Here is a 56167-nt window from a genome sequence, read left to right as displayed (position 1 = left end):
GCCGGGCGTGTAGGCCTCGGCGCGCGCCGACAGCTCCTGGACCGGGTGCTCGGCGGCGTACGTGTCCGTGACACGGCGCTGCGCCAGTGCGCCGAGCGGGTCGTTCGCCGGGTCGAGCGGCGCGTTGGCCGCCCACCACACCACGACGGGGGCGTCGGGCAGCAGCAGCGGCAGCACCACCGACTGGGCGTGGTCGATGGCCTCGCCGTACAGCCGCAGGATGACCGTCTCACCGGTGCCCGCGGCCGTGCCCACCCGCACTTCGGCGTCGAGGCGCGCCTTGGCACGGTCGCGCGGCGAGCGCGAGACCCGCTTGATGACGACGAGGGTGCGCGAGGGGTGCTCGTGGGAGGCCTCGTTGGCCGCCTTGAGCGCGTCGTACGCGTTCTCCTCGTCGGTGACGATGACCAGCGTCAGGACCATGCCGACGGCCGGGGTGCCGATGGCGCGGCGGCCCTGGACCAGGGCCTTGTTGATCTTGCTGGACGTGGTGTCCGTCAGGTCGATTTTCATGGCCGACGCCAGCTCCGTCCGTCTCGTGCGAGCATTTCGTCCGCCTCCACCGGGCCCCAGGTACCGGCCTGGTACTGCGCGGGCTTGCCGTGCTTGTCCCAGTACTCCTCGATCGGGTCGAGGATCCGCCAGGACTGTTCGACCTCCTCAAGACGCGGGAAGAGGTTGGCGTCGCCGAGCAGGACGTCCAGGATCAGGCGCTCGTACGCCTCCGGACTGGACTCGGTGAAGGACTCGCCGTACGCGAAGTCCATCGACACGTCCCGCACCTCCATCGCGGTGCCCGGCACCTTGGAGCCGAACCGGACCGTGACGCCCTCGTCCGGCTGCACGCGGATGACCAGGGCGTTCTGGCCCAGCTCCTCGGTTGCCGTGTGATCGAAGGGGGAGTGCGGGGCGCGCTGGAAGACGACCGCGATCTCGGTGACGCGGCGGCCGAGCCGCTTGCCCGTACGGAGATAGAAGGGGACACCCGCCCAGCGGCGGTTGTCGATCTCCAGCTTGATCGCGGCGTAGGTGTCGGTCTTCGACTTGGGGTCGATGCCGTCTTCCTGGAGGTAGCCGACGGCCTTCTGGCCGCCCTGCCAGCCCGCCGCGTACTGCCCGCGCACGGTCTCCTGGCCGAGGTCCCTGGGGAGCTTGACGGCGCCCAGCACCTTGGTCTTCTCGGCGACCAGCGCGTCGGCCTCGAAGGAGGCGGGCTCTTCCATGGCGGTCAGCGCGAGCAGCTGGAGCAGGTGGTTCTGGATGACGTCGCGGGCGGCGCCGATGCCGTCGTAGTAGCCGGCGCGGCCGCCGATGCCAATGTCCTCGGCCATGGTGATCTGCACGTGGTCGACGTACGACCGGTTCCAGAGCGGCTCGAACATCTGGTTGGCGAAGCGCAGCGCCATGATGTTCTGGACCGTCTCCTTGCCCAGATAGTGGTCGATCCGGAAGACCTCGTGCGCCGGGAAGACCTCGTGGACGATCCGGTTGAGCTCCTGCGCGGAGGCCAGGTCGTGCCCGAAGGGCTTCTCGATGACGGCCCGTCGCCAGGAGCCTTCCTTCTGGTCGGCCAGCCCGTGCTTCTTGAGCTGCTGGACGACCGCGGGGAAGAACTTCGGCGGCACGGACAGATAGAAGGCGAAGTTGCCGCCGGTGCCCTGCGCCTTGTCGAGCTCCGCGATCGTCGACTTCAGCGTCTCGAACGCGTTGTCGTCGTCGAAGTCACCCTGGACGAACCGCATGCCCTGGATGAGCTGCTGCCAGACCTCCTCGCGGAAGGGGGTACGGGCGTGCTCCTTGACGGCGTCATGGACGACCTGGGCGAAGTCCTCGTTCTCCCAGTCGCGGCGGGCGAAGCCGATGAGCGAGAAGCCCGGCGGCAGCAGGCCGCGGTTGGCCAGGTCGTAGACGGCAGGCATCAACTTTTTACGTGACAAATCGCCCGTGACGCCAAAGATGACCAGGCCCGACGGCCCCGCGATACGCGGGAGCCGCCGGTCCTGTGCGTCACGCAGCGGATTGCTGCTGGACAATGTTTAGCCCTCCGAAGGGGCGAGGCGCTTGAGCTCCGCCTCGGTCGACTTGAGCAGGTCGTTCCAGGACGCCTCGAACTTGTCGACGCCCTCGTCCTCGAGCAGCTGCACCACGTCGTCGTAACTGATCCCGAGCTTCTCGACGGCGTCGAGCTCGGCGCGCGCCTGCTCGTACGTACCGGCGATCGTGTTGCCCGTGATCTGTCCGTGGTCGGCGGTCGCTTCCAGCGTCGCCTCGGGCATGGTGTTCACCGTGCCGGGGGCGACGAGGTCGTCGACGTACAGGGTGTCCTTGTACGCCGGGTCCTTGACGCCGGTGGAGGCCCACAGCGGACGCTGCTTGTTGGCGTTGGCCTTGTCCAGGGCGGCCCAGCGGTCGCTGCTGAACACCTCTTCGTACGCCTGGTACGCGAGGCGGGCGTTTGCCAGCGCGGCCTTGCCCTTGAGGGCCTTGGCCTCGTCCGTGCCGATGCCATCCAGACGCTTGTCGATCTCGGTGTCCACGCGGGACACGAAGAACGACGCCACCGAGTGGATCTTGGAGAGGTCCAGGCCTGCGGCCTTCGCCTTCTCCAGACCGGCCAGGTAGGCGTCCATGACCTCGCGGTAGCGCTCCAGCGAGAAGATCAGCGTCACGTTGACGCTGATGCCGAGACCGATGGTCTCGGTGATCGCCGGGATGCCCGCACGGGTGGCGGGAATCTTGATCAGGGTGTTCGGACGGTCCACCAGCCAGGCGAGCTGCCTGGCCTCGGCCGTCGTCGCCCTGGTGTTGTGCGCCAGGCGCGGGTCGACCTCGATCGACACCCGGCCGTCCTGGCCGCCGGTCGCGTCGAACACCGGCCGCAGGATGTCGGCGGCGTCCCTCACGTCAGCCGTCGTGATCATGCGGATGGCTTCTTCGACCGTCACCTCACGGGCGGCGAGGTCGCCGAGCTGCTGGTCGTAACCGTGGCCCGTCGAGATCGCCTTCTGGAAGATCGACGGGTTGGTCGTGACGCCCACGACGTGCTGCTGGTCGATCAGCTCGGCGAGGTTGCCGGACGTGATCCGCTGGCGCGAAAGGTCGTCAAGCCAGATCGCGACGCCTTCGTCGGAGAGGCGCTTGAGTGCGTCTGTCATGAGAGTTGCATCTCCTACTTGTCGTGTATGCCGGTGTCAGCGCGCTTCGGCAGCCAGCCCCGAAACAGATCCAAGCGAGTCCCGGGCCGCGGCGGTGACCGCGTCCGCGGTGAAACCGAACTCCCGGAAGAGCACCTTGGCGTCCGCGGAAGCGCCGAAGTGCTCCAGCGAGACGATGCGGCCGGCCTCGCCGACGTACCGGTACCAGGTCAGGGCAATGCCCGCCTCGACCGCGACACGGGCCTTGACGGACGGCGGCAGCACGCTGTCGCGGTACCCCTGGTCCTGCTCCTCGAACCACTCGATCGAGGGCATCGACACCACACGGGTCGGAATACCGGCCGCCTGGAGCTGCTCGCGCGCCTCGACGGCGAGCTGGACCTCGGAGCCGGTGCCGATCAGAACGACCTGCGGCTGGCCACCCTCGGCCTCGGCGAGCACGTAACCGCCGCGCGCGGCGTCCTCGTTGGTCTCGTACGTCGGCACACCCTGGCGGGTCAGCGCCAGACCGTGCGGAGCGTCGTTGCGCCGGAGGATCTCGCGCCAGGCGATCGCCGTCTCGTTGGCGTCGGCCGGGCGGACCATGTTCAGGCCGGGGATGGCGCGCAGGGCGGCCATGTGCTCGACCGGCTGGTGCGTCGGGCCGTCCTCGCCCAGACCGATGGAGTCGTGCGTCCAGACGTACGTCACGGGCAGCTTCATCAGCGCGGCGAGGCGGACGGCGGGGCGCATGTAGTCGGAGAACACCAGGAAGGTGCCGCCGTAGATGCGGGTGTTGCCGTGCAGCGCGATGCCGTTCATCGTCGAGCCCATGGCGTGCTCGCGGATGCCGAAGTGGACCGTACGGCCGTACGGGTTCGCCTCGGGCAGCGGGTTGCCGACGGGCAGGAACGACGACGTCTTGTCGATCGTCGTGTTGTTCGAGCCGGCAAGGTCGGCGGAGCCGCCCCACAGCTCGGGGATGACCGCGCCGAGCGCCTGGAGGACCTTGCCGGAGGCGGCGCGGGTCGCGACGGCCTTGCCCGGCTCGAAGACGGGAAGCGACTTCTCCCAGCCCTCGGGAAGCTTGCCCGCGGCGATGCGGTCGAACGTGGCGGCGCGCTCGGCGTTGGCGTTGCGCCACTCCTGGAACTGCTTGTCCCAGGCGGCGTGCGCCTCACGGCCGCGGTCGGCCGCCTTGCGGACGTGCGCGAAGACGTCGTCGTCGACCTGGAAGTGCTGCTCGGGGTCGAAGCCCAGCACGCGCTTGGTGGCCGCGATCTCCTCCTCGCCCAGCGCCGAGCCGTGCGAGGCCTCGGTGCCCTGGGCGTTCGGGGCGGGCCAGGCGATGATCGTGCGCGCCGCGATGATCGACGGGCGCTCGGTCTCCTCCTGCGCCGCCTTCAGAGCCGCGTACAGCGCCTTGACGTCGAAGTCGCCGTTGGCGTTCTGCTCGACCCGCTGCACGTGCCAGCCGTACGCCTCGTACCGCTTCAGCACGTCCTCGGAGAAGGCGGTCTCGGTGTCGCCCTCGATCGAGATGTGGTTGTCGTCGTACAGAGCGACGATGCTGCCGAGCTTCTGGTGGCCCGCGAGCGAGGACGCCTCGGCCGAGATGCCCTCCTCCAGGTCGCCGTCGGAGACGATCGCCCAGATGGTGTGGTCGAACGGGGAGGCGCCCTCGGCGGCCTCCGGGTCGAACAGGCCGCGCTCGTAGCGGGCGGCCATCGCCATGCCCACGGCGTTGGCGATGCCCTGGCCCAGCGGGCCCGTCGTGGTCTCCACGCCGGTCGTGTGCCCGTGCTCGGGGTGACCGGGCGTCAGGCTGCCCCAGGTGCGGAACGCCTTCAGGTCGTCCAGCTCCAGGCCGTAGCCGGCCATGTAGAGCTGGATGTAGAGCGTCAGGCTGGAGTGACCCGGAGAGAGGACGAAACGGTCACGGCCGGTCCAGTTCGCGTCACTGGGGTCGTGCCGCATCAGCTTCTGGAACAGCACATACGCGGCCGGGGCGAGGCTCATGGCCGTACCAGGGTGGCCGTTGCCGACCTTCTGTACGGAATCCATGGCCAGGACGCGGACGGTATCGACAGCCCGCTGATCCAATTCGGTCCACTCGAGATCTGTGGTGGTCGGCTTGGTGCTCACCCTGAGTCAGGGCTCCTCTCCACATGTCGAATCCCGGCGACTGGTAGCGCACCGGGCGTAGTCGAGCCTACCCCCGCGAGAACACGCGTCTTTTCGAGTCCAGGGCTTGGACGGCACTCGGATAAAACCGGACACAGCCCAGCGTGCGGGCGGGTGAGAGACTTCGCCTCCTGGTGTTCACCTTCCTCTGTACGGACCCCGCCCCAGCGGTGCTCAACACGACCCCACCCCGGCGGAGATCGACGTCTGGGCAACGTCTAGAGTGGCGTGGTACGCGCAAGTCTTTACCGGGCCTTCACGTCCGGAGCTTGCTGGAATTTCTCTGTCAGGGGTGTGCGTGACGGCCGTCGAGTCCCGACCCGCAGGGGTCGCCTTGACTCCCAGCCCGGGGGGCCATCGGCCGTTCGGAGCCCGGGTCAAAGCGTTCGTGGCACTGACCAAGCCTCGGATCATCGAACTGCTGCTGATCACCACCGTCCCGGTGATGTTCCTGGCCGAACAGGGCGTGCCCGATCTGTGGCTGGTCTTCGCGACCTGCCTCGGCGGCTACCTGTCGGCGGGCGGCGCCAACGCGCTGAACATGTACATCGACCGCGACATCGACGCGCTGATGGACCGCACGTCGCAGCGTCCGCTGGTCACCGGCATGGTCAGTCCGCGCGAATGCCTCGTCTTCGGCATCAGCCTGGCCGTGATCTCGACGCTCTGGTTCGGACTCCTCGTCAACTGGCTGTCCGCCGCACTGTCGCTCGGCGCGCTCCTCTTCTACGTCGTCGTCTACACGATGATCCTCAAGCGGCGCACCGCGCAGAACATCGTCTGGGGCGGCATCGCGGGCTGCCTGCCGGTCCTCATCGGCTGGTCGGCCGTCACGAACTCGATGTCCTGGGCCGCCGTCATCCTCTTCATGGTCATCTTCTTCTGGACGCCGCCGCACTACTGGCCGCTGTCGATGAAGGTGAAGGAGGACTACGCACGGGTGGGCGTTCCCATGCTCCCCGTCGTCGCCTCCAACAAGGTCGTGGCCCGCCAGATCGTCGCGTACAGCTGGGTGATGGTCGGTGTCTCGCTGCTGCTGACCCCGCTGGGGTACACGGGCTGGTTCTACACCACGGTCGCCCTGGTCGCCGGCGGGTGGTGGCTCAAGGAGGCGCACGGGCTCCAGGCGCGCGCGAAGTCCGGGGTCACGGGCGGCAAGCTCAAGGAGATGCGGCTGTTCCACTGGTCCATCACCTATGTCTCGCTGCTGTTCGTCGCGGTCGCGGTGGACCCCTTCCTGCGCTAGACGGACTGCCGGGGACTGCTATGGACCACCGTTCTACCGGTCGGTAGCATCGGTGTCATGGCAGACACGAAGCAGGCAGAGCGCAAGGTGGCGAAGCTCGCCAGGGAGATAACCGCCTTCGCCAAGCAGCACGGCGGCGCCGAGGGACAGCTCGCGTACCTCGGTCAGGTGGGCACCCGCATCGTGCTCGTCGGTGAGGACGGCGGCTGGGGCGACCTCGTCGCCCCCACCCACGCCGTCGCGCAGAGCGCCGCCGAGAAGGCCGGGATCACGCTCCACGAGTCCTTCGACGGCGACTTCGCTGCCAAGGTGCGCACCGGACCGTACGAATGGAGCCGGATGGCAGGCATCCAGGTCGGCGGCCCGTCCAACAGCTAACGGCACACCTGGCGACACTTGAGCAACACCTGACGCGGGGGTCACCCGTTAGAGCCTGTGGAAGTACGTCCACCACAGGAGTCCCGGATGATCGAAACGCCTTCCCTGGTGGACCAGTACTGCCACGGAGTGCTCCGTACGGAGCTGGGCCTCGGCACCTTCGAGACCTACCTCGGCAGGACCCCCGCGCCACCCGCGCCCGGCACCACGTTCTTCGACACCCAGACGGGCTTCGCCGTACGCCGCTGGTGCCCGCCGCTGCTCGGCCTCGAACCGCACTGCCCACCCGCGCGTTATCTGGCGCGCCGCAGGGAACTGGGCGTCCTGGAAACCGGCAGGCGGCTGCTCAGGGGCAGCGGGATTTCCACCTATCTGGTCGACACCGGTATGCCGGGCGACCTCACCGGGCCCGTGGAGATCGCCGCGGCCGGCGATGCCCAGGCCCGCGAGATCGTGCGCCTGGAACTCCTCGCCGAGCAGGTCGCCGACACCTCGGGCACCGTCGACGGCTTCCTCGCCAATCTCGCCGAGGCCGTGCACAGCGCGGCCGGATCCGCCGTGGCCTTCAACTCCGTGGCAGGCGTACGGCACGGCCTGGCCCTCGTGCCGCATCCGCCGGGCCCGGGCGAGGTGCGCGGGGCGGTGGGACGCTGGCTGGGAGGGCGTCGGGCCGGCGGCACGCTCACCGACCCGGTGGTACTGCGGCACCTGCTGTGGATCGCCGTCGCCTCCGGACTGCCGCTGCAGCTCCAGGCGGGGACGGCCGGCCCGGGTCTGCGCATCGACCGTACGGACCCGATGCTGCTTACCGACTTCGCGGCGGCGACCGCGGGCGTGGGCACGGACCTGGTGCTGCTGCACGGCTATCCGTACCACCGTCACGCCGCGCATCTGGCGAGCGTCTTCCCGCATGTGTACGCCGACCTGGGCCCGGCGCTCGCGCACACGGGGGCGCGGGCGGCGGCCGTACTCGCGGAGATCCTGGAGCTCGCGCCCTTCGGCAAGCTGCTCTTCTCCAGCGGCGCCCGCGGCCTGCCGGAGCTGCACGTCGTGGGAGCGCGGCTGTTCCGCGAGGCGCTGAGCAGGGTGCTTGGGGGGTGGGTCGGCGACGGGGCGTGGTCTCGGGTGGACGCCGAACGGGTCGCCGGGATGATCGCGGCGGGCAATGCCCGCCGCGTCTACGGACTGCCGGACTGAGGGAAGCTCCTCAGACGGTGGCGGACACCGCTGAGCCGGACTCGACGGGCAGCGGGGCCGAGGCTTCGAGCGGGCGCTCGCGCAGGCTCAGCGCCAGGCGCAGTACCGCGATCCACATCAGCGAGGAGCCGAGCATGTGGGCGCTCACGAGGATCTCGGGGACCCCGGTGAAGAACTGGACGTAACCGATACCGCCCTGCGCGAGCAGGACGATCAGCAGGTCGCGGGCGCGCGCCCGGGTGTCGTCCGGGGCGTCCACCACGCGCAGCACCAGCCACATGGCGATGGCCAGCGCGCAGACGACCCAGGCGGCCGCGGCGTGCAGGTGAGCGGCGTCCGCCCAGTCCCACGGCATGCGCGGTACGTCGCTGCTGTCACCGGCGTGCTTGCCCGAGCCGGTCACCGTCGTACCCAGGGCGATCAGCAGCCCCGAGGTGACGACGACCGCCCAGGAGAGCTTCCGGACGGGGCGCGGGACGCGCGGCCGGGGAGCGGTGTCGCCCTCACGGGTGCGCTGCCAGGTGATCACGGCGACGGTGAGCAGGGCGTTGGCGAGGAGGAAGTGCCCGGCGACGGTCCAGGGGTTGAGGCCCGCCCAGACGGTGATGCCGCCGATGACGGCGTTGCCCATCACGATCCAGAACTGGGCCCAGCCGAGGCGGGTGAGACCCCGCCGCCACGGCTTCGTGGACCGGGCCGCGATGATCGCCCAGCCGACCGCGGCCGACAGGACGTACGTCAGCATGCGGTTGCCGAACTCGATCGCGCCGTGGATGCCCTGTTCGGGCGTCGCGAAGAGGCTGTCGTCGGTGCACTTCGGCCAGGTGTCGCAGCCGAGGCCGGAGCCGGTCAGCCGTACCGCGCCGCCGGTGACGATGATGAGGACGGTCATCACGACGGCGGAGAGCGCGGCGCGCCGGAGTGTACGGGGGGTGGGCGTCCAGCGCCGCGCGATGAGGGCGAGGGGGGTCAACACGGGGACCATCGTAGGACGGGGCTTGTGCAGCTTTTCACGAGGGGGTATGGGGGAGTCGTCACCCCGGAGAAAATGCAGTACGAGGGGGTCCCGAAACGGGCGTTCCTTACTCCCAGCGGAAGAAGCGGGCGGCCGCGCCCAGGCCCAGTACCGCCCACATGGCCAGGATCCCGAGGTTGCTCCAGGGGATGGCCGCTCCGTGCTGGAGTACGTCGCGCAGGCCGTCCGACAGGGCCGAGATCGGCAGCAGGCCGAGCACAGACTGAGCCGCGTCCGGGAACTTGTCGAGCGGAACGATCACGCCGCCGCCCACCAGCAGCAGGAGGAAGACGAGGTTGGCGGCGGCCAGTGTCGCCTCCGCCTTGAGCGTGCCGGCCATCAGCAGGCCGAGACCGGAGAAGGCCGCGGTACCGAGGACCAGGAGAAGGAAGACGGCGAACGGGTTGCCGTGCGGGGACCAGCCGAGGCCGAAGGCGATCACCGTCAGCAGGACGACTTGGAGCACCTCGGTGACGAGCACGGAGAACGTCTTCGCCGTCATCAGCGCCCAGCGGGGCAGGGGAGAGGTGCCGAGCAGCTTCAGCACGCCGTACCGGCGCTCGAAGCCGGTCGCGATGGCCTGCCCGGTGAAGGCGGTGGACATGACGGCGAGTGCCAGGATGCCGGGCGCGAGGAAATCGACCGACTTGCCCGAGCCCCCCTCAGTCTCAGTAGGCACAGCGATGATGTCGACCGTCGAGAACAGCACCAGCAGCAGCGCCGGGATGATCACTGTCAGGAGCAGCTGCTCGCCGTTGCGCAGCAGCATCTTCGTCTCGAAGGCGGTCTGCGCCGCGATCATCCGGGGCAGCGGGGCCGCTCCCGGCCGGGGGGTGTAAGTACCGATGCTCATGAACGAAGGTCCTTACCGGTCAGCTCGAGAAAGACGTCCTCCAGGGAGTGCCGCTCGACGGAGATGCCGTCCGGCATCACGCCGTGCTGTGCGCACCAGGAGGTGACGGTGGCCAGCAGCTGAGGATCGACCTTGCCGGTGATCCGGTACGTCCCCGGCGTCAGCTCGGCCGCCAGCGTGTCCACGGGCAGCGCCTTGAGCAGGGACGCGACGTCGAGGCCGGGGCGCCCGGTGAAGCGCAGGGTGTTCTCGGCGCCGCCGCGGCACAGCTCCTCGGGGCTGCCCTGGGCGATCACGCGGCCCCCGTCGATGATCGCGACGTCGTCGGCGAGCTGCTCGGCCTCGTCCATGAAGTGGGTGGTGAGGACGACGGTGACGCCGTCCGTACGGAGCTCGCGCACGAGGTCCCAGGTGGACCGGCGGGCCTGCGGGTCGAGGCCCGCGGTCGGCTCGTCCAGGAAGATCAGCTCGGGGCGGCCGACGACGGCCATCGCCAGCGCGAGCCGCTGCTGCTGCCCGCCGGAGAGCCGCCGGTACGTCGTACGGCCGCAGCTGCCGAGGCCGAGGCGCTCGATGAGCGCGTCGACGTCCAGCGGGTGGGCGTGGAGTTTCGCCACGTGGCGCAGCATCTCGTCGGCCCTGGCGCCCGAGTACACGCCACCCGACTGGAGCATCACCCCGATCCGGGGGCGCAGCTCGGCCGCGTCGGCGACCGGGTCGAGACCGAGGACGCGGACCGTCCCTGCGTCCGGCCTGCGGTAGCCCTCGCACGTTTCGATCGTGGTGGTTTTCCCGGCCCCGTTGGGACCGAGGACGGCGGTGACCGCGCCCGGGCGGACCTCCAGGTCGAGGCCGTCGACGGCGGTCTTGGTTCCGTACCGCTTGACCAGTCCGGAGACCTGGACGGCGACCTGGGCGGTCTCGCTTCTCATGCCGGGAAGTCTAGAGAAGCTGCCGGTGCCCGTGGCCGGGGGCTCCGGTCAACGGCGGAAAGACCCTGGTCAAGCCGGTCGGAGTGCCCGAAAGGCCCGTTCCGTTCCCGCCCGGCCCGCAGTCCGCCCGGCCGTGTCTCCGTGTGCGGCTTTGATCATTTCCGCAGGTCAGATTAGGTATGCCTAAGTGATGCAGCCCACCGGGGCTTGATCAGGACGCGGGTTGTCACGCTCTGAGGAATTACGCAACAATGGCGTTGTGAAATACGGTGTGAGTTCGACTGAGCCTCTCCAGGAGGAGCTCGCGACCGGTGAGCGCTCGACGCGCAACCGGATCGCGCGGTCAGTCCTGGACCACGGCCCGTCCACCGCCGCCGATCTCGCGAAACGCCTCGGTCTCACCCAGGCCGCCGTCCGCCGCCACCTCGATTCGCTCGTCGCCGAGAACGTCGTCGAGCCCCGCGAGCAGCGCGTGTACGGCACCAGGAGCCGAGGCAGGCCCGCGAAGGTTTTCGCGCTCACCGACTGCGGCCGGGACGCCTTCGACCAGTCCTACGACAAGCTAGCCGCCGACGCCCTGCACTGGATCGCGCAGGCGGCCGGCGGCGGCGAGAAGGGCGAGGCGGCGGTCACCGCATTCGCCCGCGCGCGGTTCGCCGCCCAGGCCGGGGCGTACCGCGAGGCGGTCGAGTCCGCCGCCCCCGAGGACCGGACCGAGGCGCTCGCCAGGGCCTTGTCGGCCGACGGGTACGCTGCTACGGCGCGTAACGCACCGGTCGGAGAGCAGCTCTGCCAGCACCACTGCCCGGTCGCTCACGTCGCCGAGCAGTATCCGCAGCTGTGCGAGGCGGAGACCGAGTTCTTCTCCGAGCTGCTCGGAACGCATGTGCAGCGTCTGGCGACCATCGCCCACGGCGACGGCGTGTGCACGACGTTTATCCCCAAGACCACCAATTCAGCATCTGCAAGTACGGCCGGGAGGAACCCCGCATGACTCTCCCCACGGAGACTGCCCACCCCGAACTCGAGGGCCTGGGTACGTACGAATTCGGCTGGGCCGACTCCGACACGGCAGGCGCTACGGCCAAGCGCGGCCTCTCCGAAGAGGTCGTTCGCGACATCTCGGCGAAGAAGAACGAGCCGGAGTGGATGCTGAAGCTGCGGCTGAAGGGCCTCAAGCTGTTCGGCAAGAAGCCCATGCCGAGCTGGGGTGCCGACCTGTCGGGCATCGACTTCGACAACATCAAGTACTTCGTGCGCTCCACGGAGAAGCAGGCGGAGTCCTGGGAGGACCTGCCCGAGGACATCAAGAACACGTACGACAAGCTCGGCATCCCCGAGGCGGAGAAGCAGCGCCTCGTCGCCGGTGTCGCGGCCCAGTACGAGTCCGAGGTCGTCTACCACCAGATCCGCGAGGACCTGGAGGAGCAGGGCGTCATCTTCCTCGACACGGACACCGCGCTGAAGCAGCACCCGGAGCTCTTCCAGGAGTACTTCGGCACGGTCATCCCGGTCGGTGACAACAAGTTCGCGTCGCTGAACTCGGCCGTGTGGTCCGGCGGCTCGTTCATCTACGTACCCAAGGGTGTGCACGTCGACATCCCGCTCCAGGCCTACTTCCGCATCAACACGGAGAACATGGGCCAGTTCGAGCGGACGCTGATCATCGTCGACGAGGACGCGTACGTCCACTACGTCGAGGGCTGCACCGCCCCGATCTACTCCTCCGACTCGCTGCACAGCGCCGTCGTGGAGATCATCGTCAAGAAGGGCGGCCGCTGCCGCTACACGACCATCCAGAACTGGTCGAACAACGTCTACAACCTGGTCACCAAGCGCGCCGTGGCGTACGAGGGCGCGACCATGGAGTGGGTCGACGGCAACATCGGCTCCAAGGTGACGATGAAGTACCCGGCCGTCTACCTGATGGGCGAGCACGCCAAGGGCGAGACCCTGTCGATCGCCTTCGCCGGCGAGGGCCAGCACCAGGACGCCGGCTCCAAGATGGTCCACATGGCGCCGAACACCTCCTCCAACATCGTCTCCAAGTCGGTGGCGCGAGGCGGCGGCCGGACCTCCTACCGCGGTCTCGTCGAGATCGGCGAGGGCGCGCCCGGCTCGAAGTCCAACGTGCTGTGCGACGCGCTGCTCGTCGACACGATCTCCCGCTCCGACACGTACCCGTACGTGGACGTGCGCGAGGACGACGTGTCCATGGGCCACGAGGCGACCGTCTCCAAGGTCTCCGAGGACCAGCTCTTCTACCTGATGAGCCGCGGCATGACGGAGTTCGAGGCCATGGCGATGATCGTCCGCGGCTTCGTCGAGCCGATCGCCAAGGAGCTGCCCATGGAGTACGCGCTGGAGCTCAACCGGCTGATCGAGCTGCAGATGGAGGGTTCGGTCGGCTAACGCCCCCGTACCCCGCAGCGACTGACTTTCGACCCAGAGAGAGAGCACTACGACAGCCATGGCTGAGGCTCAGAACATCCCGGTGGGCTCCACCACCGCCGGCACGATCGCGGTGGCCGCCGAGTCCACCGTCGCCACGCGCATGAGCGCCCCGCCGTCCTTCGACGTGGCGGACTTCCCCGTGCCGCACGGGCGCGAGGAGGAGTGGCGCTTCACGCCACTGGAGCGCCTGCGCGGGCTGCACGACGGCACCGCCGAGGCCGGCGGCGAACTCACCGTCGAGGTGACCGCCCCCGAGGGCGTCACCGTCGAGACGGTGGACCGCGGCGACGCGCGGCTCGGCAGGGCCGGCACCCCGGTGGACCGCGTGGCCGCCCAGGCGTACAGCTCCTTCGAGAAGGCCTCGGTCGTCTCGGTGCCCAAGGAAGCCGTGCTGACCGAGCCGATCCGCATCGCCGTGCACGGCGAGGGCGGCACCGCCTACGGCCACCAGGTCGTCGAGCTGGGCGCCTTCGCCGAGGCTGTCGTCGTCATCGACCACACCGGTGACGCCGTGCTCGCCGCCAACGTCGACTTCGTCGTCGGCGACGGCGCGAAGCTGACCGTCGTGTCCGTGCAGGACTGGGACGACACCGCCGTGCACGTCTCGCAGCACAACGCGCTGATCGGCCGCGACGCCTCCTTCAAGTCGGTCGTGGTGACCTTCGGCGGCGATCTCGTACGCCTCAGCCCCCAGGTGCAGTACGCCGGCACCGGCGGCGAGGCCGAGCTCTTCGGCCTGTACTTCACCGACGCGGGCCAGCACCAGGAGCACCGCCTCCTGGTCGACCACAACACCCCGCACTGCAAGTCGAACGTGGCCTACAAGGGCGCGCTCCAGGGCGACGGCGCGCACGCCGTGTGGATCGGCGACGTGCTGATCCGGGCCGCCGCCGAGGGCACGGACACGTACGAGCTGAACCGCAACCTCGTCCTCACGGACGGTGCGCGCGTCGACTCCGTACCGAACCTGGAGATCGAGACCGGCGAGATCGTCGGCGCCGGCCACGCCTCGGCGACCGGCCGCTTCGACGACGAGCAGCTCTTCTACCTCATGTCGCGCGGCATCCGGTCCGAAGAGGCCCGCCGTCTGGTCGTCCGCGGCTTCTTCGCGGAGCTCGTCCAGCAGATCGGTCTGCCCGACGTCGAGGAACGCCTCCTCGCCAAGATCGACGCGGAGCTGGAGGCGTCCGTCTGATGGCCTTCGTCAAAGCCTGTGCGCTGAGTGAGCTGGAGGACGACACCCCGAAACGGGTGGAGCTCGACGGCACACCGGTGTCCGTCGTCCGCACCGAGGGAGAGGTGTACGCGATCAACGACATCTGCTCGCACGCGAACGTCTCCCTCTCGGAGGGCGAGGTGGAGGACTGCATGATCGAGTGCTGGCTGCACGGCTCGAGCTTCGACCTCCGCACCGGCAAGCCTTCCGGCCTTCCCGCGACGCGCCCCGTCCCCGTATACCCCGTCAAGATCGAAGGGGACGATGTGCTCGTCTCCGTCACACAGGAGTCCTGAGACACCCATGGCAACGCTTGAAATCCGCGACCTGCACGTTTCCGTCGAGGCCGACAACTCCACCAAGGAGATCCTCAAGGGCGTCGACCTGACCGTGAAGCAGGGCGAGACCCACGCCATCATGGGCCCCAACGGCTCCGGCAAGTCCACCCTCGCGTACTCGATCGCCGGTCACCCCAAGTACACGATCACCAGCGGCACCGTCACCCTCGACGGCGAGGACGTCCTGGAGATGTCCGTCGACGAGCGCGCCCGCGCCGGCATGTTCCTCGCCATGCAGTACCCGGTCGAGGTCCCCGGCGTCTCGGTCTCCAACTTCCTGCGTACGTCGGCGACGGCGATCCGCGGCGAGGCCCCCAAGCTGCGCACGTGGGTGAAGGAGGTCAAGACGGCCATGGAGACCCTCCAGATGGACCCGGCCTTCGCCGAGCGCAACGTCAACGAGGGCTTCTCCGGCGGTGAGAAGAAGCGCCACGAGATCCTCCAGCTGGAGCTCCTCAAGCCGAAGATCGCGATTCTCGACGAGACCGACTCCGGCCTCGACGTCGACGCCCTGCGCCAGGTCTCCGAGGGCGTCAACCGCGTCCACGCGAGCGGCGAGGTCGGCACGCTGCTGATCACCCACTACACGCGCATCCTGCGCTACATCAAGCCGGACTTCGTGCACGTCTTCGCCAAGGGCAGGATCGTGGCGTCCGGCGGCCCGGAGCTCGCCGACGAGCTCGAGGCCGAGGGCTACGAGAAGTACACGAAGGGTGGCGTATCAGCGTGACACAGCTGCCGGGCCTTCTCGACACTGAGGCGATCCGCAAGGACTTCCCCATCCTGGATCGTGTGGTCCACGACGGGAAGAAGATCGTTTACCTGGACAACGCGGCGACTTCGCAGAAGCCGCGCCAGGTCCTCGACGCGCTGAACGCGTACTACGAGCAGAGCAACGCCAACGTCCACCGCGGCGTCCACGTGCTCGCCGAGGAGGCCACGGCGCTGTACGAGGGCGCTCGCGACAAGGTCGCCGCCTTCATCAACGCGCCGAGCCGCGACGAGGTCATCTTCACGAAGAACGCCTCGGAGTCGCTCAACCTCGTGGCGAACATGCTGGGCTGGGCCGACGAGCCCTACCGCGTGGACGCCGAGACCGAGATCGTCATCACGGAGATGGAGCACCACTCCAACATCGTGCCGTGGCAGCTGCTCTCGCAGCGCACCGGCGCGAAGCTGAAGTGGTTCGGCATCACCGACGACGGCCGCCTCGACCTGTCCGACATCGACGAGATCATCACCGAGAAGACGAAGATCGTCTCCTTCACGCTGGTCTCGAACATCATGGGCACGATCAACCCGGTCGACGCGATCATCCGCCGCGCCCAGGAGGTCGGCGCGCTCGTGTGCATCGACGCCTCGCAGGCGGCGCCGCACATGGTGCTCGACGTACAGGCGCTCCAGGCCGACTTCGTGGCCTTCACCGGCCACAAGATGGTCGGCCCGACCGGCATCGGCGTGCTCTGGGGACGCCAGGAGCTGCTTGAGGACCTTCCGCCGTTCCTCGGCGGCGGCGAGATGATCGAGACCGTGTCGATGAGCTCGTCGACGTACGCTCCCGCTCCGCACAAGTTCGAGGCGGGTACGCCCCCGATCGCGCAGGCCGTCGGCCTCGGCGCGGCCGTGGACTACCTCACCGCGATCGGCATGGACAAGATCGCCGCCCACGAGCACGCGATCACCGAGTACGCGGTCAAGCGCCTCTCGGAGGTCGAGGGCCTGCGGATCATCGGCCCGACGACGGCCGAGGACCGCGGCGCGACGATCTCCTTCGTGCTCGGCGACATCCACCCGCACGACGTGGGCCAGGTTCTCGACGAGCTGGGCATCGCGGTCCGGGTCGGACACCACTGCGCGCGGCCTGTCTGCCTGCGGTACGGAATTCCTGCGACCACGCGAGCGTCGTTCTATCTGTACTCCACGCCGGCCGAGGTCGACGCCTTGGTCGAGGGCCTGGAGCACGTCCGGAACTTCTTCGGCTGAGGGCTGGGATCGTGAAGCTGGATTCGATGTACCAGGAAGTCATCCTGGACCACTACAAGCACCCCCACGGGCGCGGGCTCCGGGACGGCGACGCCGAGGTGCACCACGTCAACCCGACGTGCGGCGACGAGATCACGCTTCGCGTGAAGTACGACGGCGCGACCATCGCCGACGTCTCGTACGAGGGCCAGGGCTGCTCCATCAGCCAGGCCAGCGCCTCGGTGCTGAACGATCTGCTGGTCGGCAAGGAGCTGACCGAGGCGCAGAAGATCCAGGCGACCTTCCTGGAACTGATGCAGTCCAAGGGCCAGATCGAGCCGGACGACGCGATGGAGGAGGTACTGGAGGACGCGGTCGCGTTCGCCGGTGTCTCGAAGTACCCCGCGCGTGTGAAATGCGCTCTGCTGAGCTGGATGGCATGGAAGGACGCGACGGCCCAGGCACTGGGCGACGGCGCCGAGAGGAAGACCGCATGAGCGAGAACGCTGTGACACCCACCGAGACCGAGACCGTGACCACCAAGCCGGCCTCCGAGGAGGAGGTCCGCGAGGCGCTGTACGACGTGGTCGACCCCGAGCTGGGCATCGACGTCGTCAACCTCGGCCTGATCTACGGCATCCACATCGACGACTCGAACATCGCCACGCTCGACATGACGCTGACGTCCGCGGCCTGCCCGCTGACCGACGTCATCGAGGACCAGGCGAAGTCGGCGACCGAGGGCATCGTCAACGAACTCAAGATCAACTGGGTCTGGATGCCGCCGTGGGGCCCGGACAAGATCACGGACGACGGTCGCGAGCAGCTTCGCGCGCTCGGCTTCAACGTCTGAGACGTCTACGGCATGCGAGAGGCCCCCGGCAGCGCCGGGGGCCTCTCGCTGTGCCGGTGGTGGCCGCGGTCAGTGCGGGGCCGCCGCCTCGGCGAGGGCCGGGGCCAGGTTCTCCCTGCGGATGCGCTGGCCGACGTACAGCAGGCCGGTCACCAGCGGGGGGAAGGTGGCGGCGATGATCTGGCTGATCATGCTGCCCAGCATGATGAAACCCAGGTAGCCGGCCATCGCGGTGAGGGCCTCGCCCACGCCGGGTTCGGGCCCCATATCGGCCATGCCGGGCATGCTCGACATCATGCCGATGATCGTGAGCGGCATCTGCACGATGTACCCCGCGATCATGGCGATGACCCACGCCAGCATGCTGATGCCGAAGATCCGCCACCAGGAGCCCTTCACCAGCCGGGCCGAGCGGCGCAGCGCGGCGACGGGCCGCTGGGACTCGAAGACCACGGCGGCCGGCGCCAGGCTGAACAGCACCCACACCCAGACCGCCACGGGAATGCACGCCAGCAGCAGGAGAAAGCCCAGCACGGCCCATGCCCCGGACGCGTCGTCCGAGACCAACGACACGATCAGCACGACGTAACTGACCATGAAGATGGCCATGACGAGCATCGCGACGAGCCAGGGCAGCAGCATCGCGCCGATCACGGCGGGCACCCGCGCCCAGGCGCGGCGCCACACCGCGCCGAGGGTCGTACGGCGGCCGAGTACCGCTTCCTGGAGGACGGCGGGGCAGGCGGCCATGATGGCCGCGTTGGCGATCACCATGGCCAGTACGGCGACGAGGAACACCAGGGCGAACGCGATGACCAGCGGCGCCACGACGTCGGAGTCCAGGGAGTCGTCGTACTGCGCGGCGTCGACCACCTTGTCCAGGCTGTCGCTCGTCGCTGAGTAGGCGATGCCCAGGGCCGCCAGCGTCACCAGCAGCGCGCCGCCGTACACCAGCACGGCTATGCCGAACAGCTGCTTCCAGTAACGGCCCACCGTGGACATGGAGCCGTTGAGGATGTCCCCGAGCGAGAGCGGCGCCAGCGGGATCACGCCCGGCTTGGGCGGCGGCGGGTGGGGCGGCATCCAACCGCCGCCGCCCCAGTTGGGCGGCGGCGGTTGCGGGGCTCCTGCGTACGGGGGTCCTGCATACGGTCCGTCGCCGTGGGGGCCGTTCCAGCCCGAATCGTGCGCCACTTTCACTCCGTTGCGTTCCAGGCCCTGACCGGGCGCTACACCGTATCCGGTGGCTGAGGCCGGCGGAACGGAGCGGTGCGCACGGCACCGCCTACGCGATCTGGGCGGGCGTCGGTGCTGCTGACCGGCGCGGAGTACGACGCGGCGTACGCGCGGGAGATGCCGGCGCGCGTCATGGGGCGGCGGTCCTGACGGTGGCCAGCGCCGTCTCCACGCTCGCGACGATGTCCGTGACCGGATAGAGGGCTTGACGGACCGTACGGTCGCGCTCCACCACCAGCGTCAGCCGCTTCAGCCGGCTCATGCCCGCCGCGCGGAACGTCGGCAGGCGCAGCGCGGCCGCCAGCGTGAGGTCCGCGTCCGACAGGAGCGGGAAACCCAGCCGCTCCTTGTCCGCGAACGCCCGCTGCTCGTCCGGGCGCTGGACGGACACCCCGTGCACGGTCGCGCCCGCGGCCGTGAACTCGGCCAACCGGTCGCGGTACGTGCAGGATTCGAGGGTGCAGCCCGGCGCGCCCGGGACCTCGGCCCAGCCGGGCGGATAGGCCTCGGGGCGGGCGTACGCGCCCGGGAAGCAGTACAGGACGGTGTACGGCGTGTCCGCGACCGGATCGCGCGAGTCGCCGTCCATGCCGAGGAGTCGCAGCTCGGGCAGGCGTGTGCCGACGAGCCGGTGCACGCGCTCGGCCTCCCGTGACGCCTGCGTCGCCGTCGCCGTCGTCTCCCCGTCCCCGAGCAGCCAGGTGTCGCCCCAGTCCTGGAGCGCGATCAGTACGGGCAGGAGTGCGCGGCCCCGCCGGGTGAGGCGGTATTCGTAACGGACGGGCCGGTCCTGGTACGGCGCGCGCGTCAGTACGTCCGCGTCGACCAGCAGGCGCAGCCGCTCGGCGAGCACCTTGCGGGACATGCCGGTCTCGGCCTGGAGCGCGTCGAAGCGGTGCACACCGCGGGCCGCGTCGCGCACGATCAGCAGGGTCCACCAGTCGCCGACGACGTCAAGGGCCTGGGCGATGGAGCAGTCGGCGTCGTCGAGGCGGGTGCGTTGTGCCATGGCTCTCATGCTGGCATAGTCCGTTCCCAAAGGGAACTCACTTGGGGGGCGGGCAGGTTGGGGTCACTTCGGGACGTACCGAAGGCCGTCTGGCAACTGGCGTTCGGCATCTTCTTCAACAGCGCCGTCGCCTTCACCTTCATCTATCTCTTCGTCCACCTGACGGACGAGCGAGGGCTGGCCGTCGCGCAGGCAGGTGTCATCAGCGGCATCGGAGGCGTCGGCCTGGTCGCCGGGAACTTCACCGGAGGCTGGTTCGGTGACCGTTTCGGTCACCGGCGCACGCTGCTGACCGCCTCCGTGCTCGCGGGCGCGGGGCTGGTCGCGCTGCCCGCCCTGCCGGACGTACTGCTGTACGCCGCGCTGCCCCTGGCGCAGTACGCGCAGGGCGTCGTGCGCGCCTCGAACTCCGCGCTCATCGCGGTCTCCGTACCCGACGGATCGCGCCGCCAGGGCTTCGCCGTGATGCGCGTGGCCGGGAACGCGGGCTTCACCGTGGGCGCGCCGCTCGGGGCGCTGGTCTCGGCGGAGTTCTCGTACACCCTGATCTTCGTCGCGGACGGCATCGGCACCCTTCTCTTCGCTCTGTACGCCGCGCTGGTCCTGCCGGGGGCACGCCCGGCCGTTCGGCGCCCCCGGAGCCGCCCCGCGCCGGGGGTGTGGCGGGAACTGCGGGCCCGCCCCACGGTCCTCGTCCTCCTCGTATCGATCTTCTTCGCCGACATCGTCTACCGGCAGATGTTCTCCACCGTCCCGGTCTTCCTCGGCGACCACGGCATGGACACCCGCGCGTACGGCTGGCTGATCGCCATCAACGGAGCGGTCATCCTCTGCCTGGAACTCCCGGCGGCCGTCGTCCTGCGCAGGCGCGCGCCCCTGACGATCGTCGGCGTGGGCCTGGCCCTGGTCGGCCTGGGCTACGGCGCCCTGACGCTGGGCGCTTCGCTCTCGGTGGCCGTGGTGATGATGCTGCTGCTCACGGCGGGGGAGATCCTCTACAAGACCCCGGCCACCGCCTACGTCGCCGATCAGGCACCGGACCACGCGCAGGGCCGCTTCCAGAGCCTGTACGCCGGTGTCTCGGTCAGCGGCGTCATCCTCGCCCCACCGCTGGGAGGCGCCCTGTACGAAACGGCGCCGGCCCTGCTCTGGCCGCTGAGCGCGGCGCTGGCGCTGGCGGCGGGCGGGGCGGTGATCGCGGCGGGACGGCTCGGCGGTGCGGCGGGCGGGCCGTCTCTTTCGCGGCTCCGCCGCGTGCGGGTCGCTGCCCCGGACCCCGGCCCTCAGTCGCCGGACGGGCTGCGAGCCCGTGCGAAAGACCAGGTGGCGCGGCAAAATCAAGCCCGTCCGGCGCTTGAGGACACGGCGGAGCCGCACGAGGCGGAGCGGAGAAACTGAGCGCGTCCGGCGATAGGGTCCCGGAGGCCGGGGCAGCCGCCAACGGGGTCTTCGCCGGGCACCGGCGCCCGGCATCCGGGACTGGTTCGCCTCGACACGCCGGTGCCGGTTAGCGTTCAGGCATGACCGATACGACTGCTACTCGCACCACCGGCGCTGTCGCCGCCGGCCTCGCCACCCTCGCCGCGGACGGCACCGTCCTCGACACCTGGTTCCCCGCCCCCGAGCTCGTCGCCGAGCCCGGCCCCGCCGGCACCGAGCGCCTCACCGCCGAGCGCGCCGCCGAGCTGCTCGGCGCCTCCGCGCCGAAGGCCCTCGGCCCCGACGCCCGCCGCGGCGTCCAGGTCGTCGCCGTCCGTACGGTCATCGCCTCGCTGGACGACAAGCCGCTGGACGCCCACGACGCGTACCTGCGCCTGCACCTCCTCTCGCACCGCCTGGTCCAGCCGCACGGCCAGAACCTGGACGGCCTCTTCGGCCTCCTCGCCAACGTCGCCTGGACCTCGCTCGGCCCGGTCGCCGTCGACCAGCTGGAGGCGGCACGGCTGAACGCCCGCGCCGAGGGCCTGCACCTCCAGGTCACCTCGGTCGACAAGTTCCCGCGCATGACCGACTACGTGGCCCCCAAGGGCGTCCGTATCGCCGACGCCGACCGTGTCCGCCTCGGCGCGCACCTCGCCGAGGGCACCACGGTGATGCACGAGGGCTTCGTGAACTTCAACGCCGGCACCCTCGGCACGTCCATGGTCGAGGGCCGCATCTCCGCGGGCGTCGTCATCGGCGACGGCTCCGACATCGGCGGCGGCGCGTCCACCATGGGCACCCTCTCCGGCGGCGGCAACGTCCGCATCACCATCGGCGAGCGCTGCCTGGTCGGCGCCGAGGCGGGCGTCGGCATCGCGCTCGGCGACGAGTGCGTCGTCGAGGCCGGCCTGTACGTCACGGCGGGCACCCGCGTCACGATGCCCGACGGCCAGATCGTCAAGGCCCGCGAACTCTCCGGCGCCAGCAACATCCTCTTCCGCCGCAACTCGGTGACCGGCACCGTCGAGGCCCGCCCGAACAACGCGGTCTGGGGCGGCCTGAACGAGATCCTCCACAGCCACAACTGATCACGTCACTGAGCGCCCTTCACTGCCTCCAGTGAGGCCGGGGAGGGCGCTCAGTTGTGCCCGCCGCACATACACGACTGTGGTGCATGGGCAATGGGTGGTACATGGCCCACTCGGCCGCCACTCGCCGTGAACCGCACTCTGACGGATGAAACCGCGTGACCTCTGGGCCGTTCGGGTGGATAGGCAGGTGGATAACCAGGTCGGCACATCGGACGAAGAACAGGCGGGGCATCGGCATGAAGGCAGCACAGCAGACACGGGCACTGGCCCGGTGGATCAGCGGATGCGGCGCGGTTCTCCTGGCGGTGGGGCTGCCCGCGGGGGCGGCGCACGCTGACGAGACGCACAACAACTCCCACAACGCGCCCCGCGTGGCTCTGATCAACACCGGTCAGATCGACGACCCGATGGAGGACGTCCTGGAGCACGCCACGATCCTCGGCAGGACCTACCTGTCGGGCTGACCCCGCTGAACCAGAAGTTCGTACGCCTCCAGCAGCCCGCTGACCGTCGCCCGGTCGGCGGGCCGCAGCGGTTCCCTGACCGGGCCCGCCGGCAGCCCCAGCGCACCGAGCAGCCCCTTCGTGGTGACCGTGCCCGGCAGGCCCGACGCCATCGTGAGAGTGATGAGAGGCAGTGCGCGCCGGTGGGCGCGGGCGGCCCCCGCCGTGTCCCCGGCGTCGTACGCGTCGAGTACCGCCCGCATCGCACGGGGCGCGGAGTTGGCGACCGTACTGACATAGCCGGCCCCGCCCACCGCGTAGAGCGGCAGGTTCAGCTCCTCGCAGCCCGAGTAGTAGGCGAGATCCGTCCGCGAGATCACGGTGGCGCTGCCCAGCAGGTCGTACGCGCAGTCCTTGACCGCGGTGATACGCGGATGGCCGGCGAGACGCAGCATGGTCCCGACCTCGATGCGGGTGCCGGTGCGGCCGGGGATGTCGTACAGCATCAGCGGAATGCCGACCGCGTCCGCGACCCGCCAAAAGTGCGCCTCGACGGCGTCCTGGGGCGGCCGGCTGTAGTACGGCGTGACCACCAACAGCCCGTCCGCGCCCGCCCGTTCGGCCTCTCGTGCCAGCTCGACCGTGTGCCGGGTGTCGGCGCTGCCGACGCCCGCCAGGACCGACGCCCGGTCACCGACCGCCTCGGACACGGCCCGTACGAGCGCGCTCTTCTCGGCGTCGGTGGTGGTCGGGGACTCGCCGGTGGTGCCGTTCAGTACGAGACCTTCGCAGCCGCCTTCGGACACCAGGCGGTCGGCGAGCGACTGGGCGCCGTCCAGGTCCAGTGTTCCCGCAGGGGTGAAGGGCGTGATCATTGCGCACAGGGCGCGGCCGAAAGGGCCTGATGCGGTCATACGGGCAGTCTCGGCCGCCGGATGGTGAAGGTCCACTTAGATTTTCTTGGTGTGAGTGGCAAGCGATGCTGAACAGTCAGTGGGGTGGGCCACTGGATCGCCGAACTCCCCCACGAGGTACTGCACGTCGACGGTGGCGGACACTTGCTGTGAAACCGAGGCGGGGATGGGGAACATGGGCATACGCAGAAGCGGTGGAGCAGTGGCCTGGGCGGTCGCGGTGGCTCCGGGCTCCGAGGGCTCCGGTGCGTACCTCAGGATCGCGCCCGCCCCGCGTCAGGAGTCCTGGACGTTCGAGGTGATGACGGAACTGGGCGACGGCGCCACGCTGGAGGTCTCGCCCTGGGACCGCCTCCCCTCCTGACCGTCGGAGCGCACGCTCGCGGGCCCGCGTCCTGGCGGGTTCGCGGTACGGAAGATCACGGCCGGGACGCTGACACACTTGACCTCAACCGCGCTTCGGGTTTGAGGATGGTGAGCACGAGAACGCGCCGCACCGGCGCGTCGAGTGAGGAGGATCAGCCATGTCCGTACGAGGCGCGCAGCTCGACACCCGGCCCCTGGTGGGGCGTTCGGACGCCGGAGCCGTGCTGGCCAGTACCTGGCGGGTCGGTACGCCGGAGCGCCAGTGGGCCGCCGTGGAGGCCATCTCGAAAGTGTGGCAGAGCCGCCCGTGGCCGGACGTGGGGCTGCTGTCGTACAGCGTGTACGTGGGCGAGGACGGCGACACCCTGCTGCACTACTCGCAGTGGCGCAGCATGGAGGACTACCACGCGTTCGTCGCCGCCTTCCGGGACGAGCGCAACGCCGAGATCGACGCGGCCGTACCCGGCATCGAGCGGGTCGCCCTGCACGCGTACGAGTTCTACCGCAGCACCTCCCTCGCGCCCGGCGGCGCCGACCGCGAGCCCGGCTGCGTCGTGATCGTCGACGTCGAGTTCGAGGGGCCCGACGCGGCCCGGCAGCGGGACTGGGTGGACACCGTGTTCGAGGCGCTCGCGACGGACCCGGGCCCGCACCCCGGCGGGATCGCCGGACACTTCCACGTCAGTACGGACGGGACACGCGTGCTGAACTACGCGGAGTGGGAGAGCGCCGAGGCGCACATCGAGGCGCTGGGCGGGACCGGCGCCGTGGGCGCGGCGACGCCGCAGTGGCAGAAGGTCCACGGCTACCCGGGCGTGACCGGCGGCGGCGTGAAGCGGTACACGCCCGCGCTCAGCCTGAGCGCGGGCGTGTGACGGGAACCGGAAACTACGGGCGGAAGCGGATGACCTGGGGGTCGTGGTCGCTGTTCTGCTCGGCGAACTCCGCGTTGATGTGCACGCTGTCGTAGCTGAACTTCCCGATCGACGGGCTGGTCAGGATCTGGTCCAGGACCTGGCTGTTGCCCTGGAAGACGTACGAGTAACGCTCGGAACGCGGCAGGGACTTGACCGCCGGGTAGAGCGCGCCGTCCGCCGTCAGGGCGTTCGTCGTCGCGGAGAACTCGAAGTCGTTGATGTCGCCGAGGACCAGTACGTCCGCGTTGCGCTCGGCCTTGAGGATGTCCTTGACGAACGCGTTGACCGACTGGGCCTGCTCAAGCCGCTTGGCCTCCGACTTGCGCACCGGCGGCTGGTGGTGCGACGGCAGGCCCTCGTCGCCGCCCTTCGAGCCGAAGTGGTTGGCGATGACGAAGACCGTACGGCCGCGGAAGGTGAACTCGCCGGCCAGCGGCTTGCGGCTGTTCTCCCAGGCCGCGTTCGCCGGGTCGATCCGGCCGGGGGAGAGGGTCAGGGCCGCGCGGCCCTTCTCCCGTACGACACCGGTCGCGGTGGTGGCGTCGCCGGCGCCGCGGTCGGTGAAGGAGACCCGCTCGGGGTTGAAGAGGAAGACCTGGCGGATGTTGCCGCCGGGCTCGCCGCCGTCCCTGTTGTTGACGGGGTCGACCGTGCGCCAGGCGTACGACGGGCCGCCGGCCGCGGCGATCGCCGCCGTGAACTTCTTCAGCGTCTCCTCGGCGGAGACCGTGCCGTCGTTCTTCGCGCCGTTGTTGTCCTGGATCTCCTCCAGGGCGAGGATGTCGGGCGAGGCCAGGTTGTCCACGACCGCCGCCGCCAGGGCGTCGAACTTCGTCTGCGGGTCGCCCGGGTCGAGGTTCTCGACGTTGTACGTCGCCACCGCCAGCTCGCCGCGGCGCTGCGGCCGGGTCGACTCGCGCTCCAGGCCGCGGTCGATGACCGTGCCGAGCGTGCGGGCCGTCAGGGTGTAGCCGCCGAACTGGTTGAAGTCCAGGGGGCCTTCGGTCGTACCCGACAGCACGTCCCCGACGTTCGCCTTGGGGAACGGCCGCTGGGAGATCGGCGCGAGCTGCTGGATCTGGAGCCGGCCGGTGTTCTGCGAGGTGTACGAGCCGTAGACCGTGCCGCCGCGCCGGTTGTCGTTCTCGTCGGGCTTCACCGTGACCCACAGCTCCGAGTACGGGTCGGTCGCGCCGACCACGCGCGACGAGCCGATGCGGACGTTGCTGCCCTCCAGCGACTCGTAGTGGTCCAGGGCGTACGCCGACGGCTTCAGCGGCAGCGTGTTGATGCTGCCGCCCGCCGCCGGGTCGCCTTCGGGGGCGTACGAGGAGGGAACGGACTTCGCCGAGATCGTGACCGGCTCGGGCAGCGCGTTGCCCGAGGAGACCACGGTCACCGCCGGCTTGGAGATCTGGGTGACCGACTGGTTGCCGGACGACGTACCGCCGGGGATGTACTCGCCGACCGTGCCCGACACCTTGACGGCGTCACCGACGGCGACAGTCGGCGCGGAGCTGGTGAAGACGAAGACGCCCTCGCTGGTGGCGGCGTTGGTGTCGGCCTCGGGGTCCTGGAACCAGAAGCCCTTCGAGCCGTACGTCCGCACACCCGTGACGATGCCGGACACGTCGGTGACCTGCTGTCCGGCGAGCGGGGATATCCGGGTGGTGCCCTGGATGTCGTGGATCCGGGTCTCCGCGGTCGCGGACGCGGACGCGGAGGACGAGCCGGCCAGCAGGCCGCCTGCCAGTGCGGTGGCTACGACGGCCGCGACCGCGGCGGATCTCGGGAGGGAGGAGGAACGGGCTGTCATCACGTGGCTCCGAGTGCGAGGGATGAGGGGTAGAGCGTGGTTCTACGCGCGTCAATCTCTTGTGTGGGCCCGGAGGTTGTCAAGGGCCGCCGGGTGTACGGATTCTGACGCGTACATGAACCCGGTGGGATGCGGGCAAATACGTCTACGCTGGGGGCCGCCCGACCCGCATGCGCCAAGGAGAACCCCCAGATGTCCGGTGACCGCCCGACCCTGCCGCCGGTGCGGCTCCACTCCGACGCCGAACTGGCACGGGAGGCGCTCACCTCGCCGCTGCTCGCGCGCGCCGCGCGGCTCGCCCGGTGGGCGGGGCCCGCGACCCGGGTCGGCGCGGGCGGTGAACTCGTCGACGAGCAGCTGCCGGAGGCCGCCGAGCACCTGGGGCTGTCCGCCGACGAGGACGGCGCGGCGGAGGCGAGCGAGGCCTGGCGGCTCGCCGTCGACGCGGGGCTTGTCGACGTGACAGACCCTGAGGAAGGGGCGGACGAGGCGGACGGCGCGGAGGGTGACGCCGAGGCCACCGGTACTGTCACGGCCGGCGAGAACCTGGCACTGCTCACCTCCGGAAGCCCCCAGGACGTACTCGCCATCTGGCTCGACGCCTTCGAGGCCGTCTTCGCCGACGCCACCGCGCCCGTCCTGGACGACCTCGCGGACGCCATCGCCGAGGACGGGCAGATCGACTTCGAGGCGCTGGAGTGGGACCCGGAGGTGGAGGCCGACTTCCTGGAGGGCGTACTCGGCAATCTGTACCTGCTGACCGTATCCGGGGGCGCGGCGGAAGGTCCGGTGCCGCTGCCGGCGCTCGCCGCCTCGATGATCGTGCCGGACGACATGGGCGAGCCCACCGACGACGTACTGGAGCAGGTGTCGGACGCGATGATGCGGCTCGACGACCAGTTCCGGGTGCTGGAGCCGATCGGTCTCGTCACCTACCGGCCCGTCGACGAGGCGCTGATGGCGGAGGAGGGCGCGGAGCCCCAGCCGCCCGTCGACGACGAGGACGTGACGCGGTACGGAATGGTGGGGCTGACCCCTCTCGGTCTGTACGGAGTCAGGGCCCGCATGCTCGAAGCGGGCGTGGACGCGCCCGCGGTCGGCGACCTCGCGGACAAGGGCGCCGAGGCGCTGCTCGACGGCATCGCGTACTTCCCCGAGGCGTCCGCCGGGGCCGAGACGCAGATGTGGCTCGCCCGGCGTGAACCGGCCGCTGCGGCACGTGAGTTGCTCGCCGCGGCGCGGGGCAGGGACAGCGGCGCGCCGCTGCGCAGGCTCCGCAGCCAGCAGGCGCTCTCGCTGGTCGGCCCGGGGGCGGAGGACGCGGTGCGCGAGGTGCTGGACGACGCGGAACTGGGAGGCCTGGCGCGGGTCTGGCTCGCCGAGCACGGGGCGTCGGACGTGCCGCCGCCGCCCGAGTCGATGATCTTCTGGCTGGCGATCGACACCATCGCCGCCCAGCTGGACGCGGACGGCGAACCCGACGAACTCCAGGGGCTGCTGGCGGGGCTGACCGGCCGGCACAGCGGTTTCTTCGACGCGGCGTGGCGGGTGGACCATCCGGCCACGGCGGACGTCCTGGAGGCGATGGGGCGGCTGCACCCGGACAAGAAGGCGGCGAAGGAGGCGCGGAAGGCGGCGTTCAAGGCGAGGTCGCGCAGGGCGGGTTGAGGCCCCGGCGGGTAGTAGGGGGGCGCGGGTGGGTGGCCCTGCGGGGCTTGTTCCCCACCCCGCCCCTTCCCGAACTGGGGCGCTGCCCCAGGCCCCGGTCCTCAAGCGCCGGACGGGCTGGGGTGGCCGGGGGTTGCTGGGGCTCCGCCCCGGACCCCGCTCCTCAAACGCCGGAGGGGCTGGAAGTTGCCCAGGGGGTGACCATCCAGCCCCTCCGGCGTTTGAGGACACGCCCGGAGGGCGTCCGGGGGTCTGGGGGCTTGCCCCCACGCGGCGGAGCCGCAAATGTCACGGCCGGGAAGGGGCGGGTCGGGGAACAGCGCCGCAGGCAACCCCGCACCCGCACCCGCACCCGCACCCGCACCCGCACCCACCACCGCCCCACCCGCCACGCGCCCGCCTCAAGTCCGCAGATACGACGCCCCGTTGAGGTCCAGCACCGCCCCCGACGACCACTCCGCGCCCGGCGACGCCAGCCACACCACCGCGCCCGCGATCTCCTCCGCCGTCGCCACCCGCCCGAACGGGCTCTGCGCCCGGATCGCCTCGCCCTCCGCCCCGCTCAGCCGCTCCGCCACGCGCTCGGTGTCGAAGAACCCCGGCGCCACGGACGCCACCCCGATGCCGTACGGCGCGAGGGACACCGCCAGCGACTGGCCGAGCGCGTGCACCGCCGCCTTCGTCGCTCCGTACGCCGGGTGGTCGGGCTCCCCGCGGAACGCGCCGCGCGAGCCGACGTTGACGATCCGGCCGCCCGTGCCCTGGTCGATCATGCGGCGGGCCGCGAGATGGCTGAGGTTGGCCGTGGCGAGCAGGTTGACGGACACATGGCGCTGCCATACGGCCGCCCACTCGTCGTACGGCGTCTCGGCAAGGGGATGGCGCTCGTTGACGGCCGCGTTGTTCACCAGGACGTCGATGCCGCCGAGCCCCTCCGCCGCCAGGTCCGCGACGGCGGCCGCGCCCGCCGGGTCGGACAGGTCGCCGCCGGCCAGCACATGGCCCGTACCGGGGAGCCCTTCCAGGGTCCGCAGGGCGTCCTCGCGCCGCGAGCCGTAGTGGACCGCGACGCGGTCACCGCCCGCCGCGAAGGCGTGGGCCACGGCGCGTCCGAGACCGCGCGAGGCGCCGCTGACGAGGACGCGACGGCCGGACGGCGACAGGGGCGACGGCGGGGGCGAGGGCGGCGGCGACTGCGGCGGCGCGTGCGGGGGCAGGTGCATGACGGTGGCCTCTCGTACGACGGGCACTGTTCAGCCCCCGTTTATACGCGCGCGCGAGCCTGGGCTCGAAAACACGTGCCCCTCAAGGGCCTCAGGAGGTACGAATGACGATCACCCGCAGGGATTTCGCCAGACACTCCGCGTTCACGGGCGCGTCGGTCGCGCTCGTCGGCAGCGTCGGCGCGCTCTCCACCGCCCCCGGAGCCCTCGCCGCCGACGACCAGGCCGCCGGGGCAGAGGGCGGCGACGAGGCCGCCGGAAAGGGCGGGCACGGCCCCGGCTACGGGCCGCTCGTACCCGACCCCCACGGCATCCTGGCCCTCCCCGCAGGGTTCTCGTACCGGATCATCACGCACTCCGGTGTCACGAAGCTGGAGTCCGGCGAGTACACGCCGTCCAACCACGACGGCACCGCCGCCTTCGAGGGCACGCGCGGCACGACGCTCCTCGTCAACAACCACGAGCTCAAGGGCGCGCGCTCCAAGTGGAAGCACCCCGTTCCGCTCGCCGAGGGCCTGGTGTACGACCCGGCCGCGTCCGGCGGCTGCACGGTCGTCGAGGTGCACCGCAGCGGCGAGGTCGCCGAGTGGGTCGCCATCGCGGGGACCTCCACGAACTGCGCGGGCGGCAGCACCAGCTGGGGCACCTGGCTGACCTGCGAGGAGAACTCCGACCGGGCCGGCCAGAACGGCATGACCAAGGACCACGGCTACGTCTTCGAGGTCGACCCCTACGACCGTCGCGCCAACCTGAACCCCAAGCCCATCAAGGCGTTCGGCCGCTTCGACCACGAAGCCGTCGTCATCGACCCCAAGCGCGGCCACGCGTACCTCACCGAGGACGACTCGGAGCCCAACGGGCTGCTCTTCCGCTGGGTCCCGCCGCACGGCTTCAAGCACGGCCGCGGGCAGCTCCGCAAGCTCGCCGACGACGCGGGCACCCTCCAGGCCACCAAGTGCTTCGACTCCGGCGGCCGGTTCGTCGACGACCTGTCGCGCGCCACGCGCATCGGCACGGTCTACGGCGTCGACTGGATCGACGTACCCGACCGGGACGGCAGGACGGTCCCGGTGCGCGAGCAGTTCGACGACGGAGACATCACGCGCGCCCGCAAGCTGGAGGGCATGTGGTGGGCCGACGGCGGCGCGTACATCGTCTCGTCGTACGCCCGTGACGAGAGCCCCGGCGAGCCGCACGACGGACAGGTGTGGTTCTACGACCCGAAGCGCCGCACGCTCACGCTGAAGGTGTTGCTCGGTACGGGCGGGCAGCTCGACGGCCCGGACAACATCACCGTCTCGCCGTACGGCGGCCTGGTCCTCGCGGAGGACGGCGAGGGCGGCCAGCACCTCTTCGGCGCCACGGAGAGCGGCCGTACGTACCCCATCGCCCGCAACGAGCTCAACGTGGGCACCGAGGCCGAGCCGGAGTTCAGCGAGTTCGCCGGGGTCGTTTTCTCTCCCGACGGAAAGACGCTCTACGCCAACATCCAGGACCCGGGCATCATGCTCGCCATCACCGGTCCGTGGCGGCGCCGTCGCCCCCGCTGACCGCGAGGAGCTCGGCCAGGTCGCCCTCGTGCTCGCGGATCAGGTCGGCCACCGGCTCCTGCTCCCACCACGGCACGGGGGCGGCGCGCTCCGCGCACCAGGCGAGGGCCTCCGGCATGCTCGGCCGGTCGGCGGGGGCGGTCGCCAGGCAGGCGGCGAGGAAGCCGGGCCACTCGCCTCCCGGTACGCCGACGAGGTCGGGAGCGTCGTGCAGGGTCCGGTCGGTCACCTGCTCGGCGCTGCCCGACCCGAACGGATTGCGTCCCGTGCTGGACAGCGCGAGGAGCGCGCCCAGCGCGAACACGTCGGCGGGTGTGTCGGCCCGGCTGCCCGGCGTCAGCTCCTCCGGGGCGACGAAGCCGAGGAAACCGGAGCCGGCGGGGTCGAGGCCGGCGGAGCGGCCGGCGGTGCCGAAGTCGACGATCTTCGGGCCCCGGTGGGTGATCAGGACATGAGCCGGCTTGAGGTCGAGGAGGGCGGGCCCCGCGCCGTGGATCGCGGCAAGGGCCACGGCGAGCGCCGAGCCGAACGTGCCGAGGTCCGCCGGGCCCAGTGGCCCCGCCGTGGTGATGGCCTCCACGAGCGGCGGGCCGACGCAGAACTCGGCCGCCAGCCAGGGCTGCTGGTCCTCCGTACCGGCGTCGAGCACCGTAGCGGTGAAGGGTCCGCGCACGCGGAGAGCGGCGGCGGCCTCGCGGCGGAAGCGCTCGCGGAATCTAGGTGCGGCGGTCAGGTGCTCATGGACCGTCTTGAGGGCGACCAGCCGTCCGGCGGGGTCCCGTGCCAGATGCACACGGCCCGTACCGCCCTCACCGATCAGCGAGACGATGCGGTACTCCGCGCGCTCGGCCATGCCGTGGTCCCTCCGGTCGTACGCAATCGTGATCGTGATCCAGTGTCCCGGACGCCATCTGCGACGCGTACGGCGGCCGGGCGGTTGCGGTTCCGGGGAAACTCCTCGCCTTCCGGTTGTTTGTTTCCACGAAATCACGCCGGGCCCGCCACCATCGAACTCCGGGGCAGGGCAATGGGTTTCCGGAGGACGGGCAACGGTTGATTTCTCGACGTCGAGGAACGTTCGTTCGCATGCCGTCATCGGCTTCGGACCGATGCGGTGCAGGGGGGCGGAGCAGCGGGTCAGCTCGTCAACCGATTTCCCGGATCTCCTCCGGCGTCCCCTTTTCCGGCCGCGTTTGCCTCACGAATTCGGAGGAATTCTCCTACGGCTGTGGGGTGCACGGTCCGGGCTTTTCCTGCTCGGTGTGGCCAATTTCGCTCCGGGGCAAGCCCTTTGCGCGATGGGCACGCGTGTTCGTCGTCACCGGCGGCAGCCGCGCCCGGCGACGGGAGCGGAGCGACCGGCATGTTTCCGGCGAACATTCCGGTCCGTACCGTGAATTTCCCCGGTACCGGGCCGGTCACCCTCCGTTCGCAACGCCTGGTCCGCACCCGTTCCGCGGCCTTGCGGGCCCGGCCTCCCGCAGGGTGGCGTCACCGGGCCCAGGGAGGGTCGCCGACCGGCCCCAGGCGAAGTGATCATGGACGGGCATGGCGTGGCGGCCTCATGGGGCGCATACTCTCAACTAATGACAAAGTCAGCCGGAGCCCGGCGTTACCTGCCGTCCAGTCCCTTCAACGTCCCCGCCGCGGACGCCCCCCCGATCGAGGTTTTCGAGGTGGGCGACCGGGTTTCCCATGATCAGTTCGGACTCGGGAGGGTCATCGCAGTCGAAGGTGATGCGGCGGTTCTCATCGACTTCGCAGGGCGGCAGGGCCGCATCCTGAGCCCCTTCACCAAGCTGACCAAGCTCTAGTCCCTCCGGCGCGCGAGCGCTAGAGGGCCTGGGCTGCCGGCTTGACCATGCCGCGAACGGTGCGACTCTTCACGAAGTCGCCCATCGCGGTCATTTCCCATTCTCCAGAGAACTGCTTGATCAGCTTTGCCATCATCACGCCCGTCTGCGGCTCGGCGCCCGTCAGGTCGAAGCGGACCAGTTCCTCACCGGTCGCCGCGTCCAGCAGACGGCAGTAGGCCTTCGCCACCTCGGTGAACTTCTGGCCCGTGAAGGAGTTCACCGTGAACACCAGGCCCGTCGCCTCCGGGGGGATGCGGCCGAGGTCGACGGTGATCACCTCGTCGTCGCCCGCTCCCTCGCCGGTGAGGTTGTCACCGGAGTGCTTCACCGCGCCGCCCAGGATCGACAGCTTGCCGAAGTAGCAGCTGTCCAGGTGCTTGCGGTTCCCGTCGTAGGCGATGACGGACGCGTCGAGGTCGATGTCCTTGCCACGGAACGCGGGCTCCCAGCCGAGGCCCATCTTGACCTGGGACAGCAGCGGGCGGCCGCCCTTGACCAGCGACACCGTCTGGTTCTTCTGGAGGCTGACCCGGCCCTTGTCGAGGTTGATCTTGCCGCTCGCGGCGGGGGGCGCGGGCGGGGCGGCGGGGGCCACAGGGGCGGCGGGGGCGGCCGCGACCCGCGGGTCGGTCACCGGAGGCTCGGGCGGGGCCACGGGGGCCTGAGCGGGCGCTGGAGCGGCCGGGGCGGCGGGCTCCTCCACCGAGACGCCGAAGTCCGTGGCGATGCCGGCCAGCCCGTTGGCGTAACCCTGGCCGACCGCGCGCACCTTCCACGCGCCGTTGCGCAGGTAGATCTCCACGATCACCAGCGCCGTCTCGGAGCCGAGCTGCGGCGGGGTGAACGTGGCGATGGCGGCGCCGTCGTCGGCGCTGCGCACCGTGGCGGTGGGCTCGATGCCCTGGAAGGTCTGGCCCGCGGCGTCGGGGCTCGCCGTGATCACGACCTTCTCGATGCCCGGCGGGACGGCCGAGGTGTCCACCACGATCGCGTCGGGGGCGGTGCCGCCGCCGGAGCGGTAGGTGACGCCGGGGCCGGCCGGCTGGTTGTAGAAGATGAAGTCGTCGTCCGAGCGGACCTTGCCGTCGGCGGTGAGCAGCAGGCCCGATACGTCGAGCCGCACCGGGGCGGCAACGTCCACGGCCACGCGGGCGGTGGACAGCGGGATGTTCGAGCCGGGGGTCATTGCGGTCATGCCAAAGCTAACGACCGACGCGCCTTTGCCGTTCCCTTACCCGTCACCCGTTGCACGGGTGATTCTTCGCCGCCCGCTCGGTGCCGTGTTTGTGCGCCCCTGTCCAGAGCGCGCCATGACCACCTGCCCGTCGCCCGACCGCCGGGGCGCGCGATTTTCAGTACGGCCACAGCGGCGGGTTGGTGCAGAACGGCCCGCCCAGGTGCGCGTGGTCGGGGTTGGCCGGGTCGAGTTCGCCGTGTTCCGCGATGAGCTTCTGCGCGTACTGCTCGGAGTCGTCCCGCGGCTCGTACCCGATGGCCCGTGCGGACGTCAGGTCCCACCACAGGCGGGTGTTCGCGGAGGATCCGTAGACGACGGTGTGGCCCACGTCCTCGGCGGTGAGCGCCGCGTGGAAGAGGCGGGCGCAGTCTCCCGGGCTCAGCCAGATCGACAGCATCCGCACCGAGCTGGGCTCCATGAAGCAGGAGCCGATCCGCACCGAGACGGTCTCGACGCCGTGCAGATCCCAGTAGAGCTGCGCCAGGTCCTCACCGAAGGCCTTGGAGAGGCCGTAGAACGTGTCGGGGCGGTGCGGGATCCCCGCGGGGATCAGCGGGGCGCCCTCGGCCGGGACCGGGGTGAAGCCCACCGCGTGGTTGGACGAGGCGAAGACGATCCGGCCGACGCCCTCCTCATGGGCCGCCTCGTAGAGGTTGTACGTTCCCTCGATGTTGGAGCGCATGATCTTCTCGAAGGGTGCCTCCAGTGAGATGCCCGCGAGGTGGATGACCGCGTCGACCCCGCGCACGGCCTCGCGCAGTGCTTCCTTGTCCGCCAGATCGGCGGTGATCGCGTCCGGCTCGCCCTCGATGGGGGTGACGTCGAAGAGGCGCAGTTCGTAGCCGTACGCCGGAAGGAGGCCGCGCATCAGGGTGCCGAGGCCTCCGGCGGCGCCGGTCAGCAGGACGGTGCGGGGTACGGGCATCGGCGGGTCTCCTCGGGGCGCGGTACGCGGTAACGCGGTGGTCGGCATGGGCCGCAAGTCGCAGCCGGTCCGTGGACGTATCCGTGGACAGTATTCACATGCGTGGACACGCTAGGGAGTGACGGCAAACCCCGTCAAGTGTCGCGCGGAGGCGCGCAATCCGCGCCCGCATTGGCGTTTCTCGTCTTGACCGGCCCCAGGCGACTGTCTTAGCGTGACGGCGTTCAGGCATATAGACGCAGATCACAATTGTGCACGTGCGATGGTGCACGCCCAGGGAGCGCCCATGACCTCAGCCCCGCTCGCCGGCCGACTCGACGGCCTGCTCTTCTTCCCCGTCACCGCGTACGGCCCCGACGGCGGCCTCGACGTCGACGTCTTCCGCGCCCATGTACGCGGGGGCATCGAGGCGGGCGCCGCCGCCGTCTTCGCCTGCTGCGGGACCGGCGAATTCCACGCCCTGACGCCGGACGAGTTCCGTACCTGCGTGGCCGCCGCCGTGGAAGAGGCGGCCGGCCGCGTTCCCGTCGTCGCCGGCGCCGGCTACGGCACGGCGCTCGCCGTCCAGTACGCGAAGGCCGCCGAGGAAGCGGGCGCCGACGGGCTGCTCGCCATGCCCCCGTACCTCGTCTTCGCCGACCAGGAGGGACTGCTGCGCCACTACACCGAACTGGCCGCCGCCACCTCCCTCGACGTCATCGTCTACCAGCGCGACAACGCCGTCTTCACCCCCGAGACGGTCGTCCAACTCGCGCGCGTGCCCGGCATCATCGGGCTCAAGGACGGTTACGGCGACCTCGACCTGATGCAGCGCGTCATCGGAGCCGTACGCCGCGACCTGCCGCCCGGACACCCGTTCCTCTACTTCAACGGCCTGCCCACCGCCGAACTCACCGGCCTCGCCTACCGGGGCATCGGCGTCACCCTCTACTCCTCCGCCGTCTTCTGTTTCGCCCCCGACATCGCACTCGCCTTCCACCGGGCCCTGAACTCCGGCGACGACGACACCGTCAACCGCCTGCTCGACGGCTTCTACGCCCCGCTCGTCGAACTGCGCAACCTCGGCCGCGGATACGCCGTATCACTCGTCAAGGCGGGGGTACGTCTCGCCGGCCTGGACGTCGGTGAAGTACGGCCGCCACTCAGCGAACCCGACCCCGCGCACGTCAAGACGCTGGCCGAGCTGATCGAGCGCGGCCGGGCCCTGATCGGCGGTGAGCGCGCGTGAAGGCAGCCGCTTTCCTCTACCCGTGGGACGTCGTCGGGGACCCGGACGCCGCCGCCCGCATCGCTGACCTCGGCGTCCAGCAGGTCACTCTCGCCTCCGCCTACCACTCGACCCGCGCCCTCACCCCGCGCCACCCCCGCCACCGCATCGTCACCGCCGAACATGCCGCCGTGCTCTACCCCGTCGACGAGGACCGCTGGTCGGGGCGGAGCCTGCGGCCGTACGCGGCCGGGGACTGGGCGCCGGCCGCCGACCCGTACGGCGAGGCGGCCGAAGCGCTCGCTGCCGCCGGGCTCGACGTCCACTCCTGGGTCGTTCTCGCCCACAACTCCCGCCTCGGCGCCGACCGTCCGGACACCTGCGTCGTCAACGCCTACGGCGACCGGTACCCCTGGGCACCCTGCATCGCCCAGCCGGCGGTCCGCGCCTACCTCACCGACCTCGCGGCCGAGGCAGCCGTACGTCCCGGCGCGCGCGGCACCGAGCTGGAGTCCTGCGGCTGGTACGGCCTGGCCCATCTGCACGCGCACGACAAGATCGCGGGGGTCGGGCTCGGCGACGCGGCGCAGTACCTGATGTCGCTCTGCTTCTGTCCCGACTGCGGCGGCGGATACGTGGATCTCGGGCTGGAGCCCGGAGAGTTGAGGGCGGCTGTGCGGCGCGCTCTGGAGCCCGCCTGGGAGTGCGGGGCCTCCGCCGACGACGGGTGGCCGGCCGTCGAGAAACTCATCGGCGCCGAACTCGCCGCCGCGACGCTCGCGTGGCGCACCCGGGCCGCCCGTACGCTCCAGGAATCGGCCGTCGAGGCGGTACGGGCTGCCGCGCCCCCCGGCTTCCAGGTGCTGCTGCACGCCGATCCGTCGGCGTACCACTGCGGGGCCAACGCGGGTGTTGATCCGGGGCACATTCTCGGGGTCGCGGACGGTGTGGTGGTGCCGTGCGCGAGTGGCCCGGAGCTGCTCGCGTCCTTCGTGGAGCACCGCCGCCCCGGCGCCGGGACCGTCGTCGCCGCGAACCTCGGTGTCGTCTCCGGCATGGGCGGCAGCCCCGGCACCCTCGCCGTGGACGCGGCGCGTGCCGCCAAGCTCGGCGCGAACGAAGTGCGCCTGTACCACGCGGGGCTGGCGTCCGACGCCGACCTCAGGCTCGTGCGCGCTGCCCTGCGGCCGTGAGTGGCGCCTGCCCCCGGTTCGGGAAGGGGCGGGGTAGGGGAAGACGTCCCGCGGGGTATGCCGCCCCGCCCCCCGATTGGTTCCCGGACAGTCCGTCCATTAGGTTAGGTCAGCCTTACCTAAAACCGTGGCGGAATCCAGAGGGGGAAACAACGTGAGCACCGAGGTCTTCCGGGACGCCTGGGGAATCCCCCATCTCCGCGCAGGCAACGCACACGAACTCGCGTTCGCGCAGGGCCGCAACGCCGCCACCGACCGCGCCTGGCAGATCGAGGTCGAGCGGCACCGCTCGCAGGGCACCACAGCCGCCTTCCTCGGCGCCGACGCCGTCGGCTGGGACGTCTTCGCCCGCCGGTCCCGGCTGGACGACACCGCCCGGCGCTGCTTCCGCGGCCTCGACGCGGACACCGCCGCCTGGATCACGTGTTACGTCGACGGGGTCAACGCCGGGCTGGCGGAGGGAGCCCGGCGCGCGCCGGAGTTCGCCGCCACCGGGCTGGCCCCGGGGACGTGGGAGCCGTGGACGCCGCTCGGGATCTGGCTGTCCACGCACATCCTCTTCGCCGGCTTCCCCACCAAGCTGTGGCGCGAGGAGGTCGCCCGCAGGCTCGGCGACGAGGCGATCACCCTGTTCGCCACCGACGGCCCCGGCACCTCCGGCAGCAACGGCTGGCTCGTCACCGGCGAGCACACCGCCACCGGTTCGCCGCTCATCGCGGGCGACCCGCACCGGTTCATCGAAGACCCGGGGATCTACCAGCAGGTACGCCTCGCCTGCCCCGAGTTCGACGTCGTCGGCCTCGCCGTCCCGGGCATCCCCGGCATCGCCCACTTCGGCCACACCTCCACCGTGGCGTGGGCGATCACCAACGCCATGGCCGACTACCAGGACCTCTACCGCGAGCAACTGCGACGCGGCCCCGACGGCGCCGGGATCGAGGCGCTCGGCCCCGACGGCTGGCGTCCCGCCACTGTCCACACCGAGACCGTCGAGGTGGCGGGCGGCGACCCCGTCGAGACCGAGGTCGTCGAGACCGAGCGCGGGCCCGTCATCATCGGCGGCCCCGGCGAGACCGTGACGGTCAGCCTGCGCTGCCCGACGCGGGTGTACGAGGACCTCGGCTTCGCCGCGCTGCCCGCGCTGCTCAGGGCGCGCACCGTCGCCGACGTGGACCGGGCGTTCGAGCGGTGGGTCGAGCCCGTCAACGTCGTCCAGGCCGCCGACACCGGGGGCGGGCTGCTGCACCGGGTCGCGGGCCGGGTCCCGCTGCGCCACGAGGACAACGGGCTGCGCGTCGTACCCGCCTGGGAGGTGGCGTACGCATGGCGCGGTGAAGACCGGCCGCTGCCCCGCGCAGACGTCGACGGCGTCGCGGTGATGGCGAACCAGCGGGGCCTGGCCGCACCGCTCGGCGTCGAGTTCGCACCGCCGTACCGGGCGGACCGCATCGGGCAGTTGCTCGGCGGGTCGCACACGTGGACCGCCGGCGAGATGGCGGGCGTCCACACCGACACGTACCTCGCGTCCGCCCGGCCGCTGCTGGAGCTGATCGCCGGGCTCGACGGGCTCAGCGCGCCGGGAGCGCGACTGCGGGACCGGCTGCTGCGCTGGGACCGCCGGATGGAGGCCGGCAGTACCGACGCCACGGTGTACGCCGCCGTACGGACGGAGGTGGTGCGGCGGATCGCGGCCCACCCGGACCTGGCCGCGCTGACCGAGCCGGTGGCGGACCCGGCGTACCCCGGAGTCTTTCTGCCCTGGCTGGCCCTCACCTCGCGCGTCGCTTTCGCGCTGGAGACCCTGCTGACCACGGATCTGCTGCCCGGCATCGACAGACCCGGCATCGTCGCGGAGGCCGTCGAGGCGGTCGCCGCCACGGACCCGGCGCCGGTGCCCTGGGGCGACGTACACCGCCTCGCGCCGTGGCAGGCGCTGCCGTCCGCCCCGCCCGGCGGGTGGCCGGGAGTGGCCGGGGACCACGACTGCGTGCTCTCCACGTCGAGCGTCCCCGGTGTCACCGACCGCTGCGCGCGCGGGCCTGCCGCCCGTTACGTCTGGGACCTCGCGCGGCGCGAGGACAGCCTCTGGGTGGTGCCGCTCGGCGCGTCCGGCGTCCCGGGCGACGCCCACCACCACGATCAACTGCCGCTGTGGCTGCGGGGCGAACTCGTGCCCGTGACCACCGACTGGAACCGCCTGACGAAGGAGTCCCGATGATCACGACCGCAGAGCCCGTGTACGAGCAGAAGATCGGGGGCTTCGGTACGGTGCGCCTCGTCCCCGTGGATCCGGCACGCGACGCGGGGCTGCTGCACGGGTGGGTCACCGAGGAGCGGGCCCGGTTCTGGGGCATGGGCGACGCGACGCGCGAACAGGTCGAGGAGACCTACGCGCACCTGGACTCCCTCACCACGCACCACGGGTACCTGGCGCTGCGGGACGGTGACCCTGTCGCGCTGTTCCAGACGTACGATCCCGAGGCCGACCGGGTCAGCGAGTGCTACGACGCCCGGCCGGGGGACTTCGGAGTGCACATCCTGACAGGCCCCATCGGCGGGGCGGCTCCGGAGTCCGGTTTCACCGCGAACCTGCTGGCCGTGCTGATCGGCTTCGTATTCGCGGACCCGCGCCACGAGCGCATCGTGGCGGAGCCGGACGCGCTCAACGACAAGGCGGTGGCGCGGTTGGAGCGGACGGGGTTCACGATCGGGCCGGAGATCGTGATGCCGGAGATCGACCTTCCGGAGGTCTTCCTGCCGGAGAAGCGGGCGCGGCTCGCGTTCCTGACGAGGGCGGACTTCGAGGCGTCTCGCTCGGCGTGACCGGGCTTCGGGCACTCCGGACGCCCTTCGGGCGGGTAGGCGAAAGAGCTCCGGCGCGCACCGATGAGTTCCAGCTCGTCAGGCGGTCACTACTGCGCAGGCACCGTCCGCTCACCGGAGGCAGCGCCATGACCGTCAAGGACCCCACGTCCCGCATGCCCGACTTCGAACCGGCCACCCGCCAGGTCGCCCAACTGCTCGACGGCGTCACCGACGACCGGCTCGCCGGCCCCACCCCCTGCGAGAAGTACGCCGTGCACCACCTCCTGGCCCACCTCGTCGGCCTCACCGCCGCCTTCCGCGACGCGGCGAAGAAGGAGCTGGGACCGACGACTGGCACGGCCCCCGGCGCCGCTCTGCCCGTACTCGACGACGACTGGCGCACCCGCCTCCTGCGGCAGCTCGACGAGCTCGCCGCTGCCTGGCGCAGCCCCGATGCCTGGCAGGGCACGACGCAGGCGGGCGGCGTCACGCTGACCGGCGCGGTCGCGGGACGAGTGGCCCTCAACGAGATCGTCGTGCACGGGTGGGATCTGGCCCGTTCCACCGGCCAGGCGTACACCGTTGACGCCGCGAGCCTTCAGTCGTCGTACGAGCTGCTGGAGCCGACGGATGACAGCGCGGGCGGTGACGGGATCTTCGGGACTCCTGTCGAGGTGCCGGAGAACGCGTCGCTCCTCGACCGGGTCGTCGGGCGCGCGGGACGTGACCCGGCCTGGTCGGCGGAGTAATGGACCGTGCGTTCTAAAACCTGCTAGCGTTCATGTCATGGCCCGACCGAGGAAGTTCGACGAGGAGCGGGCGGTCGACGCCGCGATGGAGGCGTTCTGGACCGCCGGCTACGAGGCGACGTCCACCCAGGAGCTGTGCGACGCCACCGGCCTGGGGCGCAGCAGCATTTACAACACCTTCAAGAGCAAGCGCCACCTCTTCGACCGCGCCCTCGCCCGCTACATGGAGTACAAGAACGCCGAACTGGCCGCCTTGATGGAGAGTGATCTCCCGGTCCGGCAGAAGATCCGCACGCAGTTTCAGCGGGTGATCGACGAGGAGTTCGAGCGCGGACCCGAAGGTTCCGAAGGCCCCGAAGGTGTCGCGGGTACTGAAGGTCGTGGCTGCCTCGTCGTCAATACGGCCGTCGAGGTGGCAGCCCGCGACCGGGAGATCGCGGGCGACCTGAGCCGCGACTACCGGCTGCGCCTCGCGGTGATCCGTGCCGGTATCGAGTCCGGGCAGCGGGACGGCGACATCGCCCGCGACAAGGACCCCACCGCACTCGCGCACTTCGTCATCGCGACCATCGCCGGCCTCAAGGTCTCGGCGCGCGTCACCCGGCAGCGGTCCGTGCTGGAGATGACCGCGGACGCCGCCCTCGCGGCCCTCTGAGGCGGGGCCGTCAGGCCCTCTGTGATCCATGGCGTGCCACGGCGTGCCTGGATTTTCCATGGGCTCATTTTGAAACGCACAGTACAAAACAACGTGTCGACCCACTTACGCGAGCGGAGCACCGACTCATGCCAATCGCCGTTTACATACTCGGCCTGGGCATATTCGCCCAGGGGACCTCGGAGTTCATGCTCTCCGGTCTGCTGCCCACCATGGCCGACGACCTCGGCGTCTCCATCCCCGACGCGGGGCTGCTCATCTCCGCCTTCGCCATCGGCATGGTCGTCGGCGCGCCCCTGATGAGCGTGCTCACCCTGCGCGTCCCGCGCCGCAGCGCGCTCGTCGCGTTCCAGGCCGTCTTCATCGCCGGGCACGTGGTCGCGGCCCTGGCGCCGGAGTACGCCGTGGTGTTCGCCAGCCGCATCGTCACAGCGGTCGCGTACGCCGGTTTCTGGAGCGTGGCCGCCGCGGCCGCGGTCAGTCTGGTGCCCGCGACGGCCAAGGGCAGGGCGCTCTCCGTCGTCGCCACCGGGCTGACGCTGGCCACGATCGTCGGAGTGCCGGCCGGGACACTGATGAGCCAGCACGTCGGCTGGCGCGCGGCTTTCTGGGGCGTGGCGGCCTTCACCGCCGTGAGCCTCGTGGCGATCCGGACCGTGCTGCCGGGCGGTCACGCCGCCGACCGCGAAGTGCCGTCCGTCCGGCGCGAGTTGAAGGGCTTGGCGTGTCCCGAGCTGTGGGTCTCCTTCGCCGTGACCGTACTGGCCTTCGGCGCCGCCATCGTCACCTTCAGCTACCTGGCCCCGCTGCTGACCGACGTGAGCGGGCTGCCCGAGGGCTGGGTGCCGGCCGTCCTCTCGCTGTACGGAGTGGGCGGGCTGATCGGCATGACGATCGGCGGGCGCGTGGCCGACCGCGCCCCGCTTCGCACCCTCTACCTCGGCATCGGCGCCCTCACCCTCGCCTCGGCGGCGGTGGCGCTCGCCGCGCCGAACCTGACCCTCACCGTCGTACTGGTCCTCGTCCTCGGCGTGGCCGGATACGTCACCAACCCCGTGCTCCAGTCACGGGTGTTCACGATCGCGCCCGACGCCCCGACGCTGGTTCCGGCCGTCAGTACCTCGGCCTTCAACGTGGGCATCACCCTCACGCCCATGCTGGGCGGCATGACCATCGACGCGGGCTTCGGCTACACCTCGGTCGCGTGGGTCGGGGCCGGAGTCGGAGCGCTCGGTGTCGCGGCGACGGCCTGGGCGGCGTCGCTCGCGCGGCGCGCGTCACGGTCGGTCCCGGACGCTGTCCTGCCGGCTGTCAGCCTGCCCAGCGCCCCGACAGGAAGGTGACGGCGAAGACGGTCGACAGGGGCGCGACCACGCACACGTACGCACTCGTCACCCAGGGACGGCGCAGGCTCCACGCGGCGAGCAGCACCCACATCGGCCACCACAGGAGCGTGGCCCGCGGGATGGACGTGTACCAGTACGACGTGCCGAGGGCCCACAGGCTGAGCCCGATGTACACGGCCTCCGGCCACCTGCGCCGTCTCAGCAGCACGCCCAGCAGGAGCAGTCCGACGGCCATGGTGACGAGCTCGGCCTGGAACATGACGGCGTAACCGGTGGACTGGGTGTGCGCGAAGGCGGCCTTCCAGGTGTTCTGCCATGCCTCCCAGGGGGCGTGGAAGTTCCGGTACCAGCCGCGTTCCTGGGCGTGGTTCCAGGCCATCCAGTCGCCGGTGTGCGCGTGCAGGAACCACGTGTAGAGGGCTGTGGGCAGCGCCGGGAGCGCGATCCACGGAATCGAACGCCACTGCTTGCGAAGGTTGGTGGCGACGACGAAGTGGACCGCGATCGCCGCCGCAAGGAAGAGCCCGCTGACCCGGACGCCGGTGGCCAGGCAGGCCAGGATGCCCGCGAGCGGCCAGTTGCGGCGCCGGGCGGCGAGCCAGGCGGGCAGGGCGAGGGAGAGGAAGAGCGACTCGGTGTAACCGGCGGCCAGGAACATCGCGCACGGCGAGAGCAGGAAGAAGAGCACGGCGCGCTGCCCAAGGGCGCTGTCGGCGGCGGGCAGGTGGAGGCGGGCGATACGGGCGAGGGCCAGGACGGCGACGGCCCCGGATACGAAGGAGATCAGCAGACCGGCGACGGTCCAGTCGGGGATCACGACGTGCACGGCGCGCAGGACGAGAGGGAAGCCGGGGAAGAAGGCCTCCCTGTTGTCCCAGCCGTCCGTCCAGGGGCCCGCACCGCCGGGGAAGTAACCTTCCTGCGCTATGTGCAGGTAGTGCCACCAGTCCCACTGGCCCCACGAGGACAGTGCAGGCGGTACGTCGCGGGCCTTGCGGTCCCCGGCGAACAGCCACCGCGTGCAGTAGGCGGTGGTCCAGATGCCGGCCCGGGTGAGCACGTACAGCAGCAGGACGTTCCGGTCGTCGAGCCCGAGCCCGCGCCGGCGCCCGAGCCCGAGCCGGCGTCTGGAGGTGCCGGGGCCGGTGGCTGTGGTGCTTCCCGGCACGGGAGTACGGGCGGGCTGTGCGGGGGGCCGCATCGGGGTCGCGGTGGCCATGGTCGTACTCCTGGTGCGGGCATCGGGGCGGGGCGACCGGCACGCGATCGAGGCATGCGGGATCGGCCCCCGGCGATGTGGCGGGCAGGGGGAGGCGGTCGGCGGGGCTGTGCGCGGGTCAGTCCGCGGGCGGCGGCGAGCTGTTCAGCGGCTGCTCCGGCGCCGTACTCGGCGGGCTGCTCGGCGGTGTCGTCGTCGGTGACCCGGTCGGCAGTCCGGGCGGCGGCGAGGACACCGGGGGAGTGGTGCGCGCAGGAGACGACGAGAAGGAAGGGAGAGGCGAGGAGGACGGCAGGACGGACGGAAGGCCGGAAGGAAGGCCGGAAGGAAGGCCGGACGGGGTGGAAGCGGGGACGCCGGTGTCCGGGTCGCTGCCCGGCAGCAGCGCCGTCACCGCCGCGGCGCCCGTGCCGGCGAAGGCCAGGCACGCGGTGGCCGCCACCACGGCCAGGCGCCGCCGGTGGCGCCGGCTGCCGCGCTCGGAGATCACCGCGGCGGGCACGGGCCGCGCGCGCGCCTGTCCGGCCTCGGCCGCGGCCTTGAACGCGTTCCTCAAAGGGTCGTGGGGCTCAGGCACCGTAGGCCTCCTCAGCGCGCGGGTCCTGCAGAAGGTGGGAGAGCGCTGCCCGGCCCCGGGCCAGGTGCGTCTTGACCGTGCCGGTGGACAGGCCGGTCTCGGCGGCGATCTGGACGACCGTCAGGTCGCACAGGTAGTACAGCGTCACCGTGCGCCGCTGTCTGGGCGGCAGTTCGCGCAGCGCCGACACCAGCGCGACGTGTTCGGGCCCTGGTCCCGGGTCGGCCGACGGGCTGCCGCGCCGCTGCCAGGCGTCCGCCGCGCGGCGGTGCACCCGCCACCTGCTCACCGCCAGCCGCCACGCCACGGTGCGGATCCATGCCTCGGGTTCGCCGCCGCCGTCGAGCTGACGCCGCCGGCTCCAGCCCCGGACGAAGGCCTCCTGTACGACGTCCTGAGCCTCGTGCAGATCGCCGAGCATCACATACAGCTGCCCGATGAGGCGGGACGCCGTATGTGCGTAGAACTCTTCAAACTCCTCGACGGTCAACAACCACTCCTGGATCTCTTCGGTCTCACCAGGCATACGCCCGGCACCGCCTGTCCGGTTGACATGAAATCCAATGATCCCCAGTGAGGCCGATCACAGTACGAAAGCGCATACCATGCGGCCCGTTGCATCCATCGCATCACCTCCGACCGAGGGGACTACAGCGTGCGCACCAAGGCTCTGCCTGCTCTGCTCTGTGCCGGCCTCATAACGGCAACCGGCCTGCTGGCTTCTTCACCCGCACTCGCCGCCGAACCGGCCCGCGGCGATGCCGGTGCTAGTTCCGACGCGTCCGCAGCGGGTGACATCCGCCAAAAGCTGGAGCGCATCCCGGGGCTGACGGTCGTTTCGGTGGCCGACAAGGGCGGATTCCCCTTCTACACCCTGACGCTGGCCCAGCCCGTCAACCACCGCGACCCCGACAGCGCCACCTTCCCCCAGAGATTCACGCTCTGGCACAAGACCGAGACGGCGCCGGTCGTGCACTACACCGGCGGATACGGACTTTCCTCGGGCACCCGTGAAATCACCACGCTGCTCGGCGCGAACCAGGTCAGCGTGGAGCACCGCTACTTCAACACCTCGCGCCCCGCCGACGTCGACTGGGACGACCTGAACGTCTGGCAGCAGGCGAGCGACGAGCACGCGATCGTCCAGGCCCTCAAGAGCATCTACAAGGCGAAGTGGCTCGGCACCGGCGCGAGCAAGGGCGGAATGACGCAGGTCTACCACGAGCGCTTCTACCCCGGCGACCTGGACGCCGTCGTCGCGTACGTCGCCCCGAACGACGCGGACAACCGCGACGACAGCGTCTACGAGAGGTTCTTCCAGACGGTCGGCACGCCCGAGTGCCGCAGCGCCCTGGACGCCGTACAGCGCGAAATGCTGGTGCGGCGCGAGGCGATGCTGCCGCGCTTCGAGGCCACGTCCAAGGAGCAGGGCCTCACCTTCACGTACCTCGGCTCGGCGGATCGCGCCTTCGAGTTCTCGGTGCTCGACCAGGTGTGGAACTTCTGGCAGAGCGGTACGTACACCGACTGCCCGGCCGTCCCCGACGCCAAGAAGGCGACCGACGACGAGCTGTACAAGTGGTCGCTCGACCACGGTCTGAGCATCTACGCGGACCAGGGCAACGGGGCCGAGGGCAGCGGCCCGTACTACCGGCAGGCGGCCTCCCAGCTCGGCTGGGCGGACCTGAAGTTCAAGCACCTGCGCGATGTCCGCAACTACCCGGACATCTACCAGCCCAATTCGGTGCTGCCCGCCGACATGCGCACCTCGTACAACGGCCGCGTCATCAAGGACGTCGACCGCTGGGTGGCGACCCGTGGCGAGCGGATGATGTTCGTGTACGGGCAGAACGACCCGTGGAGCGCGGAGCAGTTCAAGCCCAGCAAGCACGACTCGCACCTCTACGTCGCGCCGGACACCAACCACGGTGCGCTCATCTCCAAGCTGACGCCCGCAGAGCGGGCGAAGGCGGAGGCGACCGTCAAGCGGTGGGCGGGGCAGTAGTCGCCGGCCCTCGAAGGTGCCGGGCCGGTTCTTCCGAATGGCCCGGCACCCGCCTCAGCGGCCGAGGGCCGCCCGCATCGTCTTCTCGGCGATGGGCGCCGCCAGGCCGTTGCCGCTGACCTCCGAGCGCGCCGCGCCCGAGTCCTCGACGACGACCGCGACCGCCACCTCCTTGCCGGTCGACTCGTCCTTCGCGTACGACGTGAACCAGGCGAACGGCGTCTTGCTGTTGTCCACGCCGTGCTGCGCGGTGCCCGTCTTGCCGCCCACCTCGACGCCGCCGATCCGCGCGTTCGTCCCCGTGCCCTCCTCGACGACCGTGACCATCGCGCTCCGCAGCTGCTCGGCGGTGGAGGACGAGACGACCCGCTCGCCGCCCGCGTCCCCGAGGTCCGCGAGGTCCTCCAGGGTGTCGCCGTCGGCGTCCGTCACCTTGGAGACCATGTGCGGCGACGCGAGCTCGCCGCCGTTGGCGAGGGCCGCCGAGACCATCGCCATCTGGAGCGGGGTGGCCGTCACATCGAACTGGCCGATGCCCGTCAGGGCCGTCTGCGCCTTGTCCATGCCGGACGGGTACACGCTCTGCGAGGCACGCACCGGCACATCGAGCTTCTCGGTGTTGAAGCCGAACTTCTCCGCCATCGCCTTGACCTTGTCCTGGCCGAGGTCGACGGCCAGCTTGCCGAAAACGTTGTTGCAGGAGTACTTCAGCGCGGTGCGCAGTGTCGCGTCCTCGCAGGGCGCGGACGCGTTCTCGTTCCTGAGGACCGTCCGTGTGCCGGGCAGCGTGTACGGGTTCGGGCTGTCCGTCCGCTCGTCGACCGACCCGTAGCGTCCGTCCTCCAGCGCCGCGGCGGCGACCACCAGCTTGAACGTCGAGCCCGGCGGCAGCGGCTGCCGCAGCGCCCGGTTGACCATCGGCTTGTCCTTGTCGCCGGTCAGCGCCTGCCAGGCGTCGCCGTCCGTCGTACCGCTGATCTCCGACGGATCGTACGAAGGCGTGGAGACCATGCCCAGGATCTGCCCGGTCTTCGGGTCGATCGCGACCGCCGCGCCCTTCTTGTCGCCCAGTGCCTCGTACGCCGCCTTCTGCACGGCGGGGTCGATGGTCGTCACGACGTCGCCGGGGTCGCTCTGCTTGCCCATGACGATGTCGGCCGGGTTCTTCAGCCGGGTGTCGGTCCCGTCGAGGACGGCGCTGTAGATGCCTTCGAGCTGGGTGGCTCCGTACGCCTGTGAGCTGTAGCCGGTGACGGCCGAGTAGAGCTCGCCGTCCGTGTAGGTCCGCTTGTACTCAAGATCGCTCCCCTCCGTCTTCTTCGATCCGGTGACCGGCGAACCGGCCACGATGATGTTCCCGAGCGGCTGCGCGTACTGCGCGATGACGTTCCGCCGGTTGTGCTTGTCGTCTGCGAGGGCCTGGCCCTGGTATGCCTGCACCCAGGTGACCCGCACCAGCAGGGCGAGCACCATCAGCAGGCAGAAGACCGAAGCGTGCCTGATCGTTTTGTTCATCCCGTACGGAAGACGAACGCGGCGGCCGGTCGCGTTCCCCCATGCCGCGCTTCTCAGAGAATCCTCATCTGAATCTTCATCTGAATCCTCGTCCCGGCCTGCTCAGCGCGGCGTGATAAAGCCCGACTCGTACGCCGCGATCACCGCCTGTGTGCGGTCCCGCACACCCGTCTTGGCCAGCACGGCCGCCACATGGCTCTTCGCGGTCGCCGAGCCGACCCGCAGCCGGTCCGCTATCTCCGCGTTCGTCAGGCCCGTCGCCATCAGCCGCAGCACCTCCGCCTCGCGCTCGGTCAGCCGCGCCGCCCACGGGGGCGGCGGGGCGGGCTGCCGCCTGGCGTGCTCGGCGGCCAGAGCGCGCACCGCGGACGGGAAGAGAAGGCAGTCGCTGCGCGCGACCAGCCGCACCGCCTGGACCAGGTCCTCGGCCGCCGCGCGCTTGAGCAGGAAGCCCGCGGCGCCGACGCGCAGCGCCTCGTACACATAGGAGTCGTTCTCGAAGGTGGTGACGACGACGATGCGCGGGGGCGTCTCCATGCCGCCGAGGATCTGCTCGGTGGCGCGGATGCCGTCGATCTCCGGCATGCGTACGTCCATCAGCACCACGTCGGGCCGCAGCTCACGCACCACCGACACAGCCTGGGCGCCGGTCGCCGCCTCACCGACGACCTCCAGGCCGGGCTCGGCGTCGAGGATGACGCGCAGCGCGGTGCGGACCATGCGCTCGTCGTCGGCGAGCACGACCCTGACCGGCGGCGCGCTCATCGCCCGTCTCCCGCGTCGCCACCGACCGGCAGACGGGCCGTGAGGCGCCACCTGTCGCCGTGCGGGCCGGCTTCGGCGTGGCCGCCGAGCAGGGTGGCCCGTTCGGCTGTGCCCGGCAGACCCCGGCCGCCGCCGGGCCGTACCACCGGGGCCCTTTCGGGCAGCGGGTTCTCCATCACGATCTCCAACTCCTCGCCGCGCAGGGCGATCCGGAGCGACACCGGTGCGGCGCCGCCGTGCCGAAGGGCGTTGCTCAGCCCTTCCTGAACGATGCGGTACGCCTCGCGGGACACCGCTTCGGGGGCCCGGGCGGCCGGATCGCCGTCCTGCGTGTACGCCACCTTCACGCCGCTGTTGGCCAGCAGATCGTCCAGTACGTCGAGTGTGGGCCCCGGCAGGTCGGCGTCGGCGTCCTCTCCCTGGCGCAACAGCCCCAGGACAGTGTCCAGTTCGCCCACGGTGCGCCGCGTCGTCTCCTCGATGGCCGTCAGTGCCTCCCGTACGAACTCCACATCGCTGTCCAGCACCCTGCGCGCCGCGCCCGCCTGGAGGGTGACCGCACTCAGCGCGTGCCCCACCGAGTCGTGCAGCTCGCGGGCCAGCCGGTTGCGTACGGCGAGATCCGCGGCCCGCCGCTCCGCCGCCGCCAGCCGGTCGGCCGGTGTCGGGCCGAGCAGCACGGGCGCCCAGCGGGCCAGCAAAGCCCCGGCCAGGGCCGCGCACGCCGCCAGCGCCACCAGCATGGCGGCCCCCGCGACCGGGGCGAGCGCCAGCGCCCATGTGTGGTCGAAGACCTCGGGCAACCCGAGCGGGGTGTCGCGCAGCCACGTCAGCAGCGGCAGGATGATCAGTGTCCCCGCGAACGGCGGCACCGCGAGCGTCATGCCGCTGATGACGCCACCGAGCCCGAGGTGCAGCGTGAACCAGGCCGCGGTCCGCACGCGCGCCGGCCCGGACCCGGCGGGTCCGTCGGCCAGTCGCCCGCGGGGCACCCCGCACAACGCCCGTACCGCGCCCACCGACAACGGCCTCACGAGGGGGAAGAACGCAGTGAGGGCGGCGATCGGCAACGCGACGCCGAAGGCGCCGAACTGCAGGGCGGCCGAGGTGAAGACGTTCTGGTTGCCGATGAACGGGCCGACGAAGACGCTGCCGAGGAGGAAGTACGGCATCGACAGGGCGCCGCCGAGGATCAGATGGATCCAGCGCAGCCGGGCCCGCGCACCGAACAGCCGCTTCACGCCGCGCGTCCCCGTATCTGTCCCCGTGCCCGGCCGTTCGCCCGGCTCTCCGCCCGTCCGCCCGCCTGGCCGCCCTGCCCGCGCCGCCGCAGGAAGCGGGCGCCCGCGGCCAGGACGACGAGACCGGCGGTCATCTGCACACAGTAGGTCAGCAGCATCAGCGTGGTCGCCCGGTCCGCCCCATCGGCCGCGGGCATCGCCGAGGCGACGAGCAGCCAGCCGCCCCAGCAGCCGAGCGCCCCCGAGCCCACCCAGGCAAGCGCCAGCGGCGTCTTCAGAGTCACCCCGCGACCGCGCCGCAGCGCGAGCATCAGGACGCCGGTCACGGCGAGGGCCGCGAACAGGACATACGTCCCTTCGAGGAGACGGAAGTCCGCCGCGCGCCCGTCGATCCGGCCCTGGCTCAGCCCCGTCGTCGAACCGGCGGCCCACATCACATGCGGCACGGCGGAGAGCGCCGCGAGCACGGACGCGGCCACGCCGGCCGCCCTCAGCCGGGGCCCGACGGCGGAGCTGGGCAGCTCCCACACCGTGCCCCGCCACAGGTGACCCCAGCGATCGCCCGCGTACAGGGCGAAGAGGGCGCCCAGCGCGAGGCCCTGCACGATAAAACCGGTGTAGACGACGCCGAAGACCCATTCGGCGAGGAACCGTTCACTGCCGGCCGGTGCGCTCTGCGCACCGGTGAACACCTTCGCCAGCAGCTGGAGCGGAAACCCGGTCACGATCGGGGTCAGCAGCCCCGTCGCCACCCACATGGGCAGCGCGAGCAGCCACGCCGGGACGCGCCGGCCCCAGTCCTGCGTGAGGAGCAGGGCCAGTACGACGACGGCCGCGTCCATCAGGACCGTGACGCTGTTGGCGGCGGCCATCACGCCGGGATGGTCGAGGAGCACGCTGCCGTCGGGGATGCCGACGCGGCTGCCGGCGATCCAGGCGATCTTGAGCGCGACGTACGGGACGCAGGAGATGACGGCGGCGGCGCGCAGTACGGCGCGCAGCCGGCCGTCGGGGGCCGGGTGAAGGCCCCGGGACGTGGAAGCGAGCGTGGTCTCTGCCATGGCACCCACGCTCCCGGACGGAGGGCCGCCGCACCTCCCACGCAGAGGTGAACCGCCTCCCCCGTCCGGGGGAGAGCCCTCAGCCGGTGAGGGTGAGGACCAGCTCGTCGATCTCCGCCCCGCGAGCGTTCGCGAACCCCCGCTCGCGCCCCGTCACGGTGAACCCGCACTTCTCCAGCACCCGGACCGACCCGGTGTTGTCCGCGGCGGCGCGGGCGAACAACGGCCGCTCCGGGACGAGTTGGAGCAGCGCGCGCAGAGCGGCGGTGGCCACGCCCCGGCCCCAGTGGGGGCGGCCGATCCAGTACGTCACCTGGAGGTCGCCCGGCTCTCCGTACACGCAGACGCTGCCCACGGCCTCGCCGTCGGCGAGCACGGTCCGTACGACGTACTCGGCGATGTTGCGCTTCCAGTGCGCGTCGAACCGGGCCCGGTCCACCGGACCGGCCGGCCCGAAGGCCGCCATGCGCTTCGCCTCGGGGTCCTGGAACTGGGTGAAGAACAGGTCGAGGTCGTCCGGCCGGACCTCGCGCAGCGACACGTCGAGGGCCACGTCAGAGCCGCCGGGTGGCGAGCGTCAGCCGGTCCCGCGCGTCGAACAGGGCGTCCTTGACCATCTGTTCGTGCGCCGGAGTGAGCCGGGCGACCGGCACCGAGCAGCTGATGGCGTCACGGGCCGGGGTCCGGTAGGGGATCGCGACACCGAAGCAGCGCAGGCCCAGTGTGTTCTCCTCGCGGTCCACGGCGTAGCCCTGCTCGCGGACGACGTGCAGCTCCTCGATGAGCTTCTCGCGGTCGGTGATGGTGTGCTCGGTCAGCGCCGGCAGGGTCTCCGGCAGCAGCTTGCGCACCTGCTCGTCGGTGTGCGTGGCGAGCAGCGCCTTGCCGAGGGACGTCGAGTGCGCGGGCAGCCGGCGGCCGACGCGGGTGAAGGGACGCAGATAGTGCTGGGACTGGCGGGTCGCGAGGTACACGACGTTCGTACCGTCGAGGCGCGCCAGGTGGATCGTCTCCGTCGTGTCGTCGGAGAGCCGGTCGAGGGTGGGGCGGGCCGAGGCCACGACCTCGTCACCGTCGATGTACGACGTACCGACGAGGAGGGCCCGTACGCCGATGCCGTACCGCGTGCCCGTCGCGTCCGTCTCCACCCAGCCGAGCTCGACGAGCGTGCGCAGCAGCATGTAGAGACTGGACTTCGGATATCCGACGGCTTCCTGGACGGCGGCGAGGGAGTGCATGCCGGGGCGGCCGGCGAAGAATTCGAGCAACTCCACGGTCCGCACCGCCGATTTGACCTGCGCACCGCCCGTATCGGCAGTTGACATTGAGTCTCGCCCCTTCTTGGTCACTCTTGACCGCTCAGAACGTCCGTTAATAGAGTCCCAGCATATTCAGTATCAGGAACTCTGTTCAGAATATCGAACAGCTGGAAGGACGCCACGGTGGAGGCAGTACCAGTCTGGAGTGTCGACCCCCGAACGGGGAAGCCGCGCGAGCAGGTCGCGGTAGAGGCCACCGCGGAGGAGGTCGACCGCGCGGTACGGGCCGCGCACGCCGTTCGCTCCGCGCTCGCCGACCGTACGGTGCGGGCCGCCCTGCTCCGTACCGCCGCCGGGCTCCTCGACGAGGCGGCGCAGCACATCGTCGAGGCGGCCGACGCGGAGACCGCGCTCGGCCCGACGCGGCTGACCGGCGAGCTCGCGCGCACCACGGCTCAGCTCAGGGCGTTCGCGGACGCCGTCGACGAGGGCGCCTTCCTGGACATCAGGATCGACCACGAGGACGGTACGAAAACCCCGCCCTGGCCCGACCTGCGCCGCTACAAGATCCCGCTGGGCGTCGTCGCCGTCTACGCCGCCAGCAACTTCCCGCTCGCCTTCTCGGTGCCCGGCGGTGACACGGCCAGCGCGCTCGCCGCCGGCTGCCCGGTCGTCGTCAAGGCGCATCCCGACCACCCCGCGACGTCGGAGCTCTGTGCGTCCGTACTGCGCAGGGCGGCGGCCCAAGTGGGCCTGCCGGAAGAGGTGGTGAGCCTGCTCCACGGCTTCCACGCGGGCATCGAGCTGGTACGGCACCCGCTGGTCGCGGCCGCGGGCTTCACCGGCTCCGTGCGCGGCGGCCGGGCGCTCTTCGACGCCGCGGCGGCCCGGCCCGTCCCCATCCCCTTCCACGGCGAACTCGGCTCCCTCAACCCGGTCGTGGTCACGGAGGCGGCGGCACAGGAGCGGGCCGAGCAGATCGGGGCCGGGCTCGCGGGCGCCATGACGCTGGGCGCGGGGCAGTTCTGCACGAAGCCCGGCTTCGTCCTGGCCCCGGCCGGCGCGGTCGGCGACCGCCTGCTGAAGTCCCTCACGGCGGCCGTCAGCGACACCGACCCGGGCGTCATGCTGGACCACCGGATGCGGGACGCCTTCGTCGCCGGTGTACGGGAGCGGGCCGCGCTGCCGGACACCGAAGCCCCGGTGACCCCGGGCGCGGGCGGCGAGCACAGCGTGAGCGCGGGCTTCCTGACCGTACCGGCGCGGCTGCTGACCACTGAAGGGGCGCACGACCTGCTCCTGGAGGAGTGCTTCGGGCCGGTCACCGTTGTCGCGCGCTACGAGGACCCGGCGGAGATCGGCGCGGTGCTTTCCCGGCTGCCGGGCAACCTCACCGCTACGCTGCACCTCTCCACGGAGGAGCTGGAGGGGGACGGGGGCACCGGGTCCGAGCTGCTCGCCGAACTCACTCCGCTCGCGGGGCGCGTGCTGGTCAACGGGTGGCCGACGGGGGTGGCGGTCGCCCCCGCCCAGCACCACGGCGGCCCGTACCCGGCGACCACTTCGACGTCCACGTCGGTGGGCGCGACGGCGGTCGAGCGGTGGCTGCGGCCGGTCACGTATCAGTCGACGCCGCAGGCGCTGCTGCCGCCGGAGCTCCGGGACGACAACCCGCAGGGGCTGCCGCGCCGGGTGGACAACCGGCAGGAGTAGGGCGGCGGTTGCCGCTGCGCGGGGCTTCCCGGGGCGCCGCCCCGGACCCCGCTCCTCAAACGCCGCCTACCGGTCGGCCTTCAGCCGCCTCACCACGGCCTCCGCTTCATAAGCGTTGCTTGGAGACATTCGACAAAAGAACGCAATGGACGGGGAGTTGGCGGCATAGCAGAGTAGGGGCATGAAGCCCCTTACTCTCACTGACACAGTGGCCGCGGAGTTCGCGCCGGAGACGACGTACCTCAACACCTCCAGCATCGGCCTGCTGCCCCGTCGCACCGTCGCGGCCGTCAAGGCCACGGCCGAGCAGAGCGCCACGGGCCAGGACGGCGCGGACGCCTTCGGTCCGGTGGCCGCCGCCCGCGCCTCCTTCGCGCGGATCGTCGGCGTCCCCGAGGACCGGGTCGCCGTGGGCACCGCGGTGTCCGTCCACGTCGGCCTGATCGCGGCCTCGCTGCCCGCCGGAGCCGAAGTCCTGTGCCCCGAGGGCGACTTCGCCTCCGTGATCAATCCCTTCGCGGTCCGCGGCGACCTCAAGATGCGGTACGTGCCGCTGGAGGAGCTGGCCGAGTCCGTGCGCCCCGAAACCGCGCTGGTGGCCTGCTCGGCGGTGCAGTCCGCCGACGGACGGACGGCCGACCTGCCGGCGATACGGGCCGCTGCCGCCGCCCACGGCGCCCGTACGCTCGTCGACGCGACCCAGGCGGCGGGCTGGCTGCCGTTCGACGCCGGGAGCTTCGACTACACCGTCACCGGGGGCTACAAGTACCTGATGGCGCCGCGCGGCACGTCGTTCCTCACCGTCACGGAAGAGGCACAGGAGTCCCTCACCCCGATCCACGCGGGGTGGCTCGCGGGTGAGGACATCTGGGGCAGCACGTACGGTCCCGTCGGCGAACTCGCGCGCAGCGCCCGCCGCTTCGACGAGCCGCCGCCGTTCCTGTCGTACGTCGGCGCCGAGCAGTCCCTCGCGCTCCTGGAGGAGATCGGCATCGAGAACGTGCGGGACCACAACCTCGCGCTCGCCGCGCGCTACCGCGAAGGGCTCGCGTCCCTCGGCCACACTCCGGTGCCCGCCGACTCCGTCGTCGTCTCGACGCCGGGCCTCGCGCACCGGCTCGACGCGCTGGCCGCGGCGGACATCGTCGTCTCGGTCCGCGCGGGCAACCTCCGTGCGTCGTTCCATCTGTACAACACCGGCGCCGATGTGGACCGGGTGCTGGACGTGCTCGCGGGCTGAGCGACGCCGTCGTCGTCGCCGGTCGGGCTTGTTTGTTTTCAAGCCCGGCCGGGCCTGCTTTACGCCTCTGCCCCGCACGCCGCGTCTGCCGCCGCCTCCTCGTGCTCCTCGCGGGCCTGCGGGCAGAGGTTGCCCTCCACGCGGCCGAGCAGCCTCAGCAGTTCCTTGCGCTCGTGCTCGTC

Annotated in this window: 54 protein-coding genes (2 of these 54 running past the window's edge); 29 read left to right on the top strand and 25 right to left on the bottom strand. The window is 70.9% G+C overall.

Features of this window, described 5'->3' with window-relative positions; genetic code table 11:
• The 4 genes in view from opcA to tkt are tightly spaced (at most 36 nt apart) and all read right to left on the bottom strand, a layout consistent with a single transcriptional unit that may run on beyond the window.
• A protein-coding gene (gene opcA, locus J7E91_RS05755) for a glucose-6-phosphate dehydrogenase assembly protein OpcA (RefSeq protein WP_214899682.1) crosses the window boundary here: on the bottom strand, positions 1 to 513 show its 5' end (the start). Its footprint begins 528 nt before the window's first position; the window shows 513 of its 1041 coding nt (coding positions 1-513); its start codon is at positions 511 to 513; the stop codon falls past the left edge of the window.
• On the bottom strand, positions 510 to 2033 hold the full coding sequence (gene zwf / locus J7E91_RS05750) for a glucose-6-phosphate dehydrogenase (protein ID WP_214899680.1): 1524 nt from the start codon (positions 2031 to 2033) through the stop codon (positions 510 to 512). Before zwf ends, opcA begins: the two co-directional genes overlap by 4 nt.
• A gap of 3 nt (positions 2034 to 2036) precedes the next feature.
• Positions 2037 to 3155, bottom strand: a complete 1119-nt coding sequence (gene tal / locus J7E91_RS05745) for a transaldolase (protein ID WP_214899678.1) — start codon at positions 3153 to 3155, stop codon at positions 2037 to 2039.
• Between the two features lie 36 nt (positions 3156 to 3191).
• The gene (gene tkt / locus J7E91_RS05740; protein ID WP_214899676.1) at positions 3192 to 5279 is read right to left on the bottom strand and encodes a transketolase; all 2088 of its coding nucleotides are present in this window, start codon (positions 5277 to 5279) and stop codon (positions 3192 to 3194) included.
• A 337-nt stretch (positions 5280 to 5616) separates the two neighbouring features.
• Between tkt and J7E91_RS05735 the strand changes: the two genes are divergently transcribed.
• The 3 genes from J7E91_RS05735 to J7E91_RS05725 all read left to right on the top strand — a co-directional run bounded on the left by J7E91_RS05735 (position 5617) and on the right by J7E91_RS05725 (position 8139).
• Entirely contained in the window at positions 5617 to 6564 is a 948-nt protein-coding gene (locus tag J7E91_RS05735) for a heme o synthase (RefSeq protein WP_028813888.1), read from the top strand.
• Between the two features lie 57 nt (positions 6565 to 6621).
• Positions 6622 to 6942 carry a hypothetical protein gene (locus tag J7E91_RS05730; protein ID WP_214899674.1) on the top strand — a complete coding sequence of 107 codons (321 nt, stop codon included), beginning with the start codon at positions 6622 to 6624 and terminating at the stop codon, positions 6940 to 6942.
• Between the two features lie 87 nt (positions 6943 to 7029).
• Positions 7030 to 8139, top strand: coding sequence for an amidohydrolase family protein (locus J7E91_RS05725; RefSeq protein ID WP_214899672.1), 1110 nt, complete (start codon positions 7030 to 7032; stop codon positions 8137 to 8139).
• Positions 8140 to 8149: 10 nt separating this feature from the next.
• On the opposite strand, the gene J7E91_RS05720 is transcribed toward J7E91_RS05725, so the two are convergent.
• From J7E91_RS05720 to J7E91_RS05710, 3 genes are all read right to left on the bottom strand, one after another.
• Positions 8150 to 9124 (bottom strand): heme A synthase, encoded by a 975-nt coding sequence (locus J7E91_RS05720; RefSeq protein ID WP_214899670.1) that lies wholly within the window; start codon positions 9122 to 9124, stop codon positions 8150 to 8152.
• A gap of 97 nt (positions 9125 to 9221) precedes the next feature.
• Positions 9222 to 10007 (bottom strand): ABC transporter permease, encoded by a 786-nt coding sequence (locus J7E91_RS05715; RefSeq protein WP_214899668.1) that lies wholly within the window; start codon positions 10005 to 10007, stop codon positions 9222 to 9224.
• Entirely contained in the window at positions 10004 to 10939 is a 936-nt protein-coding gene (locus J7E91_RS05710) for an ABC transporter ATP-binding protein (RefSeq protein WP_214899666.1), read from the bottom strand. Before J7E91_RS05710 ends, J7E91_RS05715 begins: the two co-directional genes overlap by 4 nt.
• Positions 10940 to 11210: 271 nt before the next feature.
• Here J7E91_RS05710 and J7E91_RS05705 point away from each other — a divergent pair, with 271 nt between their 5' ends.
• The 8 genes from J7E91_RS05705 to J7E91_RS05670 are packed head-to-tail and all read left to right on the top strand — an operon-like array spanning position 11211 to position 17762.
• Positions 11211 to 11933: an ArsR family transcriptional regulator gene (locus J7E91_RS05705; RefSeq protein WP_308376076.1), complete on the top strand. Its 723-nt coding sequence runs from the start codon at positions 11211 to 11213 to the stop codon at positions 11931 to 11933.
• The gene (sufB, locus tag J7E91_RS05700; RefSeq protein WP_214899662.1) at positions 11930 to 13351 is read left to right on the top strand and encodes a Fe-S cluster assembly protein SufB; all 1422 of its coding nucleotides are present in this window, start codon (positions 11930 to 11932) and stop codon (positions 13349 to 13351) included. The genes J7E91_RS05705 and sufB overlap by 4 nt, the downstream gene beginning before the upstream one ends.
• A 58-nt stretch (positions 13352 to 13409) precedes the next feature.
• On the top strand, positions 13410 to 14588 hold the full coding sequence (gene sufD, locus J7E91_RS05695) for a Fe-S cluster assembly protein SufD (protein WP_214899661.1): 1179 nt from the start codon (positions 13410 to 13412) through the stop codon (positions 14586 to 14588).
• On the top strand, positions 14588 to 14905 hold the full coding sequence (locus J7E91_RS05690) for a bifunctional 3-phenylpropionate/cinnamic acid dioxygenase ferredoxin subunit (protein ID WP_028813879.1): 318 nt from the start codon (positions 14588 to 14590) through the stop codon (positions 14903 to 14905). The genes sufD and J7E91_RS05690 overlap by 1 nt, the downstream gene beginning before the upstream one ends.
• A 7-nt stretch (positions 14906 to 14912) precedes the next feature.
• Positions 14913 to 15677 (top strand): Fe-S cluster assembly ATPase SufC, encoded by a 765-nt coding sequence (gene sufC, locus J7E91_RS05685; RefSeq protein ID WP_214899660.1) that lies wholly within the window; start codon positions 14913 to 14915, stop codon positions 15675 to 15677.
• Entirely contained in the window at positions 15674 to 16930 is a 1257-nt protein-coding gene (locus J7E91_RS05680) for a cysteine desulfurase (protein ID WP_214899659.1), read from the top strand. The genes sufC and J7E91_RS05680 overlap by 4 nt, the downstream gene beginning before the upstream one ends.
• 11 nt (positions 16931 to 16941) lie before the next feature.
• Positions 16942 to 17406: a Fe-S cluster assembly sulfur transfer protein SufU gene (gene sufU, locus J7E91_RS05675; protein WP_028813876.1), complete on the top strand. Its 465-nt coding sequence runs from the start codon at positions 16942 to 16944 to the stop codon at positions 17404 to 17406.
• The gene (locus J7E91_RS05670) at positions 17403 to 17762 is read left to right on the top strand and encodes a metal-sulfur cluster assembly factor (RefSeq protein WP_037649504.1); all 360 of its coding nucleotides are present in this window, start codon (positions 17403 to 17405) and stop codon (positions 17760 to 17762) included. The genes sufU and J7E91_RS05670 overlap by 4 nt, the downstream gene beginning before the upstream one ends.
• Before the next feature lie 69 nt (positions 17763 to 17831).
• Here the strand turns inward: J7E91_RS05670 and J7E91_RS05665 are convergent, their stop codons facing one another.
• Together J7E91_RS05665 and J7E91_RS05660 are read right to left on the bottom strand one after the other, a co-directional pair.
• Positions 17832 to 18845 (bottom strand): hypothetical protein, encoded by a 1014-nt coding sequence (locus J7E91_RS05665; RefSeq protein ID WP_214899658.1) that lies wholly within the window; start codon positions 18843 to 18845, stop codon positions 17832 to 17834.
• 283 nt (positions 18846 to 19128) lie between these two features.
• Positions 19129 to 20007, bottom strand: a complete 879-nt coding sequence (locus J7E91_RS05660) for a winged helix-turn-helix transcriptional regulator (RefSeq protein WP_214899657.1) — start codon at positions 20005 to 20007, stop codon at positions 19129 to 19131.
• Positions 20008 to 20064: 57 nt separating this feature from the next.
• Here J7E91_RS05660 and J7E91_RS05655 point away from each other — a divergent pair, with 57 nt between their 5' ends.
• From J7E91_RS05655 to J7E91_RS05645, 3 genes are all read left to right on the top strand, one after another.
• Positions 20065 to 21405 (top strand): MFS transporter, encoded by a 1341-nt coding sequence (locus tag J7E91_RS05655; protein ID WP_214899656.1) that lies wholly within the window; start codon positions 20065 to 20067, stop codon positions 21403 to 21405.
• A 122-nt stretch (positions 21406 to 21527) separates the two neighbouring features.
• Positions 21528 to 22517, top strand: coding sequence for a 2,3,4,5-tetrahydropyridine-2,6-dicarboxylate N-succinyltransferase (dapD, locus tag J7E91_RS05650; RefSeq protein WP_214899655.1), 990 nt, complete (start codon positions 21528 to 21530; stop codon positions 22515 to 22517).
• 239 nt (positions 22518 to 22756) lie between these two features.
• The gene (locus J7E91_RS05645; protein WP_214899654.1) at positions 22757 to 22984 is read left to right on the top strand and encodes a hypothetical protein; all 228 of its coding nucleotides are present in this window, start codon (positions 22757 to 22759) and stop codon (positions 22982 to 22984) included.
• Here J7E91_RS05645 and dapA read toward each other — a convergent pair.
• A complete protein-coding gene (dapA, locus tag J7E91_RS05640) occupies positions 22969 to 23877 on the bottom strand; it encodes a 4-hydroxy-tetrahydrodipicolinate synthase (protein WP_214899653.1) in 909 nt (302 codons plus the stop codon). The two genes, J7E91_RS05645 and dapA, sit on opposite strands and share 16 nt — an antisense overlap.
• A 175-nt stretch (positions 23878 to 24052) precedes the next feature.
• Here dapA and J7E91_RS05635 point away from each other — a divergent pair, with 175 nt between their 5' ends.
• Complete coding sequence (locus J7E91_RS05635) at positions 24053 to 24241, top strand: hypothetical protein (protein WP_214899652.1); 189 nt, start codon at positions 24053 to 24055, stop codon at positions 24239 to 24241.
• Between the two features lie 160 nt (positions 24242 to 24401).
• Positions 24402 to 25118 (top strand): antibiotic biosynthesis monooxygenase, encoded by a 717-nt coding sequence (locus J7E91_RS05630; protein WP_214899651.1) that lies wholly within the window; start codon positions 24402 to 24404, stop codon positions 25116 to 25118.
• 13 nt (positions 25119 to 25131) lie between these two features.
• On the opposite strand, the gene J7E91_RS05625 is transcribed toward J7E91_RS05630, so the two are convergent.
• The gene (locus J7E91_RS05625) at positions 25132 to 26976 is read right to left on the bottom strand and encodes an endonuclease/exonuclease/phosphatase family protein (protein WP_214899650.1); all 1845 of its coding nucleotides are present in this window, start codon (positions 26974 to 26976) and stop codon (positions 25132 to 25134) included.
• Positions 26977 to 27168: 192 nt separating this feature from the next.
• On the opposite strand from J7E91_RS05625, the gene J7E91_RS05620 reads away from it, so the two are divergent.
• Positions 27169 to 28644 carry a hypothetical protein gene (locus J7E91_RS05620; protein WP_214899648.1) on the top strand — a complete coding sequence of 492 codons (1476 nt, stop codon included), beginning with the start codon at positions 27169 to 27171 and terminating at the stop codon, positions 28642 to 28644.
• A gap of 401 nt (positions 28645 to 29045) precedes the next feature.
• Here the strand turns inward: J7E91_RS05620 and J7E91_RS05615 are convergent, their stop codons facing one another.
• Complete coding sequence (locus tag J7E91_RS05615) at positions 29046 to 29867, bottom strand: SDR family oxidoreductase (protein ID WP_214899698.1); 822 nt, start codon at positions 29865 to 29867, stop codon at positions 29046 to 29048.
• 104 nt (positions 29868 to 29971) lie between these two features.
• Here J7E91_RS05615 and J7E91_RS05610 point away from each other — a divergent pair, with 104 nt between their 5' ends.
• Positions 29972 to 31417, top strand: a complete 1446-nt coding sequence (locus tag J7E91_RS05610) for an alkaline phosphatase PhoX (protein WP_214899646.1) — start codon at positions 29972 to 29974, stop codon at positions 31415 to 31417.
• Here the strand turns inward: J7E91_RS05610 and J7E91_RS05605 are convergent.
• Complete coding sequence (locus J7E91_RS05605; RefSeq protein WP_214899644.1) at positions 31383 to 32270, bottom strand: serine/threonine-protein kinase; 888 nt, start codon at positions 32268 to 32270, stop codon at positions 31383 to 31385. The genes J7E91_RS05610 and J7E91_RS05605 overlap by 35 nt on opposite strands.
• A gap of 733 nt (positions 32271 to 33003) precedes the next feature.
• On the opposite strand from J7E91_RS05605, the gene J7E91_RS05600 reads away from it, so the two are divergent.
• Entirely contained in the window at positions 33004 to 33231 is a 228-nt protein-coding gene (locus tag J7E91_RS05600; protein WP_214899643.1) for a hypothetical protein, read from the top strand.
• A gap of 19 nt (positions 33232 to 33250) precedes the next feature.
• Here J7E91_RS05600 and J7E91_RS05595 read toward each other — a convergent pair whose 3' ends face one another.
• Complete coding sequence (locus tag J7E91_RS05595; protein WP_214899641.1) at positions 33251 to 34468, bottom strand: TerD family protein; 1218 nt, start codon at positions 34466 to 34468, stop codon at positions 33251 to 33253.
• A 157-nt stretch (positions 34469 to 34625) separates the two neighbouring features.
• Complete coding sequence (locus J7E91_RS05590; protein WP_214899640.1) at positions 34626 to 35435, bottom strand: NAD(P)-dependent oxidoreductase; 810 nt, start codon at positions 35433 to 35435, stop codon at positions 34626 to 34628.
• 286 nt (positions 35436 to 35721) lie between these two features.
• On the opposite strand from J7E91_RS05590, the gene J7E91_RS05585 reads away from it, so the two are divergent.
• From J7E91_RS05585 to J7E91_RS05555, 7 genes are all read left to right on the top strand, one after another.
• Complete coding sequence (locus tag J7E91_RS05585) at positions 35722 to 36663, top strand: 5-dehydro-4-deoxyglucarate dehydratase (protein ID WP_214899637.1); 942 nt, start codon at positions 35722 to 35724, stop codon at positions 36661 to 36663.
• Positions 36660 to 37835, top strand: coding sequence for a hypothetical protein (locus J7E91_RS05580; RefSeq protein ID WP_214899635.1), 1176 nt, complete (start codon positions 36660 to 36662; stop codon positions 37833 to 37835). The genes J7E91_RS05585 and J7E91_RS05580 overlap by 4 nt, the downstream gene beginning before the upstream one ends.
• A gap of 154 nt (positions 37836 to 37989) precedes the next feature.
• Positions 37990 to 40053 carry a penicillin acylase family protein gene (locus tag J7E91_RS05575; RefSeq protein WP_214899633.1) on the top strand — a complete coding sequence of 688 codons (2064 nt, stop codon included), beginning with the start codon at positions 37990 to 37992 and terminating at the stop codon, positions 40051 to 40053.
• On the top strand, positions 40050 to 40658 hold the full coding sequence (locus J7E91_RS36955; RefSeq protein ID WP_214899632.1) for a GNAT family N-acetyltransferase: 609 nt from the start codon (positions 40050 to 40052) through the stop codon (positions 40656 to 40658). The genes J7E91_RS05575 and J7E91_RS36955 overlap by 4 nt, the downstream gene beginning before the upstream one ends.
• A gap of 128 nt (positions 40659 to 40786) precedes the next feature.
• Positions 40787 to 41389: a TIGR03086 family metal-binding protein gene (locus J7E91_RS05565; RefSeq protein ID WP_251015224.1), complete on the top strand. Its 603-nt coding sequence runs from the start codon at positions 40787 to 40789 to the stop codon at positions 41387 to 41389.
• Between the two features lie 37 nt (positions 41390 to 41426).
• Complete coding sequence (locus J7E91_RS05560) at positions 41427 to 42044, top strand: TetR/AcrR family transcriptional regulator (RefSeq protein ID WP_214899631.1); 618 nt, start codon at positions 41427 to 41429, stop codon at positions 42042 to 42044.
• A gap of 128 nt (positions 42045 to 42172) precedes the next feature.
• Positions 42173 to 43387: a Cmx/CmrA family chloramphenicol efflux MFS transporter gene (locus J7E91_RS05555; RefSeq protein WP_214899630.1), complete on the top strand. Its 1215-nt coding sequence runs from the start codon at positions 42173 to 42175 to the stop codon at positions 43385 to 43387.
• Here J7E91_RS05555 and J7E91_RS05550 read toward each other — a convergent pair.
• The 3 genes from J7E91_RS05550 to J7E91_RS05540 form a co-directional block, all read right to left on the bottom strand.
• Positions 43356 to 44609, bottom strand: coding sequence for a mannosyltransferase family protein (locus J7E91_RS05550; protein ID WP_214899629.1), 1254 nt, complete (start codon positions 44607 to 44609; stop codon positions 43356 to 43358). The genes J7E91_RS05555 and J7E91_RS05550 overlap by 32 nt on opposite strands.
• 118 nt (positions 44610 to 44727) lie before the next feature.
• Positions 44728 to 45186 (bottom strand): hypothetical protein, encoded by a 459-nt coding sequence (locus tag J7E91_RS05545; RefSeq protein WP_214899627.1) that lies wholly within the window; start codon positions 45184 to 45186, stop codon positions 44728 to 44730.
• Positions 45179 to 45712 (bottom strand): SigE family RNA polymerase sigma factor, encoded by a 534-nt coding sequence (locus J7E91_RS05540; protein ID WP_214899625.1) that lies wholly within the window; start codon positions 45710 to 45712, stop codon positions 45179 to 45181. The genes J7E91_RS05545 and J7E91_RS05540 overlap by 8 nt, the downstream gene beginning before the upstream one ends.
• Before the next feature lie 129 nt (positions 45713 to 45841).
• Here J7E91_RS05540 and J7E91_RS05535 point away from each other — a divergent pair, with 129 nt between their 5' ends.
• The gene (locus J7E91_RS05535; RefSeq protein WP_214899624.1) at positions 45842 to 47191 is read left to right on the top strand and encodes a S28 family serine protease; all 1350 of its coding nucleotides are present in this window, start codon (positions 45842 to 45844) and stop codon (positions 47189 to 47191) included.
• Positions 47192 to 47245: 54 nt separating this feature from the next.
• On the opposite strand, the gene J7E91_RS05530 is transcribed toward J7E91_RS05535, so the two are convergent.
• From J7E91_RS05530 to J7E91_RS05505, 6 genes are all read right to left on the bottom strand, one after another.
• Positions 47246 to 48706, bottom strand: coding sequence for a penicillin-binding protein 2 (locus J7E91_RS05530; protein ID WP_214899622.1), 1461 nt, complete (start codon positions 48704 to 48706; stop codon positions 47246 to 47248).
• A 102-nt stretch (positions 48707 to 48808) separates the two neighbouring features.
• Positions 48809 to 49471 carry a response regulator transcription factor gene (locus tag J7E91_RS05525; RefSeq protein ID WP_214899620.1) on the bottom strand — a complete coding sequence of 221 codons (663 nt, stop codon included), beginning with the start codon at positions 49469 to 49471 and terminating at the stop codon, positions 48809 to 48811.
• Positions 49468 to 50712: a histidine kinase gene (locus J7E91_RS05520; RefSeq protein WP_308376068.1), complete on the bottom strand. Its 1245-nt coding sequence runs from the start codon at positions 50710 to 50712 to the stop codon at positions 49468 to 49470. Before J7E91_RS05520 ends, J7E91_RS05525 begins: the two co-directional genes overlap by 4 nt.
• Entirely contained in the window at positions 50709 to 51773 is a 1065-nt protein-coding gene (locus J7E91_RS05515) for a hypothetical protein (protein ID WP_251015223.1), read from the bottom strand. Before J7E91_RS05515 ends, J7E91_RS05520 begins: the two co-directional genes overlap by 4 nt.
• Positions 51774 to 51852: 79 nt before the next feature.
• Positions 51853 to 52326 (bottom strand): GNAT family N-acetyltransferase, encoded by a 474-nt coding sequence (locus J7E91_RS05510; protein WP_214899618.1) that lies wholly within the window; start codon positions 52324 to 52326, stop codon positions 51853 to 51855.
• 1 nt (position 52327) lies between these two features.
• Positions 52328 to 53098, bottom strand: coding sequence for an IclR family transcriptional regulator (locus tag J7E91_RS05505; RefSeq protein WP_028814315.1), 771 nt, complete (start codon positions 53096 to 53098; stop codon positions 52328 to 52330).
• A 117-nt stretch (positions 53099 to 53215) separates the two neighbouring features.
• On the opposite strand from J7E91_RS05505, the gene J7E91_RS05500 reads away from it, so the two are divergent.
• Both J7E91_RS05500 and J7E91_RS05495 read left to right on the top strand, forming a co-directional pair.
• Positions 53216 to 54745, top strand: a complete 1530-nt coding sequence (locus J7E91_RS05500) for an aldehyde dehydrogenase (NADP(+)) (RefSeq protein WP_214899616.1) — start codon at positions 53216 to 53218, stop codon at positions 54743 to 54745.
• Between the two features lie 181 nt (positions 54746 to 54926).
• Positions 54927 to 55985: an aminotransferase class V-fold PLP-dependent enzyme gene (locus J7E91_RS05495; protein WP_214899614.1), complete on the top strand. Its 1059-nt coding sequence runs from the start codon at positions 54927 to 54929 to the stop codon at positions 55983 to 55985.
• Positions 55986 to 56044: 59 nt separating this feature from the next.
• On the opposite strand, the gene J7E91_RS05490 is transcribed toward J7E91_RS05495, so the two are convergent.
• Positions 56045 to 56167, bottom strand: partial view of a MarR family winged helix-turn-helix transcriptional regulator gene (locus tag J7E91_RS05490; RefSeq protein WP_214899612.1) — the 3' end only. It continues 393 nt past the right edge of the window; the window shows 123 of its 516 coding nt (coding positions 394-516); the start codon falls outside the window, past its right edge; the stop codon is at positions 56045 to 56047.

The sequence above is a fragment of the Streptomyces sp. ISL-99 genome (assembly GCF_018614005.1).
Classification (GTDB): Bacteria; Actinomycetota; Actinomycetes; order Streptomycetales; family Streptomycetaceae; genus Streptomyces; species Streptomyces flavidovirens.
The sequence above is the reverse complement of the archived record's forward strand: the minus strand, read 5'-3'. Positions and strand labels throughout refer to the sequence as shown.

Excerpts from the sequence above, each read along its gene's own strand:
- tal (WP_214899678.1), bottom strand. The coding sequence starts at position 3,155 with ATGACAGACGCACTCAAGCGCCTCTCCGACGAAGGCGTCGCGATCTGG.
- J7E91_RS05730 (WP_214899674.1), top strand. The coding sequence starts at position 6,622 with ATGGCAGACACGAAGCAGGCAGAGCGCAAGGTGGCGAAGCTCGCCAGG.
- J7E91_RS05725 (WP_214899672.1), top strand. The coding sequence starts at position 7,030 with ATGATCGAAACGCCTTCCCTGGTGGACCAGTACTGCCACGGAGTGCTC.
- J7E91_RS05720 (WP_214899670.1), bottom strand. The coding sequence starts at position 9,124 with ATGGTCCCCGTGTTGACCCCCCTCGCCCTCATCGCGCGGCGCTGGACG.
- J7E91_RS05715 (WP_214899668.1), bottom strand. The coding sequence starts at position 10,007 with ATGAGCATCGGTACTTACACCCCCCGGCCGGGAGCGGCCCCGCTGCCC.
- J7E91_RS05710 (WP_214899666.1), bottom strand. The coding sequence starts at position 10,939 with ATGAGAAGCGAGACCGCCCAGGTCGCCGTCCAGGTCTCCGGACTGGTC.
- sufB (WP_214899662.1), top strand. The coding sequence starts at position 11,930 with ATGACTCTCCCCACGGAGACTGCCCACCCCGAACTCGAGGGCCTGGGT.
- sufD (WP_214899661.1), top strand. The coding sequence starts at position 13,410 with ATGGCTGAGGCTCAGAACATCCCGGTGGGCTCCACCACCGCCGGCACG.
- J7E91_RS05690 (WP_028813879.1), top strand. The coding sequence starts at position 14,588 with ATGGCCTTCGTCAAAGCCTGTGCGCTGAGTGAGCTGGAGGACGACACC.
- sufC (WP_214899660.1), top strand. The coding sequence starts at position 14,913 with ATGGCAACGCTTGAAATCCGCGACCTGCACGTTTCCGTCGAGGCCGAC.
- J7E91_RS05670 (WP_037649504.1), top strand. The coding sequence starts at position 17,403 with ATGAGCGAGAACGCTGTGACACCCACCGAGACCGAGACCGTGACCACC.
- J7E91_RS05665 (WP_214899658.1), bottom strand. The coding sequence starts at position 18,845 with ATGCCGCCCCACCCGCCGCCGCCCAAGCCGGGCGTGATCCCGCTGGCG.
- J7E91_RS05660 (WP_214899657.1), bottom strand. The coding sequence starts at position 20,007 with ATGGCACAACGCACCCGCCTCGACGACGCCGACTGCTCCATCGCCCAG.
- dapD (WP_214899655.1), top strand. The coding sequence starts at position 21,528 with ATGACCGATACGACTGCTACTCGCACCACCGGCGCTGTCGCCGCCGGC.
- J7E91_RS05645 (WP_214899654.1), top strand. The coding sequence starts at position 22,757 with ATGAAGGCAGCACAGCAGACACGGGCACTGGCCCGGTGGATCAGCGGA.
- dapA (WP_214899653.1), bottom strand. The coding sequence starts at position 23,877 with ATGACCGCATCAGGCCCTTTCGGCCGCGCCCTGTGCGCAATGATCACG.
- J7E91_RS05635 (WP_214899652.1), top strand. The coding sequence starts at position 24,053 with ATGGGCATACGCAGAAGCGGTGGAGCAGTGGCCTGGGCGGTCGCGGTG.
- J7E91_RS05630 (WP_214899651.1), top strand. The coding sequence starts at position 24,402 with ATGTCCGTACGAGGCGCGCAGCTCGACACCCGGCCCCTGGTGGGGCGT.
- J7E91_RS05625 (WP_214899650.1), bottom strand. The coding sequence starts at position 26,976 with ATGACAGCCCGTTCCTCCTCCCTCCCGAGATCCGCCGCGGTCGCGGCC.
- J7E91_RS05620 (WP_214899648.1), top strand. The coding sequence starts at position 27,169 with ATGTCCGGTGACCGCCCGACCCTGCCGCCGGTGCGGCTCCACTCCGAC.
- J7E91_RS05615 (WP_214899698.1), bottom strand. The coding sequence starts at position 29,867 with ATGCACCTGCCCCCGCACGCGCCGCCGCAGTCGCCGCCGCCCTCGCCC.
- J7E91_RS05610 (WP_214899646.1), top strand. The coding sequence starts at position 29,972 with ATGACGATCACCCGCAGGGATTTCGCCAGACACTCCGCGTTCACGGGC.
- J7E91_RS05605 (WP_214899644.1), bottom strand. The coding sequence starts at position 32,270 with ATGGCCGAGCGCGCGGAGTACCGCATCGTCTCGCTGATCGGTGAGGGC.
- J7E91_RS05600 (WP_214899643.1), top strand. The coding sequence starts at position 33,004 with ATGACAAAGTCAGCCGGAGCCCGGCGTTACCTGCCGTCCAGTCCCTTC.
- J7E91_RS05595 (WP_214899641.1), bottom strand. The coding sequence starts at position 34,468 with ATGACCGCAATGACCCCCGGCTCGAACATCCCGCTGTCCACCGCCCGC.
- J7E91_RS05590 (WP_214899640.1), bottom strand. The coding sequence starts at position 35,435 with ATGCCCGTACCCCGCACCGTCCTGCTGACCGGCGCCGCCGGAGGCCTC.
- J7E91_RS05585 (WP_214899637.1), top strand. The coding sequence starts at position 35,722 with ATGACCTCAGCCCCGCTCGCCGGCCGACTCGACGGCCTGCTCTTCTTC.
- J7E91_RS36955 (WP_214899632.1), top strand. The coding sequence starts at position 40,050 with ATGATCACGACCGCAGAGCCCGTGTACGAGCAGAAGATCGGGGGCTTC.
- J7E91_RS05565 (WP_251015224.1), top strand. The coding sequence starts at position 40,787 with ATGACCGTCAAGGACCCCACGTCCCGCATGCCCGACTTCGAACCGGCC.
- J7E91_RS05560 (WP_214899631.1), top strand. The coding sequence starts at position 41,427 with ATGGCCCGACCGAGGAAGTTCGACGAGGAGCGGGCGGTCGACGCCGCG.
- J7E91_RS05555 (WP_214899630.1), top strand. The coding sequence starts at position 42,173 with ATGCCAATCGCCGTTTACATACTCGGCCTGGGCATATTCGCCCAGGGG.
- J7E91_RS05550 (WP_214899629.1), bottom strand. The coding sequence starts at position 44,609 with ATGGCCACCGCGACCCCGATGCGGCCCCCCGCACAGCCCGCCCGTACT.
- J7E91_RS05540 (WP_214899625.1), bottom strand. The coding sequence starts at position 45,712 with ATGCCTGGTGAGACCGAAGAGATCCAGGAGTGGTTGTTGACCGTCGAG.
- J7E91_RS05530 (WP_214899622.1), bottom strand. The coding sequence starts at position 48,706 with ATGAACAAAACGATCAGGCACGCTTCGGTCTTCTGCCTGCTGATGGTG.
- J7E91_RS05525 (WP_214899620.1), bottom strand. The coding sequence starts at position 49,471 with ATGAGCGCGCCGCCGGTCAGGGTCGTGCTCGCCGACGACGAGCGCATG.
- J7E91_RS05515 (WP_251015223.1), bottom strand. The coding sequence starts at position 51,773 with ATGGCAGAGACCACGCTCGCTTCCACGTCCCGGGGCCTTCACCCGGCC.
- J7E91_RS05505 (WP_028814315.1), bottom strand. The coding sequence starts at position 53,098 with ATGTCAACTGCCGATACGGGCGGTGCGCAGGTCAAATCGGCGGTGCGG.
- J7E91_RS05495 (WP_214899614.1), top strand. The coding sequence starts at position 54,927 with ATGAAGCCCCTTACTCTCACTGACACAGTGGCCGCGGAGTTCGCGCCG.